52 protein-coding genes (2 of these 52 running past the window's edge) are annotated in these 57,671 nt (G+C 32.6%); 31 read left to right on the forward strand and 21 right to left on the reverse strand.

What is annotated here, in order from left to right:
* The 6 genes from Q0975_RS01175 to Q0975_RS01200 all read left to right on the forward strand — a co-directional run.
* A protein-coding gene (locus Q0975_RS01175; protein WP_299431883.1) for a DEAD/DEAH box helicase crosses the window boundary here: on the forward strand, window positions 1-1,594 show its 3' portion. It extends 11 nt beyond the left edge of the window; 1,594 of the gene's 1,605 nt are visible here — the last part of the coding sequence; its start codon lies off the left edge, out of view; the stop codon is at window positions 1,592-1,594.
* Between the two features lie 208 nt (window positions 1,595-1,802).
* A complete protein-coding gene (locus Q0975_RS01180; protein ID WP_299431888.1) occupies window positions 1,803-3,077 on the forward strand; it encodes an amidohydrolase family protein in 1,275 nt (424 codons plus the stop codon).
* A gap of 50 nt (window positions 3,078-3,127) precedes the next feature.
* Window positions 3,128-3,637, forward strand: coding sequence for a TlpA disulfide reductase family protein (locus tag Q0975_RS01185; RefSeq protein WP_299431891.1), 510 nt, complete (start codon window positions 3,128-3,130; stop codon window positions 3,635-3,637).
* A gap of 3 nt (window positions 3,638-3,640) precedes the next feature.
* Window positions 3,641-4,513 (forward strand): alpha/beta hydrolase-fold protein, encoded by an 873-nt coding sequence (locus Q0975_RS01190; RefSeq protein WP_299431894.1) that lies wholly within the window; start codon window positions 3,641-3,643, stop codon window positions 4,511-4,513.
* A 19-nt stretch (window positions 4,514-4,532) separates the two neighbouring features.
* Window positions 4,533-5,048, forward strand: a complete 516-nt coding sequence (locus Q0975_RS01195) for a hypothetical protein (RefSeq protein ID WP_299431897.1) — start codon at window positions 4,533-4,535, stop codon at window positions 5,046-5,048.
* A 147-nt stretch (window positions 5,049-5,195) separates the two neighbouring features.
* Window positions 5,196-6,083 carry a haloalkane dehalogenase gene (locus Q0975_RS01200; protein ID WP_299431900.1) on the forward strand — a complete coding sequence of 296 codons (888 nt, stop codon included), beginning with the start codon at window positions 5,196-5,198 and terminating at the stop codon, window positions 6,081-6,083.
* 84 nt (window positions 6,084-6,167) lie between these two features.
* Here Q0975_RS01200 and fabD read toward each other — a convergent pair whose 3' ends face one another.
* The 3 genes from fabD to Q0975_RS01215 all read right to left on the reverse strand — a co-directional run bounded on the left by fabD (window position 6,168) and on the right by Q0975_RS01215 (window position 8,974).
* The gene (fabD, locus tag Q0975_RS01205) at window positions 6,168-7,049 is read right to left on the reverse strand and encodes an ACP S-malonyltransferase (RefSeq protein WP_299431903.1); all 882 of its coding nucleotides are present in this window, start codon (window positions 7,047-7,049) and stop codon (window positions 6,168-6,170) included.
* Window positions 7,050-7,165: 116 nt separating this feature from the next.
* On the reverse strand, window positions 7,166-8,017 hold the full coding sequence (locus Q0975_RS01210) for a fructosamine kinase family protein (RefSeq protein ID WP_299431906.1): 852 nt from the start codon (window positions 8,015-8,017) through the stop codon (window positions 7,166-7,168).
* Between the two features lie 9 nt (window positions 8,018-8,026).
* Window positions 8,027-8,974 (reverse strand): dihydrofolate reductase, encoded by a 948-nt coding sequence (locus tag Q0975_RS01215; protein ID WP_299431909.1) that lies wholly within the window; start codon window positions 8,972-8,974, stop codon window positions 8,027-8,029.
* A 79-nt stretch (window positions 8,975-9,053) separates the two neighbouring features.
* Between Q0975_RS01215 and Q0975_RS01220 the strand changes: the two genes are divergently transcribed.
* Together Q0975_RS01220 and Q0975_RS01225 are read left to right on the forward strand one after the other, a co-directional pair.
* Window positions 9,054-10,136, forward strand: a complete 1,083-nt coding sequence (locus Q0975_RS01220; protein WP_299431912.1) for an aminotransferase class V-fold PLP-dependent enzyme — start codon at window positions 9,054-9,056, stop codon at window positions 10,134-10,136.
* A gap of 123 nt (window positions 10,137-10,259) precedes the next feature.
* Window positions 10,260-10,556 carry an isoamylase early set domain-containing protein gene (locus Q0975_RS01225; protein WP_299431915.1) on the forward strand — a complete coding sequence of 99 codons (297 nt, stop codon included), beginning with the start codon at window positions 10,260-10,262 and terminating at the stop codon, window positions 10,554-10,556.
* A gap of 35 nt (window positions 10,557-10,591) precedes the next feature.
* On the opposite strand, the gene Q0975_RS01230 is transcribed toward Q0975_RS01225, so the two are convergent.
* From Q0975_RS01230 to Q0975_RS01270, 9 genes are all read right to left on the reverse strand, one after another.
* Window positions 10,592-10,873 (reverse strand): DUF427 domain-containing protein, encoded by a 282-nt coding sequence (locus Q0975_RS01230; protein WP_299431918.1) that lies wholly within the window; start codon window positions 10,871-10,873, stop codon window positions 10,592-10,594.
* 31 nt (window positions 10,874-10,904) lie between these two features.
* On the reverse strand, window positions 10,905-11,879 hold the full coding sequence (locus Q0975_RS01235; RefSeq protein ID WP_299431922.1) for an L-histidine N(alpha)-methyltransferase: 975 nt from the start codon (window positions 11,877-11,879) through the stop codon (window positions 10,905-10,907).
* Between the two features lie 11 nt (window positions 11,880-11,890).
* Window positions 11,891-13,057 (reverse strand): ergothioneine biosynthesis protein EgtB, encoded by a 1,167-nt coding sequence (egtB, locus tag Q0975_RS01240; protein ID WP_299434209.1) that lies wholly within the window; start codon window positions 13,055-13,057, stop codon window positions 11,891-11,893.
* Between the two features lie 103 nt (window positions 13,058-13,160).
* Window positions 13,161-13,586 (reverse strand): energy transducer TonB, encoded by a 426-nt coding sequence (locus tag Q0975_RS01245; protein ID WP_299431925.1) that lies wholly within the window; start codon window positions 13,584-13,586, stop codon window positions 13,161-13,163.
* 24 nt (window positions 13,587-13,610) lie between these two features.
* A complete protein-coding gene (locus Q0975_RS01250; RefSeq protein WP_299431928.1) occupies window positions 13,611-14,435 on the reverse strand; it encodes a thymidylate synthase in 825 nt (274 codons plus the stop codon).
* A 157-nt stretch (window positions 14,436-14,592) separates the two neighbouring features.
* Complete coding sequence (locus Q0975_RS01255; RefSeq protein ID WP_299431931.1) at window positions 14,593-16,296, reverse strand: nucleoside transporter C-terminal domain-containing protein; 1,704 nt, start codon at window positions 16,294-16,296, stop codon at window positions 14,593-14,595.
* Window positions 16,297-16,350: 54 nt separating this feature from the next.
* The gene (locus tag Q0975_RS01260) at window positions 16,351-16,968 is read right to left on the reverse strand and encodes a bifunctional nuclease family protein (RefSeq protein ID WP_299431934.1); all 618 of its coding nucleotides are present in this window, start codon (window positions 16,966-16,968) and stop codon (window positions 16,351-16,353) included.
* An 87-nt stretch (window positions 16,969-17,055) separates the two neighbouring features.
* Window positions 17,056-18,024: an electron transfer flavoprotein subunit alpha/FixB family protein gene (locus tag Q0975_RS01265; RefSeq protein ID WP_299431937.1), complete on the reverse strand. Its 969-nt coding sequence runs from the start codon at window positions 18,022-18,024 to the stop codon at window positions 17,056-17,058.
* 55 nt (window positions 18,025-18,079) lie between these two features.
* Entirely contained in the window at window positions 18,080-18,826 is a 747-nt protein-coding gene (locus Q0975_RS01270) for an electron transfer flavoprotein subunit beta/FixA family protein (RefSeq protein WP_299431940.1), read from the reverse strand.
* A 164-nt stretch (window positions 18,827-18,990) separates the two neighbouring features.
* Here Q0975_RS01270 and Q0975_RS01275 point away from each other — a divergent pair, with 164 nt between their 5' ends.
* The 5 genes from Q0975_RS01275 (at window position 18,991) to Q0975_RS01295 (ending at window position 27,113) form a co-directional block, all read left to right on the forward strand.
* Window positions 18,991-19,968, forward strand: a complete 978-nt coding sequence (locus Q0975_RS01275; protein WP_299431945.1) for a pyruvate dehydrogenase complex E1 component subunit beta — start codon at window positions 18,991-18,993, stop codon at window positions 19,966-19,968.
* Window positions 19,969-20,380: 412 nt separating this feature from the next.
* The gene (locus Q0975_RS01280; RefSeq protein WP_299431948.1) at window positions 20,381-22,879 is read left to right on the forward strand and encodes a DUF5686 and carboxypeptidase-like regulatory domain-containing protein; all 2,499 of its coding nucleotides are present in this window, start codon (window positions 20,381-20,383) and stop codon (window positions 22,877-22,879) included.
* A 210-nt stretch (window positions 22,880-23,089) separates the two neighbouring features.
* Window positions 23,090-23,620 carry an inorganic diphosphatase gene (locus Q0975_RS01285; RefSeq protein WP_299431950.1) on the forward strand — a complete coding sequence of 177 codons (531 nt, stop codon included), beginning with the start codon at window positions 23,090-23,092 and terminating at the stop codon, window positions 23,618-23,620.
* A 112-nt stretch (window positions 23,621-23,732) separates the two neighbouring features.
* Complete coding sequence (locus Q0975_RS01290; RefSeq protein ID WP_299431953.1) at window positions 23,733-26,042, forward strand: sodium-translocating pyrophosphatase; 2,310 nt, start codon at window positions 23,733-23,735, stop codon at window positions 26,040-26,042.
* A 75-nt stretch (window positions 26,043-26,117) separates the two neighbouring features.
* Window positions 26,118-27,113: a phosphatase domain-containing protein gene (locus tag Q0975_RS01295; RefSeq protein ID WP_299431956.1), complete on the forward strand. Its 996-nt coding sequence runs from the start codon at window positions 26,118-26,120 to the stop codon at window positions 27,111-27,113.
* Here Q0975_RS01295 and Q0975_RS01300 read toward each other — a convergent pair.
* Window positions 27,110-27,877: a LexA family transcriptional regulator gene (locus Q0975_RS01300; RefSeq protein WP_299431960.1), complete on the reverse strand. Its 768-nt coding sequence runs from the start codon at window positions 27,875-27,877 to the stop codon at window positions 27,110-27,112. The genes Q0975_RS01295 and Q0975_RS01300 overlap by 4 nt on opposite strands.
* A 167-nt stretch (window positions 27,878-28,044) precedes the next feature.
* Between Q0975_RS01300 and Q0975_RS01305 the strand changes: the two genes are divergently transcribed.
* From Q0975_RS01305 to Q0975_RS01320, 4 genes are read left to right on the forward strand one after another with little or no spacing between them, the layout of a single operon-like run.
* Complete coding sequence (locus tag Q0975_RS01305) at window positions 28,045-28,425, forward strand: DUF559 domain-containing protein (RefSeq protein ID WP_299431963.1); 381 nt, start codon at window positions 28,045-28,047, stop codon at window positions 28,423-28,425.
* A complete protein-coding gene (locus tag Q0975_RS01310) occupies window positions 28,415-29,677 on the forward strand; it encodes a putative DNA modification/repair radical SAM protein (protein WP_299431966.1) in 1,263 nt (420 codons plus the stop codon). The genes Q0975_RS01305 and Q0975_RS01310 overlap by 11 nt, the downstream gene beginning before the upstream one ends.
* 30 nt (window positions 29,678-29,707) lie before the next feature.
* Window positions 29,708-30,460 (forward strand): TIGR03915 family putative DNA repair protein, encoded by a 753-nt coding sequence (locus tag Q0975_RS01315; RefSeq protein WP_366888226.1) that lies wholly within the window; start codon window positions 29,708-29,710, stop codon window positions 30,458-30,460.
* Between the two features lie 53 nt (window positions 30,461-30,513).
* The gene (locus tag Q0975_RS01320; RefSeq protein ID WP_299431969.1) at window positions 30,514-30,879 is read left to right on the forward strand and encodes a hypothetical protein; all 366 of its coding nucleotides are present in this window, start codon (window positions 30,514-30,516) and stop codon (window positions 30,877-30,879) included.
* A gap of 54 nt (window positions 30,880-30,933) precedes the next feature.
* Here Q0975_RS01320 and Q0975_RS01325 read toward each other — a convergent pair whose 3' ends face one another.
* Window positions 30,934-31,509, reverse strand: coding sequence for a nitroreductase (locus Q0975_RS01325; protein ID WP_299431972.1), 576 nt, complete (start codon window positions 31,507-31,509; stop codon window positions 30,934-30,936).
* 72 nt (window positions 31,510-31,581) lie between these two features.
* Here Q0975_RS01325 and Q0975_RS01330 point away from each other — a divergent pair, with 72 nt between their 5' ends.
* Complete coding sequence (locus Q0975_RS01330) at window positions 31,582-32,286, forward strand: methyltransferase domain-containing protein (RefSeq protein WP_299431976.1); 705 nt, start codon at window positions 31,582-31,584, stop codon at window positions 32,284-32,286.
* Between the two features lie 2 nt (window positions 32,287-32,288).
* On the forward strand, window positions 32,289-32,723 hold the full coding sequence (locus Q0975_RS01335; RefSeq protein ID WP_299431979.1) for a hypothetical protein: 435 nt from the start codon (window positions 32,289-32,291) through the stop codon (window positions 32,721-32,723).
* A gap of 9 nt (window positions 32,724-32,732) precedes the next feature.
* On the opposite strand, the gene Q0975_RS01340 is transcribed toward Q0975_RS01335, so the two are convergent.
* The 4 genes from Q0975_RS01340 to Q0975_RS01355 form a co-directional block, all read right to left on the reverse strand.
* Entirely contained in the window at window positions 32,733-33,854 is a 1,122-nt protein-coding gene (locus Q0975_RS01340; protein WP_299431982.1) for a pentapeptide repeat-containing protein, read from the reverse strand.
* A gap of 136 nt (window positions 33,855-33,990) precedes the next feature.
* Entirely contained in the window at window positions 33,991-34,212 is a 222-nt protein-coding gene (locus Q0975_RS01345; RefSeq protein WP_299431986.1) for a hypothetical protein, read from the reverse strand.
* Between the two features lie 310 nt (window positions 34,213-34,522).
* Entirely contained in the window at window positions 34,523-35,332 is an 810-nt protein-coding gene (locus Q0975_RS01350; RefSeq protein ID WP_299431989.1) for a tetratricopeptide repeat protein, read from the reverse strand.
* A complete protein-coding gene (locus Q0975_RS01355) occupies window positions 35,329-35,901 on the reverse strand; it encodes an RNA polymerase sigma factor (protein ID WP_299431992.1) in 573 nt (190 codons plus the stop codon). The genes Q0975_RS01350 and Q0975_RS01355 overlap by 4 nt, the downstream gene beginning before the upstream one ends.
* Before the next feature lie 388 nt (window positions 35,902-36,289).
* Between Q0975_RS01355 and Q0975_RS01360 the strand changes: the two genes are divergently transcribed.
* A complete protein-coding gene (locus Q0975_RS01360; RefSeq protein WP_299431995.1) occupies window positions 36,290-37,666 on the forward strand; it encodes a S8 family serine peptidase in 1,377 nt (458 codons plus the stop codon).
* A 56-nt stretch (window positions 37,667-37,722) separates the two neighbouring features.
* Window positions 37,723-40,488: a CHAT domain-containing protein gene (locus tag Q0975_RS01365; RefSeq protein ID WP_299431998.1), complete on the forward strand. Its 2,766-nt coding sequence runs from the start codon at window positions 37,723-37,725 to the stop codon at window positions 40,486-40,488.
* Between the two features lie 64 nt (window positions 40,489-40,552).
* On the opposite strand, the gene Q0975_RS01370 is transcribed toward Q0975_RS01365, so the two are convergent.
* The 3 genes from Q0975_RS01370 to Q0975_RS01380 all read right to left on the reverse strand — a co-directional run bounded on the left by Q0975_RS01370 (window position 40,553) and on the right by Q0975_RS01380 (window position 44,390).
* Window positions 40,553-41,284 carry a hypothetical protein gene (locus tag Q0975_RS01370; RefSeq protein ID WP_299432001.1) on the reverse strand — a complete coding sequence of 244 codons (732 nt, stop codon included), beginning with the start codon at window positions 41,282-41,284 and terminating at the stop codon, window positions 40,553-40,555.
* Between the two features lie 61 nt (window positions 41,285-41,345).
* Window positions 41,346-42,311 carry a hypothetical protein gene (locus Q0975_RS01375; protein WP_299432003.1) on the reverse strand — a complete coding sequence of 322 codons (966 nt, stop codon included), beginning with the start codon at window positions 42,309-42,311 and terminating at the stop codon, window positions 41,346-41,348.
* 150 nt (window positions 42,312-42,461) lie between these two features.
* Window positions 42,462-44,390 carry a T9SS type A sorting domain-containing protein gene (locus Q0975_RS01380; protein ID WP_299432005.1) on the reverse strand — a complete coding sequence of 643 codons (1,929 nt, stop codon included), beginning with the start codon at window positions 44,388-44,390 and terminating at the stop codon, window positions 42,462-42,464.
* Window positions 44,391-45,003: 613 nt separating this feature from the next.
* On the opposite strand from Q0975_RS01380, the gene Q0975_RS01385 reads away from it, so the two are divergent.
* The 10 genes from Q0975_RS01385 to Q0975_RS01430 all read left to right on the forward strand — a co-directional run.
* The gene (locus Q0975_RS01385; protein WP_299432007.1) at window positions 45,004-45,717 is read left to right on the forward strand and encodes a cysteine hydrolase; all 714 of its coding nucleotides are present in this window, start codon (window positions 45,004-45,006) and stop codon (window positions 45,715-45,717) included.
* 411 nt (window positions 45,718-46,128) lie between these two features.
* Window positions 46,129-46,545: a DNA starvation/stationary phase protection protein gene (locus Q0975_RS01390; RefSeq protein WP_299432009.1), complete on the forward strand. Its 417-nt coding sequence runs from the start codon at window positions 46,129-46,131 to the stop codon at window positions 46,543-46,545.
* Window positions 46,546-46,803: 258 nt separating this feature from the next.
* On the forward strand, window positions 46,804-47,625 hold the full coding sequence (locus Q0975_RS01395) for a helix-turn-helix domain-containing protein (protein WP_299432012.1): 822 nt from the start codon (window positions 46,804-46,806) through the stop codon (window positions 47,623-47,625).
* Window positions 47,626-47,912: 287 nt separating this feature from the next.
* The gene (locus tag Q0975_RS01400; RefSeq protein WP_299432015.1) at window positions 47,913-48,431 is read left to right on the forward strand and encodes a hypothetical protein; all 519 of its coding nucleotides are present in this window, start codon (window positions 47,913-47,915) and stop codon (window positions 48,429-48,431) included.
* A 196-nt stretch (window positions 48,432-48,627) separates the two neighbouring features.
* On the forward strand, window positions 48,628-49,008 hold the full coding sequence (locus Q0975_RS01405; protein ID WP_299432018.1) for a hypothetical protein: 381 nt from the start codon (window positions 48,628-48,630) through the stop codon (window positions 49,006-49,008).
* Window positions 49,009-49,162: 154 nt separating this feature from the next.
* On the forward strand, window positions 49,163-49,387 hold the full coding sequence (locus Q0975_RS01410) for a hypothetical protein (protein ID WP_299432021.1): 225 nt from the start codon (window positions 49,163-49,165) through the stop codon (window positions 49,385-49,387).
* A 405-nt stretch (window positions 49,388-49,792) separates the two neighbouring features.
* Window positions 49,793-51,022, forward strand: a complete 1,230-nt coding sequence (locus tag Q0975_RS01415; protein WP_299432024.1) for a site-specific integrase — start codon at window positions 49,793-49,795, stop codon at window positions 51,020-51,022.
* Between the two features lie 825 nt (window positions 51,023-51,847).
* Window positions 51,848-52,438 carry a sigma-70 family RNA polymerase sigma factor gene (locus tag Q0975_RS01420; protein WP_299432027.1) on the forward strand — a complete coding sequence of 197 codons (591 nt, stop codon included), beginning with the start codon at window positions 51,848-51,850 and terminating at the stop codon, window positions 52,436-52,438.
* 309 nt (window positions 52,439-52,747) lie between these two features.
* A complete protein-coding gene (locus Q0975_RS01425) occupies window positions 52,748-55,774 on the forward strand; it encodes a hypothetical protein (RefSeq protein ID WP_299432030.1) in 3,027 nt (1,008 codons plus the stop codon).
* A 13-nt stretch (window positions 55,775-55,787) separates the two neighbouring features.
* Window positions 55,788-57,671: the 5' portion of a DUF6443 domain-containing protein gene (locus Q0975_RS01430; protein WP_299432033.1), read on the forward strand. The gene runs 2,739 nt beyond the window's last position; only the first 1,884 of its 4,623 coding nucleotides appear in the window; its start codon is at window positions 55,788-55,790; the stop codon falls past the right edge of the window.

The raw sequence follows: 57,671 nt of genomic DNA on the forward strand, positions 1-57,671 counted from the left end.
TAAGAAATTAGCAAATTTCGGAAAAGTACAGGATGATAGTATTCAAGTAAACAAAGGTAATTACACCTTACTAGAGGATATCATTGCTCCAGAAGAATTAGAAATTACGGAACATATTGATTTCGACTATCAACCTTCATCCGCATTAAAAGCTACATTAAGGCCATATCAAGAAGAAGGTCTAAAGTGGTTGATAAAACACCAACAGAATCAACTGGGTGCCTGTCTTGCAGATGATATGGGACTTGGAAAAACATTACAAACCATTGCAGCCTTGCTGTACACTAAAGAACAACTTACTCCAGAACCTCAGGAAACAAAAACGATTCGGTTAGACCTGTTTAGTGATCCTTTAGAAATCAAAACCTATCTCAAAGCATTAATTGTACTACCATCTTCTTTAATATTTAACTGGGCACAAGAAATATTAAAATTTGCTCCACAACTCACAATTACAAAATACATAGGATCTGATCGCAAAAAAATAATACCCTATATAGAAACATATGACATCATACTTACAACCTATACCACATTATCTAAAGACATTTCCCAATTAAAAAAAACGAAATTCACATATTTAGTAACTGACGAAAGTCAGCAAATTAAAAATAAAGAATCTAAAATATTCAAAGCTGTTAATAATATCAATGCAACCCATAAAATTTCATTAAGTGGTACTCCCATTGAAAATTCATTATCAGATCTTTGGTCACAAATGGAGTTTATCAACCCAGGAATGCTAGGGAGTTATCCGTTTTTTAAAGATCATTTTAAAATTCCAATAGAAAAGCATCAGAACGAAGAGCGCATTAAAGAACTAAAAACACTTATTGAACCTTTTATACTAAGAAGAACCAAAGAACAAGTTGCTAAGGATCTACCAGAGTTGTCTGAACAGATCATCTACACAGAGATGCTAACAGAACAGGAAAAAGAATATGAATCTCAGAAATCTGCAGCAAGAAATTTATTATTAGGTATTGATCCAATATCTGCTAATAAAATTCACATTATTAACACCTTAACCAAACTACGTCAATTAGCGAATCACCCTAAACTTTTTAACCCATCTACAAAGGATACTTCTGGTAAATTTAAAGATGTTACCTCACATTTAGAAACATTGGTTAGATCCAACAAAAAGGTATTAATATTTAGTTCTTTTGTATCTCATCTTAATCTGTACCAGGAGTGGTGTGCATCGCAGAACATCTCTTTCGTAAGTCTTACAGGTCAGACAAAAAGTTCGGATAGAGAAAAGGTTGTCAATGAATTTCAGGAAAATGATACAATTCCCCTATTCTTCATTTCATTAAAAGCAGGAGGAGTAGGTCTTAATCTTACGAAAGCTTCCTATGTTGTTTTATTGGATCCCTGGTGGAATCCTTTTATTGAGAAACAAGCCATTGCCCGTTCACATCGTATTGGACAGAAAAACAATGTTATGGTCAGTCGTTTTATCACTAAAAATACGATCGAAGAAAAAATCCTTCAATTACAAGAACGTAAAAAGAATCTTTCTGATGAAATCATCTCTATTGACACAATACCTGACTACATAGAAAATGACTTAGCTGAATTATTAAAATAAAGATGTATTGGATTGATTCAACAAATACTTAAAAGAAACTAATACATTACCTAATATGGAATTTCACTGAAGATAAAGCAATACTACTCCCTGTATTTCTAAAAGAAATCATAATCTACTTATCAATTACAGTATTTTATTTTAAATTGTTGATCTTATAATTTAGCACAAATTCATTCATAGACAACTTCACACAATTTATAAGCTTATGAAATTCTTTTACACATTACTCTTTGTCTTAATAAGTACTACTCTTGTTGCTCAAGACACATACATTCATTGCGGAAAATTAATTGACACCAAATCAGGTAAAATTCTTACGGAAAGAACAATCGTGGTATCCGGCAAGAAAATCAGTAAAGTAGAAATAGGGTATACTACTGGAGAAAGTGATGATAATATTATTGACCTGAAAGACAAAACCGTAATGCCAGGACTCATTGATATGCACGTTCATATCGAAAGTGAATCTAATCCAAAGGCATATCTAGAACGTTATACGAGCAACGAGGCAGATGTAGCTTATAATTCAGTTGGATTTGCTAAGACTACATTAATGGCCGGGTTTACTACGATACGAGATCTTGGAGGAAGTGGCGTAAACATTGCTTTGAAGAAAGCAATTGCCCAAGGAAAAATCGATGGTCCAAGAATATTCACAGCAGGTAAATCACTAGCAACAACTGGCGGTCATGCAGATCCAACCAATGGAAGTAATAAATCTTTAATAGGGGATCCAGGTCCAAAAGATGGTGTAGTAAACAGTGTAGAAGATGCTAAAAAAGCTGTTAGACAACGTTATAAAAACGGTGCTGATCTAATTAAAATTACGGCCACTGGAGGAGTGTTAAGTGTAGCCAAAAGTAGTTCTAATCCTCAATTTACGATAGAAGAAATAAAAGCTATCTGTAAAACCGCAAAGGATTATGGATTTCATGTAGCTGCCCATGCACACGGAGATGAAGGAATGCAACGTGCAATAATCGGAGGCGTAAAAACAATCGAGCACGGTACGTTAATGAGTACTAAAACTATGGATCTAATGAAAAAAAATAGAGCTTATTTAGTACCTACTATTACCGCTGGAAAAGAAGTTACTGAAAAAGCTAAAATAGATGGGTACTATCCTGCGATCATTGTTCCAAAAGCTCTAGAAATCGGACCTCAGATTCAAGATACTTTTAAGAAAGCATATAAACGTGGTGTCCGCATTGCATTTGGTACAGATGCAGGAGTTTTTAAGCACGGACAGAATGCCAAAGAATTTGGATATATGGTAGAAGCTGGTATGCGCCCAATAACAGCCATACAATGTGCTACTATAGTCAATGCTAAAGTATTGAATATGACTAAAGAATTAGGGCAAATTGCACCCGATTTCTTTGCTGATATAGTAGCAGTAAATGATGATCCTACTGAAGAAATAAAAACTATGGAAAATGTAGTATTTGTAATGAAAAACGGAAAAATATATAAACAATAAATTTTTATACTAATAAATCAACATCATAGTAAGATACTATCTTATATAAAGTGAAAAAAATATCGCAATATATCGTTCTAGGCATTGTTTTATCATTTGGATTATTCTACTTGTATACAAAAATTTCTGCTGCAGATGAAGGAGATTTAGCTCCTGATTTTGAGGCTACATTAGTAGATGGAACTTCCTTTAAATTATCAGAACTTCGAGGTGGATATGTATTATTGGATTTCTGGGGTTCATGGTGCCCTCCTTGTATTAAAGAAAGCCCGCAATTAGTAGCATTGCATCAAAAACATGGTAATGAATTAACCATTGTAAGTGTTGCACTGGAAAAAAACAAAGACTCCTGGAAAAAAGTGGTTTCTAAGTTTGGATACACCTGGAAAAATCAAATTGTCAATCAGAATCGATTTGTGATGCTTTCAGATATTGCTAGAAAATATGGTGTTTCGGAAATTCCTGCCAAATTTCTAATTGCTCCTGATGGAAAATTGATGGAAAATTATTCTTTTAAGGAAATTGACAGTCTACTATCCAAATCCAGAACAAATAGATAAAACATGAATTTCAAACACCTATATCTAATAGTTATTATTACAATTGTTTTCGGATGTAAAGAGAAGTCTAAAAAATCTGAAACGACAGAAGTAAGAGAAACTGAAGTAGTAAAAGAAACCACTGCGCTGCCTAATGTAAAGGTGTTAGAAAAGCAATTTACGATGGCTGGTTTAAATCGTAATCGTCAGATCAGAATTTACTTGCCACCCAATTACAATAAATCGAATAAAAAATATCCTGTACTATACATGCACGATGCACAAAATTTATTCGACAAGTTCACATCGTATTCTGGTGAATGGGAAGTAGATGAAAGTCTTAACAAACTAGCTGAAACATCAAAACTAGAATTTATCGTTATAGGAATTGATAACGGTGCTGAAAAACGGATGAACGAGCTTAGTCCTTGGGAAAACTCAGAATTCGGTATAGCTGAAGGAAAAGAATATATGAAATTCATTGTGGATCAAATTAAACCTTATGTAGACAATTCTTACAGAACGTTAAGTGATAAAAATAACACTGTGATTATTGGAAGTTCTATGGGTGGATTGATCTCGCACTATGCTATCCATCAATATCCAGAAGTCTTTAGTAAAGCAGGAATTTTCTCTCCATCATATTGGTATTCTGAAGATGTTTTCACATTTACGGAAAAAAATTCTGTTCCAGAACAAACTCGATTGTTTCTATTAGTTGGTAAAAAAGAAGGACAAGGGATGACGGACAATGCCGAAAAAATGTATACTCAGATTCTTTCTTCAAACCATCCGAAAAAAAACATCCATCTTATTATAGATCCCGAAGGTGAACATAATGAAGCATTTTGGAAAAAGCATTTTGCTTCAGCAATTGAGTGGCTATTTGTTTATTAATTACACAAATTAAAAGATTATGAAAACCATCAAGCTTCTTCTTATACTTTCTATAGTATCAATATCTTCCTATAGCCAAAAAACTGACCTCACTATATTCAAAAACCTTATAGGTAAAGAATGGAAAGCAGAAGGGACTTGGGGAGATGGCACTATCTTTAAACAAGAAACTATCTTCATGTATGATTTAAATAACAGCTTAGTGATTGTAAAATCCAAGGGTTTTACCAATAAAAAGCAAACACAATATGGTTGGCGTAATCATGGTATAAGAAAATTTGACGCTGAAACCAAAACCATTAAATTCTGGGAATTCGATATTTTTGGTGGAGTTACAGAAGGAACGGTAAAAGTGGATGGCAAAAATATTATGTATCAATATCAATATGGAGAATCACTGGTAACGGATATGTGGGAATATGTGGATGACCACACCTACAATCTTAAAATTGGGGATTACGCGGATGGAACTTGGAAACAAATATATCTAGAGACTCAGTTTAAAGCTGAAAAATCAGAGAGTAGCGGTCGCTAAATGTTAAATAATTCATAGAATCGTCCACACACATAATAACAAAAAACCCCCTTAATTTAACATTAGCATTTAGGAAACCAGATTTGACACGACTAAAATAGAAATTGTGATATTATTTTAAAGTTAACAACTAACAGCACAAACAATATGCAAATTCTAAAACCAGACCTTAGTCGATTCGAAACTATTAAAGATTTTCCTTATAAGGAAAATTTTATTGATTTTGAAAACCTTAAAATGCATTATATCGACGAAGGAAAAGGCGAAACCATCTTAGCACTTCATGGAGAACCAACCTGGTCATATCTTTATAGAAAATTTATCCCAACACTAAAAGATTATCGATTCGTTGCTCCAGATCTTATTGGATTCGGTAAATCAGATAAAATCGTAGGATGGAAGAATTATTCCTTTGATCTTCATTTTAGATCTTTGGAACATTTTATTCAAAAACTAGATTTGAACGATATTACGCTGATTGTTCAGGATTGGGGTGGCATGTTAGGATTAAGTTTATTGGCGAAATATCCTGAAAAATTTAAAAGAGTGGTTGTACTAAATACTTTTTTACCTGTAGGTAAAAAGATGTCGCTTTTTTTCAAAATATGGAGAATGTATGCTAAATATCATCCTTCATTGTCGATTAGTACTATTCTGAAACAAGGTTCTTATCAGAAATTATCTCAGGAAGTTCTAGATGCTTATAACGCACCTTTCCCAAATAGAAAACATAAAGGTGGCGCTGTTGCTTTTCCTTTATTGGTTCCTGCTAATAGAAATGATCCTGCTGTGCAACCAATTCAAAAAGCCAGAGATGTTCTATCTAAATGGAACAAACCTGCATTAGTATTATTTTCTGATAAGGACAAGATTCTTGGCGGATTGGATAAATTCTTTTATCGACTAATTCCTACCGCAAAAGAGCAGCAAAAAATTAAGATTAAAGATGCTGGACACTTTTTACAAGAAGAAAAAGGCGAAGAAATAGCACAATACATTCATAAATTCATGAAAGATGAATTGAAAGTTCAATAAAATAAGTTTTATACTAATCAAAAAAAGCCTCTAAGTTTATTAAACTTAGAGGCTTCACTATTACCATTAAATAATTTCTTCTATCTAAATCGAAGCAGAAATAGTTTCCATTGACCTATCCACTTTTTTCACTAATCCCGATAATACTTTTCCAGGACCAACTTCAGTAAAAGATGTAGCTCCATCTTTCATCATATTTTGCATACTCTGTGTCCATTTTACAGGAGCCGTTAATTGCGCAATCAGATTTTTTTTGATCTCTTCAGGATCTGTAACTGCAGTTGTTGTTACATTCTGATATATTGGACAATTAGGTGTATTAAAAGTTGTTGCTTCTATTGCTGCTGCCAACTCTTCTCTTGCTGGTTCCATTAATGGTGAATGAAAAGCACCACCAACCGGTAGTACCAATGCTCTTCGAGCACCTTTTTCTTTCATAAGTTCACAAGCTTTCTCAATTGCTTCTACTTCGCCTGAGATTACTAATTGACCAGGGCAGTTATAATTTGCTGCCACCACTACTCCATCAATTTCTTCGCATCCTTTTTCTACTACTTCATCTTCTAACCCCAATACAGCAGCCATTGTAGAAGGTTTTATTTCACAAGCCTGTTGCATCGCTAATGCCCTTTTAGAAACTAACCGAAGTGCATCTTCAAAATTCAATGTACCATTAGCCACCAAAGCCGAAAATTCACCTAATGAATGCCCCGCTACCATATCTGGTTTAAAACTATCTCCCAATACTTTACTAAGAATTACAGAATGTAAAAATATCGCCGGTTGCGTTACTTTAGTTTCTTTTAACTCATCAGCTGTACCTTCAAACATGATTTTAGTGATTTCAAAACCTAGAATATCATTAGCCTTATGAAAAAGTTCTTTTGCAATTTCTGAATTTTCATATAAATCTAACCCCATTCCTGAAAATTGAGCCCCTTGACCTGGAAAAACATATGCGTTCATGTACTGTGTGTTTAAAATTTTTAGCAAAAGTAATAATTAAAAGTGATTCATTAATTAGAGGTTAGCCCTTTGATTTTTATTCTCCTGAGAAAATCCAACCAATAGTAGAATAACAACTAAGAATATCGAATTAAAATGTCTTTAACACCACTATAATATGACCTCCCGAATAAATTAAGGTGTACAAGGAGATAATATAATTGCCAAAGGGGTAATCGTTCTTTCCAATTCTCTGTAAGCGGAAAAGTCTCATTATACACTTCAAATAATTCTCGATCAAAACCTCCAAAAAGATGCATCATCCCAATATCCATCTCTCTTGGAGCGTAGGCTACAGCAGGGTCTATTAAACAAGGTTCTCCTTTTTCATCAATAATAAAATTACCATTCCATAGATCGCCATGGGTTAAACTCGAAGGTTCATCTGGAATTTCGGTTTCGATAGCTGTATAAAGAGTGTCTAAATTCTGAAAAGAAAAACCATTTTGAATAGCAATCTTAAACTGTGGTTGTAATCGCTGAATTATATAAAATTCCGAAGCTGTATAATGTTTAGAATTACTTTGCTGTAGGCTACCTATGTAATTATCATTTTCCAAACCGAAATAAGACGCACTCTGACGATGCAAAACAGCTAATTGCTCTCCAAATACCTTCCAAAAATCTTCAGTTTGTTTTCCTTTTTCAATATACTCGAGTAATAAAAAAGTATCATCGCCATATTTACCATAATGCAACACTTCAGGAATTGCAAAAGCATTTACTTTTCTTAATTCTTCAAGGCCTAGCGCTTCCGCCTCAAACATTCCAGGAAACCTAGAAGCACTATTTAGTTTAACTACTAATTCTCTAACATTTGTAGACAATAAAAACACTTCATTAATATCTCCTCCTGAAAAAAGTTTTGTAGCATTCACTTCTTCAGAAAGAAGGTTTTCAAAATGCTTTATGAGTTGTTTTGACAGCAAACCTACAACCTACTTCTTTTTATAAGTCAAATACGTAAATCCAAACTCATGTCGCTCATCTGCGCCGTGAAGTTCTCTATTTTCAATAATCCATGCTTCAGTATCTATATCAGGAAAAAAGGTATCCGCTTCGAAAATCCCATGTACTCTGGTAAGCTCTATACAATCGGCATATTCCATTCCTATCTTATAAATTTCCCCGCCACCAATAATAAATGGTTGTGGATCATCTTTTGCGATTTCTAAAGCTGCATCCATAGAATGCACTACCAAAGCTCCTTCTGGTTTATAGTTTTCATTTCTGGTAATTACTACATGAACACGATTAGGTAATGGTTTAGGAAATGTCTCAAAAGTCTTCCTGCCCATAATAATATGATGCCCTGTAGTCAATTGTTTAAAACGCTTAAAATCATCTGGCAAATGCCAAACAAGATCATTGTCTTTCCCTAAGGCATTATTTTCTCCAGCTGCCGCAATCATGGTAATCTTACGATTCAACATAGGTTTTATTGTTTCTTCCACAACTTTGGGTTGCTGCTGTTGTTTAATAAATTTTTCCTTCTTTTTAATGAGTTCATCTTTTGGATACATAAGATCTACATCCTTTTGTATTAGTGCAATTTCTGCTTTCTGCTTTGCTATCAAACGTTCCATTTGATTACTCGTCCATTCTGCTCCCATGAACTTGTGAAACAACCATACATTACAAAAATGTAACACCAATAAAAATGCCCAGCAAATAACTACTATCACATACCAATCCAAACCAAAGAAAGTAATCTCTTTACCAACTCCGATTAATAAATTAAGAATAATCAAAAAAATAGAACCAACTAAAAAGACAATAAAATGCTGAAATAATCTTTTCTTTTGTACGGTTCTTTTACGTGCGTGCTCATACAATTCACGTTGTACAGGATCAATTTGTGGAGTTTCTTTTCTTTTTGAAAACATTTTAATAGTACCTTAGTAAAGCTTGATTAATAAATCCAAGTAAATATAAAGGTTTTGCTAAAAAGCCCTAAAGTAACTTATGAAGAATTTAAGAAAAGAATTTCCCGTACTATCCCAAAACACCTATCTTAATACAGCATCTTCTGGACTATTATATGATTCCTTATTAGATTACAGACAAGAACATGATCTTGATTTTCTAATTGGCGGAAGTATATTTCGGGATCATCAAGAAAAATTTCTAAACACTGTTAGAAAGTCAATTGGAAAGTTTTTTGGATGTGAATCACAAAACACAGTATTGACTCCCAACTTTTCTTTGGGTCTCAATACTATTTTAAATGGATTGGAGAAAAGCAAAAAAATACTGCTGCTTAATGACGATTATCCATCAATAAATTTTTCTGTAGTCAACAAAGGATTTAAGGTTTGCTATGCTGAAGTAAATGCATCTTTAGAACAAAATATTGAAGAAGCCATCTCAAAACATACTCCAGATGTTTTTGCTTTTAGCTTAGTACAATACATTAGTGGTATTACAATTGACCTCGATTTTTTGAAACAGTTAAAATCAAAGAATCCTGACCTCTTACTAATTGCTGATGCTACCCAATTTTGTGGAACCAAAGTGTTCGATTTTAAGACTTCAGAGATTGACATTCTTGGGTGTAGTGGTTATAAATGGTTGTTAGGGGGTTACGGTAATGGATTTATGATGTTCAAAGAAAATATTCTAGATCAAATTACTCCTCAAGAGTATAAAACAGCTGCTTCTAATGGCGATTATGATTCTTCTTACACAAGTTTACAAGCGAGATATGAATGTGGTCATTTAGACACATTTAACTTCGGAAGTTTACAATATTCCCTACAGTTTATTTCCAAAATAGGGCTTTCGGTAATCGAAGAACATATAAATGAGTTAAGTAAGTACACTAAAACCGAATTGGCAAATTTAAACCTACTAGAAAGGGATGTAGTTATCCGAGAAAACCATAGTTCAATCTTTAATTTAAAAGGAGATCAAAAATTATATAACATTTTAAAGGAAAAAAATATTATCACTTCGCTTAGAGGCAACGGAATTAGAATAAGTCTTCATTTTTACAACACAAAAGAAGAAGTTACAAAACTACTTGACACACTACATCGTTATCGTTAATATTTAATTGTTAAATGTTGATTAAATTATTGAAAATCCGTCAGTTTCCTCTTTTCTGTTTTGATGTTTTGTGTTAATTTCACTTAAATTTTATTAACCGAAAATTAATTACAAACTAAAATTATGGCAATAACCAAGCAATACCTAAAGTCAAAACCTATCTGTAAGGTTACTTTTTCTGTTCCTGCAAAAGAAGCAACTAATGTATGCGTTGCTGGAGAATTTAACGAATGGAATACTGAAGCGACAGTACTAAAGAAGTTAAAAAATGGCACATTTAAAGGAACATTAGATCTTCCAAAAGATCAAAAATTCGAATTTAAATATGTTGTGGATGGACAATGGACTAATGAATCGGAAGCTGATGGATATCAGTGGAATGATTTTGCAGCAGCAGATAACAGTTTATTAGTGCTTTAATAACAGGAAATTGATTGATATTGAGATTGTAGTTATTATTCTACAATCTCAATACCTTTCCAGAATGCAACATATCCTTTAATCTGTTTTGCAAGATCACTAGTTTCTGGATAATACCATGCTGCATCCATATTTTCTTTACCATTTACATTCACTGTATAATAAGACGCTACTCCTTTCCAAGGGCAATTAGTATGGGTTTCGCTTGACTTAAAAAATTCTTTTTTTATAGCTTCTGGCGGAAAATAATGATTATTTTCAATCACCTTTGTATCATTACTTTCTGCAATGATCTCATTATTCCAAATTGCTTTCATAGTTTTTTATTTTAAAACAAATCAAAATGATTTATTCTGATTTTTTAAACACATAATTTTTATAATACTTATTATCATCTGTAAAAGATCCTGTAATCTCGAATCCAGATTCTTCTGCCAACCACTTAACAGTATCATCGTCATATTTCTGAGAAATCTCGGTGTGGACACTTTCCCAGGCTTCAAAGTGAACTTGTAAGGATAAACAATCTATATCTACTGTTTGCTTTTTTGTACTCACGAGATAACTTTTGGCAGTACCACTCTCTGGATCATACACTTCCCAATGGATAAAGGCATCTAAATTAAAATTACCTCCAAGTTCTTTATTAATTCTTGTTAAGACATTTTTATTAAATGCGGCCGTAACACCGGATTGGTCGTTATAAGCATCTAAAACTTTCTGAGGATGTTTCTTTTGATCAAAACCGATAAAAACAAGGTCATCCGGATGCATTACACCATTCAATTTTTTCAAAAACTGAATCGCTCTTGGGTGTAACAGATTACCTATATTAGATCCTAATACCATAATTACCTTTTTACGGTCACTAATATGCTGCAATCTATCTAACACTTCAAAATATTCTCCTATCTGACCTTTCACATTAAGATCAGGTAACTCCAAAGCTAGATTCTTAACCAATCCATTAATTGCATTCTCACTAATATCTATAGGATGATATATAACAGGGTACTTTTGATCGAGTAATTCATTTAGTATTACTTTAGTTTTTTTACCATCCCCTGCTCCTAATTCGACTAAATCAAAGCCGTTCTTATTAAAATCGAAGCTTTGAATAATATTCGTTTTATGTAATTGAAAAATATCATATTCAGCATTTGTAAGATAATATTCTGGTAAATCCATTATCTGCTGAAAAAGCTTATCTCCTACTTCATCATAAAAAAACTTAGAAGACAGATATTTAGGAAAACTAGTTAAACCTTCGTGTACTTCTTTACCGAAAGTACAAACTAATACGTTTTGATCTTTAGAATTCATGTAATGGGGAATTATTTATTTTTCGCTAATCGCAATCCATTAAATTGCCATCTTAACTGTGGGTGAAAAAAATTACGATATGTAGGCCTTGTATGATTACGAGGAGTAGCTACAGATCCTCCTCTAAGTACTTTTTGATTTACCATAAACTTCCCATTGTATTCACCAAGTGCTCCTGGAGCTTTAGTGTAATTAGGATAAGGTAGATAGGAACTTTCTGTCCACTCCCATCTTGACCCCCAATCAAAAAATTGTTCAGCAGCTTCCCATTCAAATTCTGTAGGAAGGCGCTCACCTTTCCATTGGGCATACGCAAAGGCTTCATAATACGAAATATGAGTTACGGGAGCATCAAGATCTAATCTCTTTACTCCTGTTAAAGTATACTGTTGATACTCTTCATCAATTTTATGCCAATACAATGGTGTTTTTATGTATTCAGTACTAATCCAATCCCAAGCTTCTGCATGCCACAAAAGGCTATTTTTATATCCTTTGTCTTCAATAAACTCCAGATATTCTTTATTAGTTACTAAGCTTTCTGCTATACTATATTTTTCAAGAAACACTTTATGAATACCTAATTCATTATCGTAGCAAAAATTATCTCCCTTATAACCAATCTCGTACAACCCTTCATTCATAGTATGATACAAGGAAGAAATCTCTTTCTTCGGATTTTCATCAAAAGTATCATTATATTTAGGCAACAATGGATTATTGCCCAAAATGAATTTAATATCAGTTAGCAACAATTCCTGATGTTGTTTCTCATGATGAATCCCTATCTCTACAAGGGATCTGATTTCCTTATTATCTATCTCTTCTAATAAAGATTGTAAATTATTCGTAACGTAATCTCTATAGTCATACACTTCACTAACGGTAGGTCTCGAAAGATTTCCTCTATTAGTTCTTATGACACGTTTTCCTATACTTTCATAATAACTATTAAAGACGTAAGCGAAATCATCGTGAAATCGTTTATAGTCTATTTTAAATTTAGTTAGAATAAATTCTTCAAAAAACCAAGTAGTATGTCCTAGGTGCCATTTTGGCGGAGAAACATCAACAATTGGTTGAACCACATAATCTTCTGTTTGAAGTGGAGCACAAATTTCTTCTGAATGTGCTCTGGTTTGTAACAAAGAAGAAAGTAAATTATCAGTAATTACCATAAAAAAAAGTGTACTCGATTTACGAATACACTCAAATTTAATCATTTTTATTTTGCCACTACTTTACAGCAAAGTTAATCCGATGTTAAATATGCCTATATACTTATTGTGGTTTTATGAAAGTAATCGGCACTTCATAGGCAACGGCAATAGGCTTTTTACCCCATTTTCCAGGTTTCATTTTTGGAATTGCTCTGATAATCCTAACAGCTTCTCTTTGAAGATATCTGTGACCTCCAGTAACTTCAATTACTTCGGTTTTACCTTTATTATTTACTATAAACTCTACAGTAACTGTTCCTTCTAGACTATCCTTCTCAGCAATTTCAGGATATCTAAAGCTTCTTATAATATGATTTCTTAAATTGTTATCAAAACACTTTATAGGTGTTTGTCTAGAATCTTCGCATTTAGGCCACATTGGCGTAATCCCTTTTTCGTTAGCATTCTCCTGAGAGAGGATAACATTATCCTGAGCAAACAAAAAGGTTGAACATAAAATTGTTGTAATAAGTAGTAGTTTCTTCATATTAATTCAGTTTAAATTTGGGGGCTAAACTGCAACTACACCTTTTATATGAGGGTGCGGATTATAGTCTTCCAATTCAAAGTCATCAAAAACGAAGCCAAAAATATTTTTCACCTCAGGATTGATTCTGATTGTAGGTAATTTTCTCGGTGTTCTAGACAACTGTAATTCTAATTGTTCTATATGATTATTATAAATATGTGCATCTCCAAACGTATGTATAAATTCACCTGCTTCATAGCCGCAAACTTGTGCCATCATCATTGTAAATAAAGCATAGGATGCTATATTAAATGGCACCCCTAAGAAGATATCAGCACTTCTTTGATATAATTGACAAGATAACTTTCCATCAGCTACATAAAACTGAAAAAATGCATGACAAGGAGGTAATGCCGCTTTACCGTTAGCTACATTATCCGAAAAAGATTTAGATGTATCGGGTAAAACACTAGGATTCCAAGCTGACACTAACATTCGTCTACTATTAGGGTTATGCTTTAACGCATGTACAATTTCTTTTATCTGATCTATCTCATCACCATTCCAGTTACGCCATTGATGTCCATAAACTGGACCTAAATCTCCATTTTCATCTGCCCAATCATTCCAAATACGAACTCCATTCTCTTGTAAATACTTAACATTAGTATCTCCATTAAGAAACCATAACAACTCATAAATAATTGATTTAAGGTGCAGCTTCTTTGTGGTCACCATGGGGAAACCTTCACTAAGGTCAAAACGCATTTGATAACCGAAAACACTTTTGGTTCCTGTTCCTGTTCTATCACCTTTTTCATTGCCATTTTCCAGTACGTGATGTACCAGATCAAGATATTGCTTCATATTCCCTTACTAACTTTCTATTGCGTTTGTTAAAATAACATTATTTCCTGTCAAATATACAAAAAATAGGTTTCGAGATATCTTTTAATATGTAGATTATGAAATAGTTGTAAAACCTTTTTCATAATTATGTTTTTGACAAAAAAACCTTTTATTATTATCCAATAATCATTCCTGCGATCGTAGCGGATAATAAAGATGCAATGGTTCCTCCTATTAATGCCTTCATACCAAATTCTGATAATGTTTTTCGTTGTCCTGGAGCAAGAGAACCAATTCCTCCAATCTGAATTCCAATAGACGCGAAATTTGCAAAACCACACAACATATATGTTGCCATAATTACAGACTTATTATAGGTTAAATGCGTTGCATTTGACATGTCTTTTAAATCTGCTAATTGTATATAGCCAACAAACTCACTAGCCACTAGTTTTATCCCTAGGAGCTGTCCCATTAAAGCTATGTCTTCTTTAGCGACTCCAATCAGCCACATTAATGGTGCAAAAAGATAGCCTAAAATAAGTTCAAGAGATAAGCTTTGGTATGCTGTGTTCGATGCTATCCAAGTGTTTATAGAAGTAATATCTCCAACCCAACCCAATATACCATTCAGCATAGCAATAAAGGCTACAAACACTAATAACATAGCACCAACATTTACAGCTAATTTTAAGCCTTCAGTTGTTCCGTTTGCTATAGCGTCTAAAATATTAGATCCTATTTTTTCTGAAGAAACATGTACGTCTGTATTAATTTCTTCTGTTTGCGGAAATAGTATTTTAGAAATAACAATTGCTCCTGGAGCCGCCATTACTGATGCTGCTAATAGGTGTTTTGCAAATTGTAATCTTAAAACTGGGTCGTCTCCTCCTAAAAATCCGATATAAGCTGCCAGTACAGCTCCCGCAACAGTTGCCATACCACCGATCATAACCAATAGCATTTCAGACTTATTCATCTTTTCTAAATATGCTTTAATTAATAGAGGTGCTTCTGTTTGGCCTAGAAAGATGTTACCAGCGACACTTAAACTTTCTGCTCCAGATATCTTTAGTGCTTTAGTTAACAACCAAGCCAAACCTTTTACCACTTTTTGAATAATACCTAAATAAAATAACAAGGAAGTCAAAGCTGAAAAGAATATAATAGTCGGTAATACTTGAAAAGCGAATATAAAACCAAAGGTATCCATGTCTACAACCAACCCTTCAAACAGAAATTTACTTCCTGCTCTAGTAAAGTCTAAAACACTAACAAATATGTTTCCAACCCATTCAAATATCGTTTGAACAAATGGCACTCTTAAAACTCCAATGGCAATTATTAATTGAAACCCAATACCTAATCCAACAGTTTTCCAGTTAATCACTTTTCTATTACTACTAAATAAGAAAGCAATAATTATCAGCACTATCATCCCCAAAACACCTCTCCATAAGCTTGTAAAAGAAAACCCTTGATTTGGTATCAACTCACTATTTTTTGCGACAGCTACCACTTCAGGTGTTTGTTTCTTACTAACGAGAGAATATGATACTCTATTTTTTGACAACACTAAAGTAGAGTCAGAAATACTTTGAATTTTATATTTTATAATAGAATCTTCAGCTTTTTCCGGAAAAAAAAGCAACACATTATTCTGAGCAAGGTAATCTCCTTTAAGCTTTTCTGATTCATTATTAAAAGCATAGGAAAACCTACCTTTTTCTATATGTAAATAATCACTTTCACTTACTTCGAAAACATTTTCCGAAGCTCCCTTTACAGTTTTTAAAATCCATTTTTTTTCTATGGATTGAGCAAAAAGTATGGTACACGTGAATAACGATAACAGGAAAAACAGTAGTCCTTTTTTCATAAAAACAGAAGTAATATTATAACATTTCGGAATATGTGGTAAAAGCGATCAAAACTAACCACGTTTTGAAATTTCATCTCTAATTCTAGCGGCTAATTCATAATCTTCATTAGCAACAGCCTGCTCCAGCATTCGATTTAATTCTTCAAGAGATAAATCCTGATAACTGGTTTCCTTACCCACCATTTCCACATCTTCTGAGACCAATTCATCTACCAACAGACTTTCGGGATCATCCTCATCATCCTTTTTAGGATTTACTTTTAGATAAATCCCTGCTTGATCTAAAATATTTTTGTAAGTAAATATAGGTGCCTGGAAACGTAAAGCTAAAGCAATAGCATCGCTAGTTCTAGCGTCGATAATTTCTTCGATCTTGTCTCTCTCACAAATAATACTGGAATAAAAAACACCATCTACCAACTTATGAATAATTACCTGTTTCACAACAACATCAAATCGATCTGCAAAATTTTTAAATAGATCATGAGTTAACGGTCGCGGAGGCTTTATCTCCTTTTCTAAAGCTATAGCTATTGATTGCGCTTCAAATGCACCAATAACAATTGGTAATTTCCTTTCTCCATCCATCTCGCTTAAGATCAGTGCATAAGCGCCATTTTGGGTTTGACTGTAAGATATTCCTTTTATGTTCAGACGAACTAAACTCATAGTAATTTTCAATAAAAAAAAGGCTGTTTGAACAAACGGACTTTACCTGAGTTCAAACAGCCCTTGATTGGGCACAATTTATGAAAATTATGCGTTATTCGCCTTAAATTCCTTTAATTTTTCGATTAACTGAGGTACTACCTCAAAGGCATCACCTACAATCCCATAATCTGCCGCCTTAAAGAAAGGTGCTTCTGGATCATTATTGATTACCACTTTTACCTTACTAGAATTAATCCCCGCAAGATGCTGAATTGCTCCAGAAATTCCTACCGCGATATACAAGTTAGTTGCAACAGGTTTTCCTGTTTGACCAACATGCTCTCCGTGAGGTCTCCATCCCATATCACTAACTGGCTTAGAACAAGCTGTAGCTGCTCCAAGAACATCCGCTAACTCTTCTATCATCCCCCAGTTCTCTGGACCTTTAAGACCTCTACCACCTGAAACTACAACATCTGCATCTGCAATAGAAACTTTATCTGTTGCCCTGTCAACTGATGTTACATTTACTGTGAAATCTTCATCTGATAATGATGGATCAAATCCTTCTACAGCTGCTGCTCCAGAAGCTTCTTTTAATCCAAATGCATTATTAGACAACCCTACTACCTTTACATCAGTTGCAATTTCAGTAATATTGAATGCTTTATTAGTAAAAGCTGTTCTTTTAACTGTAAAAGGAGAAACGTTTTCTGGCAATGCAACAACATTAGAAGCATATCCCGCATTAAGATTCACAGCTAACATAGATGCTAAAAACTTACTATCCGCGCTAGAACTAACTACCACAACTTTTGCACCTTCTTTTTCCGCTGCTTGTTTTAATGAATCTGCATACGCTTTTGCATTAAAAGTTGCTAACTTATCATTTTTAATTTCTAATACTTTATCTACTCCATAGTTTCCAAGCTCACTACTATCATCCGCATTAAAACTAACTGCTGTAACTGTAGTGCCAAGCATATTAGCAACCTCTTTTGCATAAGATGCTACTTCGAGGGCTGCTTTTTTGAATTTCCCTCCTTCACTTTCTGTGTATACTAAAACTGACATATATACTATTTTTTTTATGTTGAACCTATAATAAAATAGGTATTCATTTATATTATTATATTGCCTTAGCTTCGTTATGTAATAACTCTACTAACTGACCTACGTTATCTGGAGAAACCAAGGTAACCTCCCCTTTTGGAGCAGGTTTTTCGAATTTAACAGCTTTTGTTTCCTGAGCAGTTTCAATAGCTTCTACAACCGTTAGAGGTTTTTTACGTGCCATCATAATTCCTCTCATATTAGGAATACGAAGATCACTTTCTTCTACTAAACCTTTTTGACCACCAACAACAAGCGGTAATTTAGCTGTAGATGTTTCTTTTCCACCATCAATCTCGCGAATAGCAGTAGCTGTATCTCCTTCTACTTCTAATCCGATGCAAGTGTTTACAAAATTAGCTCCTGTAAGTGCAGCTAACATTCCTGGCACCATACCACCATTATAATCGATTGACTCTCTTCCTGCAATTACAAGGTCATATCCACCATCTTGTACTACTTTGGCTAATTGCTTTGCTACATAGAAACCATCGGTAGCCTCAGTGTTTACTCTAATTGCATTATCTGCTCCTATTGCAAGTGCTTTTCTTAATGTAGGTTCTGTTTCTGCACCACCAACATTTACAACATCTACAGATGCTCCTTGCTTTTCTTTAAACCACATAGCACGGGTTAATCCAAACTCATCATTAGGATTTATTACAAACTGTACTCCATTTGTGTCAAACTTAGTGTCTCCTTCTGTAAAATTAATTTTAGAAGTAGTGTCCGGCACATGGCTAATACAAACTAATATCTTCATTTTATATAGGTATTTTTTGAGAATTTAATAATAAAAGCGAAAGTACAAATAAAATGTCGAATTTACTATGCACGCATAGTAAATTTTTTAATTTTCAATGATTAGTAAAGAGTATTAATTGCTACTTTTGCCTTTCGTGTAGCACAAAAATAATTATTTTATAAATGAAAACGATACAATTCAGAGAAGCAATTTGCGAAGCAATGAGCGAAGAAATGCGCCGAGACGAATCTATTTATTTAATGGGTGAGGAAGTGGCTGAGTATAATGGAGCTTACAAAGCTAGTAAAGGTATGCTTGATGAGTTTGGTTCGGATAGGGTTATTGATACTCCTATTTCGGAATTAGGTTTTTCTGGAATTGCTATAGGAAGCGCCATGAACGGTAACCGTCCGATTGTCGAATATATGACCTTTAACTTCTCTCTAGTTGGTATCGATCAGATTATCAACAACGCAGCAAAAATGCGTCAAATGAGTGGTGGTCAATTTAATATCCCAATCGTTTTTAGAGGCCCTACAGCTTCAGCGGGTCAATTAGGCGCTACGCATTCTCAAGCATTTGAAAATTGGTTTGCTAATACACCAGGATTGAAAGTTGTCATTCCATCTAACCCAAAAGATGCTAAAGGTTTATTAAAATCTGCAATCCGAGATAACGATCCCGTTATTTTCATGGAAAGCGAGCAAATGTATGGAGATAAAGGTGAAGTACCAGAAGGAGAATACACCATTCCAATTGGAGTTGCAGAAACCAAAAGAGAAGGTAGTGATGTGACCATTGTTTCCTTTGGAAAAATAATTAAAGATGCCTACAAAGCAGCCGATGAACTTGCTAAAGAAAACATCTCTTGCGAAATTATCGACTTAAGAACAGTGCGTCCTTTAGATCTAGATGCTATTTTCACTTCAGTAAAAAAGACAAACCGATTAGTTATTCTTGAAGAGGCTTGGCCTCTTGCCAATATTGCTTCAGAAATCACATATCAGGTTCAATCTAATATTTTTGATTATCTAGATGCTCCTATTATAAAAATAAATACAGCTGACACTCCAACTCCATATTCGCCTGTTTTACTAGAAGAATGGTTACCGAATAGTCAAGATGTTGTTAAAGCTGTCAAAAAAGTGATGTATAAATAAAATGAACCCTTTTCTTTGCATTTGATAGTTTTCAGATTTTAATTCATTTTTCATAAATGTTGGCTCGAAATTTGATAACCTACTGTAGTTTACAAACATCAATGCTCAGGGCGCTTTTGAAATACTGAAAATTATATATTTAAAAATGTTTTGTTTTAAACTTTAATAGGAAGCTTAAAACAAAACATTTTTGAATTTGTCTGATTTGAAAGTAGGGTATTTATGTATTGATGTGTTTTAGATAAAAAATAACGACATTTAAATTGATTAAACGAAGTTAAATTTTAATACCAGTAATTAATATCAAAAAAAGAGGGCTTAGATGTTCCTTTTTTGATTTAAAACAAATTGAATTATTTCAATTAAAAAACTGGTCTAACGATGTTTAATCATAATTATTTAAAAATATTAGATGAGATATTGGGTTTTAGGGTTTTTATTTTTTGCTTTTAGCAACTCTTTCATTTTAGCACAGACCAAAGTAAGCGGTCACGTATACGATAGTAACAAACAAGCTGTACCATTTGCAAACATCGTTTTTGTAAACTCTACAATAGGAACCATTACAGATGAAAATGGTAAATTCTACATGGAGTCTGAACAAAACCACAACAGTGTTAAAGTCTCTTTTATTGGTTTTGAAACAAAAACAATAAAACTCTCTAAGCGAACTACTTACAATATGGAAGTGACTTTAGAAGAAGAAGCTGCATCTCTGGATGAAGTTGTTATATATAAAGGTAAGACTTCTAAAAAAAATAATCCTGCTATAGATATCCTTCGCAAAATTTGGGATAATAGACGTGAAAATGGGGTTAAAAAATTTAAACAATATAACTACGATAAATACGAAAAATTAGAATTTGACCTGAATACTATTGATAGTGCATTGATAAACAGTAGAATTTTTAATGGTATGGAATTTATTTTTGAAGACATTGATACTTCAAGAATAACAGGAAAAACATACTTGCCAATCTTTCTGAATGAGGCTATTTCTAAGGTATATGGCGACAATGAACTCAATGAACTCAAAGAAGTTTTACAAGGAAATAAAAATGCTGGTTTCAGCGACAATCAAACACTTATCGCTTTTGTAAAAGATTTATATTCTGATTATGACATCTACGATAATTATTTGAAGTTTTTTGACAAAAGTTTTACGAGTCCATTATCCAGAACCGGAATCAACGTATATAACTATGTACTTTCTGATAGCGCATATATTGGAGATAAATGGTGTTATAATATCATCTACTATCCTAGAAGAAAAAACGAACTTACTTTTAAAGGAGACTTTTGGGTAAACGATACAACCTGGGCAATTAAAGAAATTAATCTAGAAGTTACTAAAAGTGCTAATATTAACTGGGTAAAAGACCTATATATTGAGCAGGAATTTGATGTTCTTAACGATTCTATATTTTTAATTACAAAAGATTATTTTCAATCAGATTTCGCCTTCAATAAAAAAGAAAAGTCCAGAGGAGTATATGGTAAAAGGACTACGCTCTACGACAACTATAAATTCGATCAACAAAAAGGTAAAAAATTCTACCAAAGCCAAGTAGACCCTTATAATCAAGAAATTTATAATAGAGACGATTCTTTTTGGTCAAATGTCAGAATGGAGCAACTAAATAAAGATGAACAAAAAGTATATAAACTCCTAGATACCTTAAAAACAGTAAAGGCTTTTAAAAGGCTCTATAATATAGGGACTATATTAGCGACCGGATATGTAGAACTTAATGGTTGGGATTTTGGGCCTTTATTCTCTACCGTCGGTTACAATACCATTGAAGGATTTAGATTAAGAGCTGGAGGTCGAACATATTTTACAGCAAATGATCAATGGAGAATAGAAGGATATGGCGCTTATGGTTTTAGAGATAACAAGTTTAAATATGGAATTTCTGGAAAATATCTTGTAGACCGAAAATCAAGATTGATTGTTTCTGCCGGGAATCGAAGAGATGTAGAGCAGCTTGGTGCAAGCCTTACCAATACCAATGACGTAGAAGGTAGAAGTTTAGCATCTTCTTCTATTGTAGCAACAGGTGATAACAGTAGGTTGACTTCTATTAATCTATCAGCATTTTCCATGCAAATAGAGCCTAGAAAGAACTTTACTCTTGGAGTTACAGGATCTTTCAGAACATTAAAACCTGCAGATGGTGATCTATTTAGTTTAGATTTTATTGATCCTGATACTGGCGAAATAAAATCCGAGATAAAACAAGCTGAAATAGGAACCTCATTAGCATATTACCCAGGAAGAAAAACTACTGGATATGGCGTAGATAGAGTTACTGTTAACGATGGTGACTTTGCTCAATTATTCCTTAATTATTCTGTAGGTTTAGACCATATATTAGAAAGTGATTTTGAATATCAAAAACTTCAGTTTTTTTACAGACAACCTTGGAATATTGGTGGGTTTGGTGTCTTAAATAGTTCTCTCGAAGTAGGTAAGACTTTTGGAGAAGTACCGCTGGGATTATTAAGTGTAGTGCCAGGAAATCAAACATATCTATCCATTCAGAATACGTTTCCTTTATTAAACTTTTATGAATTTGTAACAGACACCTATGCAGCAGTGCATATGGAGCATAACTTTAATGGAAGAATTTTTTCTAGAATTCCATTTCTTAGAAAGTTAAATCTAAGAGAACTTGTAGGCGTTCGTGGAGTTTGGGGAGAATTATCTGATGAAAATATTGCTCTTGATGCCTCTGGATTTTTACAAAACGTTGGAGCTCCGAATGAAGAAATATATTGGGAATACAGTCTTGGTGTAGGGAATATTTTCAAAATATTTAGAGTTGATTTTCATTTTAGAGGAAATTACTTTGATAATCCTGATGCAAGAGATTTTGGTGTCACAGGATCGTTTGGGTTTTATTTCTAAAAATTCTAATGAATAAGTGATTTGATCTTAGATCAAATCATGCAGTTTTCGCAATTGTATCCTAAAAATTCATCAAATAATTTTTACGAAAAGGTTTTAGGTTACCATAACATTAATATTTAGTGTAAAAACTCATTATTTTTGGTTATAAATTTTAACCAACCCCTTGTATTACTTATCTTTGCCGCCCATAAAAATGAGAACAAGAATATGAGCGCAGCAACTCGCGAAAGTTTCGATGTACTAATCGAAATCCCAAAAGGAAGTCGTAACAAGTATGAATACGATTTTGATATAAAAAAGATCCGATATGATCGTATGATCTTTTCTTCTATGATGTATCCTGCCGATTATGGATTCATTCCTGAAACTTTAGCACTAGACGGAGACCCATTAGATGTATTAGTTTTAGTAACAGAACCAACGTTTCCAGGATGTGTAATGGAAGTAAAACCGATAGGAGTATTCCATATGGCTGATGAAAAAGGTCCGGATGAAAAAATCATTTGCGTACCAGTAGCCGATCCAATTGCTAGTAGATTAGCAGATCTTAAAGAAATGAACCCACATTTAATTAAAGAAATAGAACATTTTTTTCGAGTTTATAAGGATTTAGAGAAGAAAAAAGTTGATGTTGGTGGATGGGGAAATATAGATGAAGCAAAAGAAATCATCAAGGCTTGTGTTAAACGTTTTAAGGATATGCCAAATAAACCTGAAGGATTATTTAGTATTCAATAAAGTTCTATACAAAAAATAAATAAAAGCGCAATATTTTCTTATGAATATTGCGCTTTTTCTTTTTAGCTTTATTTTACTACATTTAGCGACTAATTAACTAAAAATACATTTAATGGAATCAAATATGATTTATATGCCAATTGTTTTGGCATTACTAGGGCTAATTTATATGCTTGTTAAAAAATCTTGGGTAATGAAGCAAGATGCAGGCGACGGTAAAATGAAAGAAATTTCAGATCATATCTACGAAGGTGCCTTAGCTTTCTTAAATGCAGAATATAAATTACTTGCAATATTTGTGGTAATAGTAAGCATATTGCTTGCTGTAGTATCATTTATAGTACCCACTACTCACTGGTTAATTGTAATCGCTTTTATATTTGGAGCTGTTTTCTCTGCTTTTGCAGGTAACATAGGAATGAAAATCGCTACAAAAACTAATGTAAGAACAACACAAGCTGCTCGTACTAGTTTACCAAATGCACTTAAAATATCTTTTGGAGGTGGTACTGTTATGGGACTTGGTGTAGCTGGTCTAGCTGTATTAGGGTTAACAGCATTCTTTATCTTGTTTTTTCACTTTTTTATGGGTGGAGAATGGACGAATACAATGGATATGACTATTGTACTTGAAACTTTAGCTGGATTCTCTCTTGGAGCTGAATCTATTGCATTATTTGCTCGTGTAGGTGGAGGAATTTACACTAAAGCAGCCGATGTAGGAGCTGATTTAGTAGGAAAAGTAGAAGCTGGTATCCCAGAAGATGATCCACGTAATCCTGCAACTATTGCGGATAACGTAGGTGATAATGTAGGTGATGTAGCTGGAATGGGTGCCGATTTATTTGGATCTTATGTAGCTACGGTACTTGCTGCTATGGTATTAGGAAACTACGTGATCAAGGATATGGGAGGTAATATTGCTGATGCATTTGGAGGTATTGGCCCAATCTTATTACCAATGGCTATTGCCGGTGTAGGTATCATTATTTCCATTATTGGTACTATGCTAGTAAAAATTAAAAGCAATGATGCTAAAGAATCTCAAGTAATGGGAGCACTTAATATCGGTAACTGGACATCAATAATCTTAGTAGCCGCAGCTTGTTTTGCATTATGTAAGTGGATGCTTCCAGAAACTATGAAAATGGAATTCTTTGGTGAAGGACTAGTTGAGATTTCTTCAATGCGCGTATTCTATGCGACTATTGTTGGATTAATAGTGGGAGCCGTAATTTCATCAGTAACTGAATACTATACAGGATTAGGAAAATCTCCTATTCTTAAAATTGTACAACAATCAAGTACAGGTGCCGGAACTAATATCATTGCTGGTTTAGCAACAGGTATGATTTCCACATTTCCATCTGTTTTATTATTTGCAGGAGCTATCTGGTCATCTTATGCATTTGCAGGATTTTATGGAGTAGCATTAGCAGCTTCCGCAATGATGGCAACTACAGCTATGCAATTAGCCATAGATGCTTTTGGACCTATATCAGATAATGCTGGTGGGATTGCAGAAATGAGTGAACAAGAACCAATCGTAAGAGAACGCACAGATATATTAGATTCTGTAGGTAATACAACTGCCGCAACAGGAAAAGGATTTGCAATTGCATCCGCTGCATTAACATCTTTAGCTTTATTTGCTGCTTATGTAACTTTTACAGGAATTGATGGTATAAATATATTTAAAGCACCAGTTCTAGCAATGTTGTTTGTTGGAGGTATGGTACCGGTAGTATTTTCTGCTTTGGCAATGAACGCCGTGGGAAAAGCAGCAATGGAAATGGTACAAGAAGTACGTCGCCAATTTAAAGAGATTCCTGGAATTATGGAAGGTACAGGAAAGCCTGAATATGATAAGTGTGTTGCAATATCTACTGAAGCATCTTTAAGAGAAATGATGTTACCGGGATTATTAACTATTGGATTCCCATTAGTGATTGCATTTGTTCCATTATTATTTGGAATGGATACATTAGCTATTGCAGAAATGTTGGGAGGATATATGGCAGGAGTAACTGTAAGTGGTGTATTATGGGCTATTTTCCAAAATAATGCTGGTGGTGCTTGGGATAATGCTAAAAAATCATTTGAAGCAGGTGTAGAAATTAACGGAGAAATGACTTACAAAGGTTCTGATGCTCATAAAGCTGCTGTAACTGGAGATACTGTTGGTGATCCTTTTAAAGACACTTCTGGACCGTCTATGAACATCCTAATTAAACTAACTTGTCTTATAGGACTTGTGATTGCACCAATTCTAGGAGGTCATACTTCTGAAACGGCAGTTGCAGATCAAGATACAGAAACAATTACAACTGTTAAGTCTGAAACTAAAGAGACTAAGGAAACCAAAGAAGTGAAAAAATTATCTTCCATTTCAGTGGAATCAAATGAAACTTCTTTAAAATAATTTTTAGCTAGAATAAACTAAAAAAACCTCGCTTATTAGCGGGGTTTTTTATCTTTATATCCTAAGAGATATTCCATGTTTAAAAAAAAACCATTACGAATCAATTCTTATCTAGGCTATGGAACCCAAACAAGGTTAAGAGCTATTGGTAGAGCGTTAGAGGATGAAAATTTAGATTTTAATGGAAACACCAAAACATTAAAAACATTACGCAATATCTATAGGCAATTTGAGAGTGATGAAATTCCTAATATCGGGATTGAATTAAAACTTTCTGACAAAGAACCCATCACCGCTACTACGGATGCCGAGGGATATTACCATTTTGATGAAGAATTCAATAATGCTATAACAGTTAATGAATCTGGATGGGTTTCTTATGAGGTCTCTTTCCATGAAAAACAAAAAAAACAAATAACCGATAATAACATTTTCAATGGCGAGATGCTCATTCCTTCGCCGAATGCGGCATACGGAATTATAAGTGATATTGATGACACAATTTTACATACCGGAGTTGCATCCTTACTTAAATGGAGGGTTATTGCAAACACTTTTTTTAAAAATTTTGATCGAAGATTACCTCTAGAAGGAACTGTTGAATTCTATCAAAAATTAAAATACGGCAAAGACACTCTCCCTGCTAATCCAATCTTTTATGTTAGTAACAGTCCATGGAACTTATATGACTATTTAACTGCTTTTCTTAAAAAACATAATTTCCCAAAAGGACCAATTTTACTAAGAGATTTCAGAACTCCATTTGATAAAACCCCTAAACCTACAGCTCCTCATAAACAATCGGAAATTCTCAGTTTATTGAATATTTATCCTAATTTAAAATTCATACTAATTGGAGATAGTGGAGAAAAAGATGCTGATATCTATACAGAAATTGCAAAGAAATATCCTGATAGAATTTTAGCTATTTATTTAAGGAGTGTAAATCACAAAAGAAGAGAAAAACGGATCATGAAAATCATAAATTCCTTCACAATTACTCCTATCCTACTTGTCCACTCTTCACAACAAGCTGAAGTACACGCACGACAACAAGGATTTATCAATTAATTTTTTAAACTTCTAACTTCCGAAGTAAGCACCATCATTGCGTCTTGCAACTGCTTTATACTCGCGGTGTCAGAATTAGCATCAATATTGAAGCTAAGCTTACTATTCACCTCCCAAATCTCTACAATTTGGTGTGTTTGAATTGTGTAAGGCAAATAATCCGTATTCAAAGAAATCAATGTTAACACAGATGAATCCTCATTTTTTCTAACTTTTTTCACAACCACACTGTCTCGCAATACTACGACATACAACGCATTACTTCTCAACTCAGAAAGATTATTTACTGCTTTTCCGATAACCCATTCTTTTGGTTCCAAGACAGGTAACATACTATCACCTTCTACCTGAAACCCTCTATAAGTAGCATTTCTGTATTCTGGGAGCGGTATATCAAAAGCCGGTAGTTGCTGATACCAATCCACATCCTGAACATTATGCGGATAACCAGCTGCAGCTTTGACATTTACGAGAACAATATTCTCATTGTTTTCAGAATCTACAGTAACAATTTTTGGTGCAACATCACCATTATGTAACTGAATTTTCTTTTGATCACTTTCACCAAACAACCAAAGAGGATTTACTCCAAATTCCTGAAGTAATCTAGAAACTACTTTTCCAGAAATTTTAGTTTTCCCTCTTTCTATATCCGCTGTAGAATTTTTAATATTCAAAATCCTTGCAAAATCAGATTGTGTAAAATGATTCTCCTCGCGAATTGATTTAAAACGTTGAATGGTTTGGTTAGTTAAATTATCCATACAACTACAATTTATTTATTAGCATAGATTCTTGTTACTATTATTGGGGATAATTATATAGCAAATATACTATTTTTTGGAATATTTCCAATTTTAACACAATTTCATTTTTATTTTAATGGAATATTTCCATAAATTTGGAAAAATTACTAGTTAACCATAATCCTATGAGATCACAAATCGTATTGCATCAACCGGAATCTGAAAAAATCATTAAATATTCATTGAATAATTCTATTCCTGCTACAGAAGAACTTTATAAGGCATTGACTGAAAAAGGATTTTATTTTCATCGAAATCATAAGGTTAACAATTATACTTTTGATTTTTATTGTCTTAAAACAAAAATTGCTATTGAGATAGACGGATATGCTCACGAATTTTCGGAGGTGTATAGCCAGGATGCTCCAAAAAAATTACATATTCATTCTTTAGGCATAACTGTATTGCGTTTTACAGATTATCAAATCCTTGTAGATATAGAAGAAATTTTCAGAGCGTTAAAACATCAAATAAAGCTATCAAACCAAAGTTCATATGTCGTTTGACCGCATAAGTGAAAAGCTTTCAATTCTTGCTGATGCAGCCAAATATGATGTATCCTGCTCCAGTAGTGGAGGAAAAAGAGCAAACTCACAAAAAGGTCTAGGTAATAATACAGGAATGGGCATATGTCATAGTTACACCGAAGATGGACGATGCGTATCTCTGCTAAAAATTCTACTTACCAATCATTGTATTTTTGATTGCGCATACTGCGTTACAAGAAAAAGCAATGATATAAAAAGAGCTGCTTTCAAAATTCAAGAAGTAGTTGACCTTACTATTAATTTTTATAGAAGAAATTATATAGAAGGTTTATTTCTAAGTTCCGGAATTTTTAAAAATTCTGATTATACTATGGAACGATTGATAGCCGTTGCGAAAAAACTTCGTCTAGAAGAAAATTTCAATGGTTATATTCATTTAAAATCAATTCCAGGCACAAGTGATGAACTCATGAGAGAAGCGGGATTATATGCAGATCGATTAAGTGTTAACATAGAGATCCCAACAGTATCAGGATTAAAACTTTTAGCTCCTGATAAGAAACACGAAGATTTCATTAAACCAATGAAAAAGGTAAAAAATGAGATCATTCAATATCGTAGTGAACATAAAATCATAAAGAACACACCAAGATATGCTCCAGCGGGCCAAAGTACTCAGATGATTATTGGAGCTACAGGAGAAAGTGACAGAGATATTATGTATTCGGCAACATATTATTACAAAAAATTTAATATGCGAAGGGTTTATTACTCTGGATATATTCCAATTACAACAGATGATCGTTTGCCCTCTATCAAGACAGAAGTCCCTATTCTTAGAGAAAATCGTCTATATCAAACCGATTGGCTGTTAAGATTTTACGGATTTTCTGTGAATGAATTATTAAATGATCAGCATAAAAATCTAGAACTGGACATTGATCCTAAATTAAGCTGGGCATTACGGAACTTAGAAATGTTCCCAATTGACATTAATAAAGCAGATAAGAGTATGCTTGCCAGAATACCCGGAATCGGCATGCAATCAGTTTCGAAAATACTACAAGCCAGAAGATTCAGAAAATTAGATTGGACTCATCTTAAAGCTATCGGTATTGCCTTAAACAGAGCTCAATATTTTATTACTTGCAACTCTAATAACTTTTTTCATCAGGATAGAACCCCGTTAAAGTTGAAAAATTTAATTATGAAGAATTCCAAGAGTAAAAGTGCTAAGTATTTCAGCAATCAATTAAGTCTTTTCTCATAAAAGTTTAGTACGAATCCACAAACCATTTTAATATATGACGGAAGTTTTGATGGATTTTTATGTTGCATTTTTACAGCTTATGAACAAAAAATAACATCACCCACTATTAGAAAAGAATCTGAAAGGAATAATCAGTTGTTTATCATTTCAGAAACAATATATACGGACAAAGTAAAAGCTGAAAGGGTTTGGAATGGTATTAAAAGTAAAATATCGCTATCTCAACAAAAAAACCTCTTTAAAGCTTTTTTAAGCGAAATTAAGGGAGTAGAAAACACATTATTTACCTATATAAAAAATATATTTAAGAAGCCTAATGCTACTAATATCGATTATAGTAACAAGGATATTCTCAAAATAAGTCAAGTAGCTAAAATGGTAGGCCGAGAGAAACATCGAATAGAAGCTTTTGTTAGATTTAAGCAAACTAAAGATGATATTTTTATTGCAACTATAGAACCTGACTTCAATGTACTACCCTTACTAACCCACCATTTTAAAGATCGATATGCAGATCAAAAATGGTTGATATATGATATGAAACGAGCATATGGAATATATTATAACCTTTATAAGACAGATATTGTAACCTTAGATTTCTTTTCAAAATCAAACACAGGTATAAACCAAGATGATTATGCTAATAATGAGTTAGATTTTCAAAATCTATGGTGTACCTATTTTAACAGTGTCAATATAAAAAGTAGAAAAAACACAAAACTACACGTACAGCATATCCCTAAGCGATATTGGAAATACTTGATAGAAAAAAACGATATCTAAAATAAAATGTTAAATTTGGCGTTCAATAACCCAATTAACTATATCTATCAATTATGAAAAGATTATTTTTAGGAGCAATTGCTCTAACGTTAGCAGTTTCAGTAACCTCATGTAGAGACACAAAAAAAGCAGAAGATGCTGCTAATGATGCTGTGGAAGAAGTAAAAGAAGCTGCTGAAGAAGCTAAAGAAGCTGCTGGTGAAGCGGTAGAAGAAGTAAAAGAAGCTGCTGGTGAAGTAGTAGATTCAGTAAAAGCTGCAGCTGGAGAAGCTGTAGACGGAGCAGTTGACGCTGCTACAGAAGCTGCTGGTGATGCAGTTGATGCGGCTACAGATGCTGCTGGTAATGCAGTTGACGCAGCTAAAGATGCAGTAAAAGATGGAGCTAATAAAGCTACTGATGCATTAAAAAAGCAATAATATACAACAGTATATATGTATAAACCATCCGCCTAGGCGGATGGTTTTTTGTTTTTAATCATGCCATTCTATCTTTTCTTCTATAGGTTTTCGCTTAGAAGTTACATCCTCTTCTTTATCATAATTTCCTATATATAAAAAGCCTAGACACCTTTCTCCTTCTTCAAATTCAAAAAAGTCACTCATATAATTAATCAATGCAGGACTGCTCCAATAGCATCCTACTTCATTTGCAGCACAGGTAAGCCACATATTCTGTACCGCCATAGAGGTTGCTGCAATTTCTTCCCATTCAGGAACGCGTTCCTTAATATCACGCTGCATGCAGATGACTATAATAGCACTAGCGGACTTGCACTTATTCTTAATTTTTTTATGCTTAAAAGGAGAAAAACTTTCATTCGAAGTAATGTCCGTATAAGTGTCTGATAAGAAATCACCTAGACGATCTTTTGCTGTTCCTTGAACAACCTTAAAGCGCCACGGTTCTGTCAATCGATGGCTAGGAGCCCAATTTGCATTTTCTAGTAAAATCTTAATAAACTCTTTGGAAACTGGTTTATCATTATATTGAGAAGGAAAAATAGCTCTCCGCTCTCTAATAATTTTATTTAAATACTCCTTATTCATACCTTTTACTTTTTTTATGTAAAGTTATTATTAATATTGAGACCAATAAAAACAAAAACCAAGTTTTAGATTATGAATTTCCGTATTCGTCTCCATGCCAATGAGCAACTTGATAATCTGTCTTTGTCCGGCACATCATTATTAAAAACTTTATCTAGCTTAAAACTAATTAATAAACTTTTCGGAAATCATAAGCAATTGACTAAAAGCATTCTGGAATATTGCGGAGCGCAACCTACTACAAAACCTTTTCAAATAATAGATTTAGGTTGTGGTGGCGGTGATAGCATTTATAAAATTTCCAATAAATTAGGTAAAAAAAGTATTCAAGCATCATTTATAGGAATTGATGGAAATCCGCAAAGTATTGCTTATGCACGTTCTCAATACATGAAACATGATCACATAGAATTTAGAACAGAAAACATATTAGACACTGGATTTATTATACCTCAATGTGATGTAATTATAAGTAGTCATTTTATGTATCATTTTAAAGATGATGAATTAGTTAAATTTATAAATGAAGCACAACAAAAAGGGATTAAGCACCTTATATTTAGCGAATTAAAAAGAAACAAGATTGCCTATTTTTTATTTAAATTTTCAAGCTTTATATTGCCAATATCAAAGGTTGCAAAAAAAGATGGATTAGTTGCCATAAGAAGAGCTTTTACGGTTAACGAATTAGAAAGTATTTTGAATAAAAGCAACGTAAAAAATTATTCTGTTGGTAAAAAATTTTGGTTTAGAACGCTAACAAAAATTGATCTGTAATCATGAAAGAAATCCTCTCTCAAAGTATAAAAAAGTTAAAAGAAACTCCAAAAACCTTGGTTTTCACATATATCACAATTTATTTTTTATGGGGATTAGGAATGAATCAATTTGGTGCAGAAATGGAAATAGCCAGATTTGCCAATTGGTGGCAGGTTATTACTTGCTATATACTATATATGGTTCCAATTTCTATTTTACTAAAAGAATATACATTCTTTAATCAATACGCCTATGGATTGGTAGCTATGGGAATACTAGAGTTCTTAGGGTATTGGCTGCAAACCTCTTATGTATATCCCGACAATATTCTTGATCAATTATTCAACCCACAGAATTTCAGCTTAGGAATGGCGTTATTTTTTGCGTTATATTTTCCTGCTGGTAACTGGTTAGTAAACAAAACACATAACTTAATTTTTAAAAACAACTTATAAATCCACCTTCTACTTTACAAGAAGAATAAATTGTTGTTTACCTTGTTTCTTAACTCTATACTTATCCTGAATAGCCTCAGCCCCCTTTAGGCTCAATGAATCAACAACATACGTTATCCAATCTTGACGATGTACAATAACGTTATCCAATACAACATCAGTAAGGTTTGCATCTTCTAATTTTGCACCCCACAAAGTAGCTTCTGTTAAATCTGCTTCCGTAAGATCTGCTCCAAATAATTTCGCATTAGTTAGATCAGAGCTTAGCAACTCAGAATTTCTTAGGTTAGCATTTGTAAGATTTGCTCTTTTCAAAATAGCGTCAGAAAGGTTTATTTTTTCCAAATTTGCTTCAACCAACTCGCTTCGTTCTAAATTAGCAGCAGGTAGATTTACTTCATATAAATTTGAGTGACTTAAATCAATATATTTTAGATTAACTCCTCTACCTAAAAATATATCTTTAAAATCAGTATAGCTAAAATCGGATGCATCCAGAATCTCTCTATAGGATTGATCTGCAAGATCACTTCTGATTAAACTAAATAGTAATTGTCCTTTCTCTGGACTTATTTCTTTCTCAATAAGCTTTCCGTCTTCCTTATATTTATAGGGTTTCATAGCCCTAGACAAGCTGGCTATTCTCGCTTCTAGAACAGGACTAATACTTCGTTCACTAGATCCTTTATATTTTAGTTCTTCACTAAGATCAGAAAGTAGATTATCCATAATAAAAACTAAAGATGATCTTCTTTCGGCTTCAATCAACTCATTTTGGTTACCTACCAATTTATTTTGGTTGATGACCAATTTTGTTTGATATAACAAAATAAAAGAAGGTATTAACGTGACCATCAACCCAAAAACACCAATTCTGGTAATCCGCCAAATAATATTGGAAGAAACATCAGAAACCGTATCCACAGAAACTGATTTAGTACTTTTATATTCAGTAATAGCATTATTGATACTACTTTTAAGCCTTACTCCAAGAAGAGGAACACTGGATTTTCTAAGTAACCAAAATCCAACACTCTTTTTCTTTTCTTTTCTTTTTTTTATTTGATCTAATCGATCCTGAAGCTGTTGTTTTTCTTGCTCTAGCTGCTCAATTCGTTCTTGCTCAGTCACTTTATTATAAGATTAGGGGTTTTCAACCTCCAATATATTAAAGTTATAGGATTAATACCAAATAAAAAAGAAAGCCTTTTTAATAAAAAAGGCTTTCCAAATCTAACATAATAAAATATAGTCCAAAAACTATCCCCTACTTCATATAGTTAGTTATATCATCCGAAATGTTTTCGATTAAAGAGGCTCGTTCTTCCTGATCAACCTGATTTAAAATTTTTGCTAAAAGAAGTACATAACTTACCACATATTCGCGTTTCTTACCGTCATTTACATACTCCTTCCCTTCTACCACTATAAACGTAATCAGATTTTGAATAATCTGTCTTAAATCCGAAATATCTAGCTCTTCTTTCATACTGCAAATTTTAGGTGCGTTACTAAAACTTATATTGAAAGTAGAACTCTAACCTCTTAAAAATGAATATGATGTTTTATTAAAACATTGATTTCCGACAAAACGCAACTTTTATCGATTTAGGAATAAAACCAAAAAACAATCTCATCATATAGCCTATTAAAGTAATACGCATCGGTATATTTCTGAATAAATTTATTTGCTTTTAGGAATCTGATAAACTGAAAATAAGCAACATAATATCAACGTGATACAAGTATCACAAGAACTTGGATAGACTTTTTTTTATCACTGAATTTTAAACAAAAAACTACTCATCTAGCTTTTCTAGTAATTCCTTTGCTTTGTTCTTCTGAAAACTTATGTTGCTTCTAACAAGTAAATTCAATTCACTTTTTGCTTTCTCCAGATCATTTAGTTTTAAGTAACATAGCGCCAGATACCAATGCGCTTTAGGCACATCCAGTGTGTTACTATTAAGTAATTTTGTAAAAGAACCAATTGCCGCTTCATTTTGATTCAATTCTAATTGGGTCACGCCTATATATAATAAGAGCTGAGGATTCACCTCTTTATCTTTCTCTGACACATACTTCTGAAGTAAGGCTAAGGATTCTTCATACCTTTTATCCCGAAATAATTTTTCTATGTTCGTCAAATCATCTCCTCCATCTCTAAGAGTTAAGGAAGGAAGTACATCCCAATTTTTATATTCAGCATATAACTGATCACCATTAACATTTTTATTGAATTGGTTTACTAAAAATAAACCCGCCACAAAAACCGCAGCTATAGCGCCAGCATATAAAAAGATTTGTTTAATTTTTGATGGATGTGGCTCTTCAAAATATGATTGTTCTGCTTTAAGAATAGCTTCAGAAACTGTTTTCCCACTATCACTTTTAAGAAAACTCTCATAATGTTCAACTTTCTTATACCTTGTGTTTCTATCAATTAGCTCCCAATTCTTTTCATCATATACAGTATCCATTTCCTGATAAAGCTCCAACATTCTTTTTGCATCTGGATCCACATCAATCTTTTTTAGAAAAACAGTAGTTTCCTCCTTGGTCATTTCACCATTTAGGTATTTTTCTATGTCCTGTTCTATTGTATTCATAACTCTTTTAATTCATTATAACGAGCATCGGAATGTATTGCTTCTTTTAACTTTGATTTACATTTAAAAATACGTTGTCTTACCGTATTTTCTGTAGCATACCCTAACTTCTCCGCAATCTGAATATAAGAGACTTTATTAAAAAAAAATGCTAATACTTCTCTACAATTCTGTGATATTTCTAATAGCTTTTCCTGAAACAACTCCCATTTTTCTTGTTCATATGCAGCCAAAGCTATTTCTCGCTCTTCATAGACAAGATCAATTACTACTTCATTTGTTACCCTGGATTTTGATAATTTTGCCGCACGTCTCCATAAATTTTTACAAATGGTAACAAAATAGCCATCAAAACTAGAAGTGATCCTAAAATCTTTGTCCTGTGCTCTGGCTGATAATTGTAATAATGCTTTTTGCATAATATCTTTTGCATCATCTTCTGATCCATCATGACTAATGATGTAAGCCTTAATTTTAGGATATAACTTCCGGTAAATTTCTTTAATACCTTTATCATCACCTGTAATAAGGCTCTGCAATAAGTAATCATCGTGCTGCTGATTCGCCATGGAGTCTCTAAGTAATTATAGCGTATTGTTTTAAATACTTTCTATATGAAGAACACAAACATAACTATAATTCACGAAACTTTATAGGGGGAATAAGCCTGTTTTTTTATGGGTTAAGTACTCTTGTCTATACGTTTATTTTAAACAAAATAAAAAAAAAATTCTTCTTCTTACGTCTTCCAAATCCATCTTATAATGCTATTAATCAACATGTTATTTAACAACAAAAACATAACTCACAACTCAATCACAACACTGTGAAAAATAAATTTTAGGTTTTTGGGTAACATTTCTACTATTTTCGAATCGGTTGTATGAATATCAACTAAAAATGAAGTGCTGTAAAATAGAATATAACCGTACTCATTTTAAAAACAAACTAATTATCATGAAAAAAAGTATTGTAATCGTAACATGCGTATGCATTTCATTAATCGGAATATGGGGATGTTCCACAGATGAAGGATTAATGGATGAATTTGTAAAAGAAAACAGTATCACTAGTGCAAAGAGTTCAGAAAATGGCATACCATTACCTGAAATTGTACCAAATCAAATGGTTATACAATTTAAACAAGGTCAACTTACTGAAGAAGAGAAATTTTTAATTCGTAATGAATATAAGAATAAGCACCAGATTGATATAGAACAGATCGAAACTTGTGATTGTGACAATGATGGTATTGAATTATGGACAGTAAATTTAGCAAATTCCAAATTTGTGAAAATTGAAGAATTAGTATCTAACGCTAAGGGAAATGATGATGAAGGTGATGTAGAAACTGATCTAAATTTTTATTTTCAAATTAGAAGTGATCGGATATCTGGGAACTATTCCTCTACCTTAGAACAAAAAACAATAACAAATCAAACTGGTGATGCTGTCAATATTGCAATCTTGGATACTGGAATAGATTATGATTTTTTTCCAGATCAATTTCTTTATAATAGTAGTGGTTCTAGTTCATGTGAAGATGAAATATCAGGTTGGGATTTTGTGAATGGGGATAATGACCCTAGAGATGACCATGGACACGGGACTGTAGTTGCCAAAATCATTACTAATCAATTAGATCGTTACCAAATCCCATATACTATTATGGCTGTTAAATCTTTTGACAGTGAGGGTCGAGGATCATACTGGGCTAGTGTGTGTGGTATCAATCATATTGCGAAAAAAAATGATCCTTTTATTGTGAATACAAGTTTTGGGTTTTATAAACTTACCGATCAAGATATTTTTAAAAATATAATTGAAGCTGCAAGTGATCGACTTCTTTTAATCTCTTCTGCGGGTAACCAAGGAATTGATACAGATATATCAGGAAATGAACACTTTCCTTCCGGTTATGATTCTGCAAACATATTAACAGTGGGCGGATATATAAAAGGAGAATATTTTACGTATCCTACATACAATGACCCTTATGTAAGTGGTTTATCAAGGGCAAGTGATTCTAATTACGGAACCTCTACCATCGATGCACTTGCTCCATTTGACGAACATACGTTTGAATTAATAGATGCGTTAAATTCTTCAGATACCATACCAGTCTCTGTACAGGGTACATCCTTTGCGAATGCTGAAGTTACGGCCAGAGCGGCTCAATTACATAGAGAAACTACAGGAACTCCATTAGCCATTAAACAAAGAACTTTAGATTCTGGGTATAGGGAATATAGCCTCAATGGGTTCATCAATAACGGAAAGGTAATCGTTAGAAATATAATTAATTCGCATACACTAGTACCTGTTAGCAATTAAGAAACTCACCTTTATTTTTAAATCTATAAACGATCTATAATTCATACTTTTATGATATGAATTATAGATCGTTTATTTTTTGTTGTATTTTATTTTGTCTTTCGACACATATTAAAGCACAATACACTGAGAAATTTAAAGAAATTTTATCTTCAGAGATTGAATTTGAGCTTAAAAAGAAAAAACTAGACTCCTTCTTAAATTCAAATAAAAAAAATGTTACCAAGGAGGAATTAGCCGATTGTTATCACGAATATGGAAAGTGGTATTATAAAGAATCGAGAAAACACACGAATGAGTTATTTATTAAAAACGCTATTTCAAAAACAAATAAGGCAGCTGTTCTAAAAAGAGCATTGCCCGATTTAGATCAGAAATCTTTAAAAAAAACCTTATACAATTTAGGATTTTTCCATTACAAAAATAACGATCTTTTTTCCGCAATTGAATATTATTCTGAGCTAACAGAAATACCTATTATAGACTCCAAGACTATAGCTGCACATAGAGCATTAGGGAATTCATATATAGAAATAGGAGATTTTCATAAGGCATTAGACAATATTGATCATGTGATCAGGCTCACAAAAAAAGACACTAATTATCGAGAAAAATTACTTCAGGGGTATCTTACAAGAGCCGATGCCTATTCGTTAATTGGGTACAAGGAAAAATCCGATGAAATTAAAACAGATATTCAAAATATAGAGTTCATTTTAAAAAAGTATAACTTCACTAAACAGAAACTAGAGGGTTATCAAACTCGAAAATATCATATTGAAGGAAATAGATTGTTAAATACCGGAAAACATAAAGATGCTATTACCATTTTCTCTGAAATTTTAGAATTCACAAATCCCAAAGATTCTATTACCATAGCAAAAATTCATAATAGTCTAGGTGTTTCTTTTTTACATCTGGAACAATTTGAGAATGCCAAACTATCTTTTGAAGATGCTATTAGACATGATCCAAAGTACACACTCCCTTATGAGAATTTGGGTGACTTACATATAGTCAGAAATAAATTTACGGAAGGTTTATTTGAGTATCAAAAAGCAATTAATTATGCTGTTTCTGATTATGGCACATTAAAGCATGATGATTTAATTGACAAAGAAAACTTAGAGTTAGCCACACAAAAATATTTTTTACTACATCACTTAATCCAAAAAGGCAAAGCCTGGATTAACTATTATCATTACGATGGAAATCAAGACCATCTTAAACAAGCGATCAGAACCTTTAAGTTAGCAGATAAATCGGTAGACATAATACGTTTCGAAAGCTCTGAATATAAATCCAAACTATATTGGAGAGAAAAAGCTTCTTCCTTATATATGAAAGCAGTGGAAGCATCTTTTCTTTTAAAAAATCCTGAAGACGCTTACTATTTTATGGAAAAAAATAAGGCGATACTTTTATTAGAAGACATCACAAATGAACAGGCTAAAGAAAATGCTCAATTACCACAAAAATTAGCTAGTAGAGAATACCATTTAAAGCAAAACATCCATCTGTCAGAAAACAAATTAAATACGCTTACCAGTGTCTCAAAAGACACCTTACTCAAAACAAAAAAAGAAATCTATCAGCATAAAAGAAATTATCAGGTGTTTGTAGATTCTTTAAGTCTCCAGTATCCTGAGTATGCAATCAATAAACAAAAAATTGAAGTACTACCATATTTGGATTTTACAACCAAATACACATCAGATAAAGAAATGGTACTGCAGTATATTTTAAACGAAGATCAAGGATTCGGAATACTTCATACAAAAGATCAACAACTCTTTTTCGAAATTCCAAATATAAAAGAGCTAATAACTGACATCAGCCTACATAACAGTCAAATTATCAATTGGTTTACAAATCAACAAGAGTTAATAACGTACCACAAAACGGCGTATCGTATTTTTAATCAACTTATTCCAGAACACGTCTACTCGCTGATCAAAGGAAAAAATGTAACAATTCTTCCTGATTATGCATTACAGCATCTTTCTTTCGAAACATTGATTACTTCAGAACAGGATCATAGTTATCTAATTAGGGATGCAGAAATAAGATATGCTTATTCTATGTCCTATTTGGAACAAAATAATCAGAGAAACAGAAAGCCTGAACTTGGTTTTTTAGGTGTTGCACCTATAGAATTTGATATCAAAGAGTTAAGTTCTTTAATACATAGTAAAAAAGAAGTAACTAGTATCTCTGATATCCTATTAGGAGATACGTTATTAGAAGAAAAAAGTATTAAGGATAGTGTTATTAGCAGTTTTGATCAATACCGTATTATACACTTATCTACACACGCAGATGTAGGAAATGTAACAAACCCATGGATTGCTTTTAGAGATCAAAAATTGACCTTGCAAGAAATTTATGCCACCAAGAATCAATCGGATATGGTCGTACTAAGTGCTTGTAAAACATCTTTAGGAACACTAAATAAAGGAGAAGGAGTTATGAGCCTAGCCAGAGGTTTTTTCTATGCTGGTACCAATAGTGTGGTCTCTTCTTTATGGTCTGTAAATGATAAAGCGAATCAAGAACTCATGATTGATTTTTATAAAAACATCGACCAAGGACTTACAAAATCTACTGCATTACGAAATGCTAAATTAAACTACATAAACGCCCACGATGGTAGTGAGTTATCTCCTTTTTATTGGGGTTCTTTAATACTTATCGGTGATAACAATGTTATAATACTTAATCAAAATTCGATTAAATATTATGTAATATCTATTTTATTCCTTCTAATAACGATTGGTGTAGGTTTATACTATTTTCAGAAGAAAAACAGAAAGGTCAAATGAACATAATATTCATTTAACCTTTCAATAAAATTTACTGTAAATTATTTATTATTATTAATTATTATTAATTAAAAATACTGCCTCCAATTGGAATTTTTTCAATAGAAATAGGTGTGTTTAAAACAGTATCATACGTATCAATATCTTCACCCTCCAAGTAATCATCAAACACAGTTAATAAATTAGTCGACAGATCAGGACAAGCACTACAGATGGTATTGAAATTTCTTAATGTAATAGTACAACTACAATAACTCCCTGCGCCATCTAAACCTATTGAAGCCCAAAGATGTGGTGGTAAATACGAAGCTTGCCAATCATCAATGATAACTCCATTTTGAAACACATAATTTTCTGGTACACTAACTTCAGTTGGATAAGGAATATACAATACATTTACTTTTGTTCGATTCTCATTATCTTCTACATCCTGTATTAAAATGGCTCGACTTTCTTCTTTATGAAGGATCTCTTTAATGAATGACATCTCTTCTCTTTCAATCGGCAATTTATTTAAGTCGATAAATGATGTAACCTCTTTTCCCGCTATAAATGTAGGTGTTTTTGAAGAACCTGGTACAAATAGAAATTCTGGATTAATAGCTTTAGCATATTGCAAAGCATATAATGATGCAAAACGGGCATCTACATTATACATAGATACTATCTCTTCTGTTTTTTTATTAGTAATAGAATCTAAAGAATCTGACGCCATTTCTTCTTTATTACAAGAAAGTATAAAACTTGTAAAAAGTACAAATAGAATTCCTTTTAAAATAAGATGATTTATTTTCATTGTTTTTGTTTTTATTATTAATTGATAAGATATTTTATTCGGTTTAATAGATACGTTCGAATTAGTAATACATGGAAGTACTTACTGTATTAGGAGTGGCAGGGTACCAATGCGACCAATGTTTTGAGACCCCATCTCTTGGCGTAAATTCTGCTGGAATAAAACCGGCACTCCAATCATGTACATCCACAGCTTCATAACAATTACAATAGTTATGACTTTTTTTACCAAAAGCTAAAGGAGAAGTAAAAGCTTCCTTTTTAGTGTAGGTCATGTCAAACTCTAATCTATTATCTGTTTTAACATCTTTCCATTGACTCCAAAATAAAACTTGTGACCATTCTTGTGTTTTGGTAACAGCCCCAATAGAACTATAAAACGCCCAGTGTCCATACCATTGCTTAGAAATCATTCGTGCCTTTCTTCCATTAAATTCATGAATCTCTCTTGTTGTTGTTTTTGCAGCCAATTTTTTCTTACCATTCGTATGTTTAAACACAGTTAGATTTTTTCCAAAATTAATAGTCTCACCAGCTTCCACTCTTACATCACCTTCGGCATTTGCGGTGATAAATTCATTTATATTTTTACCAAATCCTGGTGTATAACTATACACAAAATCTCCATCGATTCTATATATAGTATTTTTGATACGTACTTCTCCGTTTTCGTTTAGCAAAAAAAGTAACATACTATCTGGTGAATCTACAACTGCAACATCCTCCTTTTTTAATCCCAGTCGCTCCGCCTCTTCTTTTTCTAAACTATTATACACTAATAATAATGACAACCTTCCTTCTTCCTCAAAAGCAGTTCTCGCTTCTTCCTGAAGATTGTTTTTCAACTTCATTTTTTGAGCAATAAATTCTTTGAACTCATCTTCCGACTCAAAACTAAGCATAGAGGATTCACTTGCTTTTTCCGTTTCATTCGTTGTTACAATGGCTTCATTTTCTATCAATATATCATCCTGTGTACACCCTATCAATAATAAGCTACATACTACTACTCTTAAAATATTTTTCATTTCTAAATTTTTATAAATTATAAATTTGGTTTGTTATGATACATACATATGTATCCTAATTACATTTTCATTCTTAAATCAAACCATTTGACACATTACCTAGAACAACACATCAAATGGTCTTTTTCAATATTTTTATGGTTTAAATTTCTATTGTATTGCTAATTGTTGAGTGATCACCTCTCCAGAATTTTTTATAATTCTGATGAAATACATTCCTTTATAAACTCGAGTATCAATTTCTACAAGAACCATATCTTTTTGTTTCACAAAAGAAAGAGGTCTGCTCTTACCAGATAATTCAACTAATTCAATTTTCTGAATTCCATCATTAGAAGATGTCGCAATAGTAAGGGTTTGCCCCATCTGAATTGGATTAGGATACATTTCAATTTTTTCCTTACTAGTAGCTCTATCGTCAAAAGAAGTTTCTCTTTCATATTCTTCATATACTTCGTGAATAGCTCCCGAATTAACCAACTCATTAATTTCTTTGGTGTAATTACTATCTGGTTCATAAGGATATTCTTTAGTTTCTAAAATAAAGCCACCTATGTTATTCTCACTTTCTTGTATCTGAACTCTAAAATATCTACGAGTTTCCTGCCATTCCTTACAATCATTCCAGATTCCGTGTTTCACATAATACCAGGTATTTATCCAAAGCCCTTGAAAAGATGCTACATCAGAATTACAGCAGAATCCACTAATTACATTATGATTTACATCATACACTTCCCATCCATGATATACAGAAACAGGATTGGCATTTGCCTGTAAATTCACACTTACTTGATTTCCTATAGAGGTCAAGCCAATCGTGAAATCAGTTGTATACCCAGCCCAACTAACAGAATTAGGAACAATTTTTCTAGTTTCCTGCCACGGATAACAATTTTCATCAGCATCTTTCCAAACCCCATGTTTGATATAGTAATTCTTAGTTCTACTTAATCCAGTAAAGTTTACTGTTGTCCCTCCTTGAATAGGCCCAACTTGTGTACCACCATTTGTTGTAGATATTGATGTCTCAAATAATCCCCACCATTGATACGCATTGGAATTTGTTGCAGTTACTTGTACCGTAATTGTTCCATCACCAGCACAACTAGCATTCATTGTAAAGTTAGAATCCAACGCTACATTAGCTAATACTGTAAATCGCTTGGTTAGAGGCAACCATCCTATACAGCCATTACCTATAGCTACTTTGATTTCGTATTCATAGCCTGCTTCAAAATTCACATTGTTACCAGCAAATAGTGTTGTCAGATTAACTGTTTGTATTTGTCCTGAAGTCCATCCTAATCCAGATACATATTGAAAACTGCCTATACTTCCAGTAGGTCTCCTCCATGCATCAACAAAATAATTAAGTTCCCCTTGAGAAGCACTTCCGTTTAACAAAATTGTTTCTCCTTCACAAAAAGTGTCTTTAATTTTTGCTGCTGTGTCTTCAAAATGAAAATCTACTACAAGATTTTTTTCTTCAATTACAATATCATCAATCGCCATTTCTGCTTGCTTCGCATTCCCTGTATATAAAGGATTCACCAAAAGTCTTGAATAATTAGTATTCGGTGTAAAAGTAGTTGTAACTGTATGCCAGTTATTACCTAAATAGGTCCCGATAGTATTCGAAAAAACAGTTTGTTCGTTAAGAATATTTCCATTCTGAAAATTAACAGCTCTTAAATTTATAGTTCCATTATCGCTAATATCTTGAATGCCTTGATCACCCGTCTTCACTTTAAAAGAAACGGTATAACATTTTCCTTGTTCAAATGCTGCCGGAGTTTGTATACTTTCATAATGAGTTCTAAACCCTGGATTGGTTTGTATAGCACCAGACCACATCCAGGCATGCGGATTAGAAGGGACTCCATGCAAAGAAGGACTGCCAGAAAATGAATTCCAACTAGGTACACAATTAGCATTATTAGTGGTAAACGCAGAGCTATAATTATTGCAATTTGTATTGTAATTAGAAAAATCTCCATTTTGGACAAGGTTCTGTCCTAGACCAAGATTCACCGATACTATTGTAAAAAATAGTAATAAAATATTTTTAAAATTCATTGTATTAGTTTTAAAAGAAATGCTTACTCATACGCTTTTCAGCTTCCGCGTTTTTGCTTCACAAAAAATTATAATGGTTGATCAGACCTTGAAACAATTGCTTATTTGGTAAGGGGAGTATGTTTATATCCAAATGTTACCCTGAGTTTTTATTTTTTTTGAAATAGTTCGCTTTTACCGTTAAGAAACCCGATCTATCGGAGCTTTATTCCAGCTTTGACAATGTCAATTGAAAATATATTTGTTACTTAAAAAAACTAGTCTATAACTAGGAGGTAAAGATTCTTATTCAACTTACAAAAACTGATTATCAGAACTTAATCATCTACTTCGATATAATATTAATTTACCCTATTAAGATTATTTTGAAAAACATTCTTGATTTAGAATTTCATTATTAAAGAAATTACATATAAATAAGATATAATGTCTTATTCATTTTAGCATCTTCTGTAAAAAACAGGCATTAGTTCTCTAAAATACTTGACAAGTATAAAGGCACTGTATAATATATTGATAGCTAAATGTTTATTTTAAATAGAAAAAAGTACCATCTTTTATGATTAATTAAAAATAGCTTTGTTTTTAAATTGTTTAACTAAAATCACAAATTATGAAACAAATTTTATTGGGATTAACAACTTTATTTAGCACTATACTGCATGCTCAGCTTCCTGACCCAGGTTTTACTATCGACAATAGAACGGCTATTGTAATAACAGATCCGCAGAACGATTTTTTACACCCAGATGGTGTTGCATATGGAGTAGTTGGAAAAAATGTAGAGAACAACAATACTGTTGCAAATATTGATACACTTTTTGAATTAGGAGAGAAAAATAATATTCCGGTATTTATATCTCCACATTATTACTTTCCATATGATCATAAATGGAAAATAGAGGGTGCGTTAGAAGTATTAATGCATAAAATTAAAATGTTTGAACGAGATGGAACACTTTCCCTAAAAGGATTTGAAAATTCGGGCGCAGATTGGTTAGACCAATACAAAAAGTATATTAATAATGAGAATGTTGTAGTAACAAGTCCACACAAAGTTTATGGTCCAGAAACTAATGATTTAGTTCTGCAATTAAGAAAAAGAGGTATTGACAATATTATTTTGGCAGGAATGTCGGCAAACTTATGTACTGAATCTCATATGAGAGAGTTAGTAGAACAAGGTTTTAGAGTAGCCGTAGTTAAAGATGCTACTGCAGCAGCTGTCCTACCGGGTTTGAATGGATATGAAGCAGCAGTAATTAACTTTAGAATGATCGCAAGTCATGTATATACTACTAAAGAACTAAAACAACTTCTAAACTAAAACAACATACTATTAGTACTAAACTCGATTTTTTCAAAAGAAATTATTGATAAATAATTAATCTATAAAAGGGGCTATTTAGAAAGTTATTAATTCTGTTTTTCTGATTTATTTCGAGATCTCCCTGATAGTGTCTAATGATAAAGAGAAACTAGACTTAATTGTTTGACATAAACTTAACTTTCTAAATAGCATCTTCCATATGTCCATATGTATCTGGATTACTAATCAATCTTATTTATAAATAATAAACAGTCTAACTTTTTGGAGAAAGGATAATGAATTGTTAAGGAAGTATACAAGATGGATTCATACAGCTACATATCCTAGGGAGAACAAAACATAACGAAACTTACTTTAATTAAAAATTTAATAGGATTAGACAAGACTAAGGCAGATGAGCTTAGTGGAATGTTAAATCAACTTTTAGCAGACTATCAAGTTTTTTACCAAAATTTAAGAGGACTTCATTGGAATATCAAAGGAAAAGAATTCTTTGAATTACATCTGAAATTTGAAGAGTTCTATGATGACGCAGTAATTAAAATTGATGAAATTGCCGAAAGAATTTTAACCCTTGAGGCTGAACCTTTGCATACATTTTCTGACTATCTCAATAATTCCAAAATAAAAGAAGAAAAAGGTGTAGCTAACGGAATTAAAGGAGTCAAAATAATCATGAAAAACTTCTCAGCCATAATCATTCTTGAAAGAGAGATTTTAAATCTTGCGGGAGATGCTGAAGACGAAGGAACCATGAGTTTAATGAGTGATTACATATCGCAAACAGAAAAAATATTATGGATGCTTAGCTCCTACTTACATTAACAAAACAACTAATGGTAATAAGTTGTATTGATAATAAAGAAGGAATGTTATAAAAAGAGAATCCTATGAATATATACTAAGCACAAAAACAAATTTTTGAGTTCTGTTGTATTACCTATTGATATTGTATAGAGAGGTAAAACTAATAACAAAAAGAGATCAAACCAAACACCCTAAAGTTAGTAGACTTAAAACATGTTGTTCTTTAATTGCTTAATTTAAAGAAAGCAAACGAAAAAAATAAAAGTATATTTATTAATGAAACAGAATAAAAAATTACCAGATAATGATTTAAAATATTTGACTTTTAGTCAAGAGGAAATTAAAATATTAGATCATCAGCATTATTGTTTCATATATTTCGAGGAAGCTCCTTGTAATCTTTTTATTAATTTTAAAGAGGAAAAAAACACACCAAACACACTTCTTTTTTTAAACCCAGGAGAAGTACTATTCTCAAATGCAAAAACATGTTCTAAAGTTCATGTTATAGCATTTAGAGGAAGTTATTTCACATCTAGTTTAGAAGTAATAGCAAGTAGATTTAGCACTAAGTTTTTCAATAATTACTTCGAAGTTGCTAAGATAGAATTTAAGAAAAATAAAATTTCCATTATTGAAGATATTTTTAAATACCTTGAGGCAGAAAAAGATAGCACAAAACATCAATTAAAAAGTTTCAAAGGTGCTATAGATACTTTAATAATTGAATCATTAAATACGAAAACATCGGTCGGATATAAATATTTGATAAAATTCAATAACCTATTAAATATTGAACACGCCGTTAATCACAAAGTATCAGATTATGCTAAACAGTTGAACCTAAAATCAAAACAATTTTTAATCTATTTGAATGAAATAGATGCACAGAATCCTAAAGAAATTATTTTAAAAAGACTTTTGCTCGAGTCACAAAAACTATTACTTTCTACTAATTTGAACTCAGCAGAAATTACATATAAAATAGGATTTAATGACCCTGCTTATTTTAGCAGGTTTTTTAAAAAACACACAGGAATAAGTCCTTTAAAATATAGAAGTAAATACAAAGACATCCTAGAAGAATCTGATAATTGAACTTCAAGACTAAAAAGAAAAACACACCATCTTTTATGACCTATTAAAAATAGTTTTGCTTTAAATAATTAATAGAAAAGATATTTATCGTAAAATAAATTTTATTAAGATTAGTGTTTTGTCAGATACACAGTATCCTTAAATTCTATTGCATTAATAATTAATACTGAGCAAGAAGATAAATTATTGACTTGGGATAATAAATTTAGGGTATTCATGAATCTTTAATAATGGGTTTCTTATTCTATTCATGAACATCTTTAATTAACTATTTTCAGATTTATAAAATGAAAAAAAATAAAATAAAATATTCTAATATAATTATCCGCTTCATATTAACGTTACTCATTACTTTTGCCTGTTCAGGACAAGAATTGGAACATTATAACGACCGGGAATCAAATCAAAAAAATCCTGGGTTTGAGTTAATAATTTCAGGAATTGTAATTGAAAACCCCGAAGCGGATCACTCTGATCCCTCAACGGAAATACATTTTACATATTGGGTTAGTCATTATTGGGCATTTGGTGTAGGATATTCATTTGTTTTTGAAGATAAAGGAAGGATTGGACATGAGGTTACAACATTAGTAAGTCATAAACCTTGGCCGATACTAACATTAAATGCAGGTCCAAGTTTTGCGCTTCCCAATTCCGAACAAGATTTAGAGGTAGCAGCCTATTTTGAAGGGGAATTGAATATTAAAATTGGAAAAAAAGGTTTTCACACAGGACCTGTTATTGGAACTTTAATTGGAGAGGAGTTTCGATACTTCGGAGGGATTCATATGGGGTATGAATTCTAATTATTTTAATTTTCATGATTATATACTATAAATAATTAAATCACTATCAAATTAGTAGAAAAACATAAATTTGTAACCATAATAGAGTCGCAACTCACTAAAGTTCGATAAACCTATTATTAACTGATACAGAAAAGTGGGGCAACATCTTCGATGTTATCCATATGTCGATTACTGCTTATCTAACACAAACTGAATGGAACTAGATTACATAGAAAACATAAATGAATTTGGAGAAAACGTTGTTAGATTATATAATTTTGATAGACATCAAGTTATTAAGTTTAGTGAATTAATTAAAGATACCATTGTAAATAGAAAGCAGCGACTGGATCTATCCCAAGTTGATTTTATCGAAAACCGTAATTGTAATTTGATCCTTGGACTGTTTAAAACTGATGAAGGGATACTTAGTAGTGATAATATAACTTTTTATTGTGCTCTAACACTGGAAAGTTATGCTAATATATTAAAACTTCTAGAGCCATTCTGTGAGAAAGAAACTAAAGGCTATCAGTATTTATACGATATTGATAATCCAACTGATTTTTTATTTTCTCCTGCTGGTACTTGGTAAGTAACTTCATCCCATTTGAATATTCTTACGCTAATCAAGTTTAAATGAAGAATGATTCAATTTCTTTTGTTAGTCGCCTTTAAAACGAATAATGATGTAAGTATTATACATCCTCTCCTCAAATCTAGTACATTGCATTCATAAACGTATTATTATGAAATTAAACTTATTGTCTTGTGATGCTCAGAGACCAGATAAAAGGGCAATAGCCAAATGTATTATAGAGATTTCAATCAATATGGACCAATCTTTATCAAATGAACTTACGGATATACTTTTAGAAGGAGACGCTGTAGATATTGAGATAGCAGATAAAAATTCTGGTTCTGCCTTAAGAGCTTTACGAAAACTAAGTATTGATTACGAAATTATAGAATGAACCAAACCTCCTATTAAAAATGATACTTAATGGTTCTATTAACTAATAACAATAAAATAAGGTATTGCAACTTTGTTGATACGATTAGAAGACCAAATACTTTCTGCAGATAAGACAAGAAACATCTAAAAACAAAAAAAAGCCTTCAAAATCAAAAGATTAAGAAGGCTTTAAGTACTCGGGACGGGACTTGAACCCGTACGTCCTAATGGACATTGGATTTTAAGTCCAAGTTTTTACATGCTTAAAAAAACCTAAAAACGCCATAACATCCGATTAATATTAATAAAATCAACACTTACCAAACATTTATAAAATCGTAAAAAACCAATAAAAACCACAAAATGTTGAAACTATGTTGAAACTAGATTGATTATATTTGCAGTCTAAAAGCAAAATATCGGTATGGCGACTACCAAATTAATGTTATATAAAGGCAAGAAAAAAGAGGATGGAACTTACCTCCTATCTCTTAGAATTACACATAGTAGAAAAGCTAGTTATCTATTCTTTGATTGGTTGGCAGAAAAACATTGGGATGACAATCAAATGCGTGTAAAAAAATCACATCCTAATTCACAACGTTTAAATCATCGTATCATACAAAAGCTTGCAGAAGCTAATGATCTTATCCTAGAATTTGAAACCAAACGAAAATCATTCACTGCTGCAGATATTGTTAATGGACTTAAAGATGGAAGAAAAGACAGCTCATTTTTTAAACTAGCGGAACAATACATCACCGAACTTAATGCACAAGGAAAATTCAATAGAGCAAACCCAGATGGGAGTAGAATAAAACTATTTAGAGAGTTTCTTAAAGATTCAGACATCCAATTTCATGAAATCGATACTGCGCTTTTAAAACGTTTTAAAACCTACATATTGACCAAAACTAATCAGCGCGGAAAGACATCCGCAGAACGATCAGTAATGAATACATTTGTAGTCATAAGAACCTTGTTTAACCGAGCAATTACTGAAGACAGAGCTGATCAAAAAGATTATCCTTTTGGAAAAAACAGAATCCATATCAAGTTTCCCGAAACTGTAAAAGTAGGACTAGATGAAAAGGAGATTTCTGATATTGAATCATTAGAGTTAGAACACTACTCTCCTATTTGGCATACCCGTAATGTTTTTCTATTCTCATTTTACCTGGCTGGTATTAGAATTTCTGATGTATTGAATGTTCGATGGTCCGATATTCAGGATGATCGTATTATATATCGAATGAACAAGAACAATAAAGTAGATTCTTTAAAATTATCCGATAAAGTTAAGTCAATACTCAATTACTACCATCACGACAAAAAGAGCAAACATGATTACATTTTTCCTGAGCTAAAAAAAGCAAACCAAAAAGACCCAAAAGACATCAACGCCAAGGTTAAAACCGCTGTCAAAAAGTTTAATAAGTATCTGAAAGAAATTGCAAGACAAGCAGAAATTGACAAAAAGGTAACTACCCACATTGCAAGACATTCTTTCGGAAATATAGCAGGTGATAAGATATCCCCACAGATGTTACAAAAACTATATAGGCATTCTCACTTAACCACCACAATTGGGTATCAAGGTAATTTTATTCATAAGGATACGGATGAAGCATTGGATAGCGTGATTAATTTTTAGGTTCTAAGTGAATAAATAATCGTAAGCTGCATACAATAAGTAAAGAACTAAATCTTGAAACAAAACTTACTATTTATTTACCCAGATATACATTTGTCACCGCTGGATTACTCAAAGGAATATCTAAAGTGCAGGTATGAGATATGCTAGGGCATACTAATTAATATACTAGGAAAGCTTATTTTGAAAATGAAATTTTGAATAAAGATGCGTATAAGATTTTCAGCTAAGCTGATATAGAATTTAAAATTAACTATTTACATCTCTAATTACACTCTTTTTTTTAAATATTCCTTTGGATAAAACGTTTTCAAAGATGTTTCACAAATCTTAAATTCATTCTTCTTAAACCTTAAGATTAACTACTAAATAGATTTTACTATCAAGAATATTACCACTGCAGTATGTTTTTTAAGAAATTCGTTTTAGAGAGGATTAATTTCAGCCTTCAATATTTACTCGGAATTTATAAATAACGACATATTCCCTTTGTTTAAAAGCAATTCTCCCCTCATATTTGCCTCGATCAAAACTTATTTTAAAATATCTTGATCAGGTGAATAGCTAAAAAAAAATACAAATCTCTTTAATGACGTGAACAATCTAAATATACGACTAATAGACGTCCAAATAGTTTTCACGTTTATTTTATAAATATCTGACAGGTCTAAGTAACTCATAAAAAAACATTCTACTGCAACTACGGATTCAGAGGTATTATAAACTGTATTTCTGTATTCGGAAAGGATATTTTTATGCCTAGTTTGAAAAGGAATTAAAATGTTTTTGAAAATCTAAAAGAAAGCAAATAAGAAAAAATCAATAATGAAATCAAATCAAAATCAAAAAACAGTCGATGGAATTATATCAGGAGATAGTAAAACGTTAAAAAACTTCTACAAAAACAATCTGCCATTTATAACGAAACATATAATGGAATATGGAGGAACAGAAGATGATGTAAAAGATGTTTTTCAAGATGCATTCATAGTAGTATACTGCAAATTATGCAATAGAGAATTAAGACTCAATGCTACTATTGACGCTTATTTTCAAGGAGTTTGCAAAAATATATGGAGAAATCAGCTGCGTAAACATCAGGCTGTTTTAGGCTATCAATGGATTGTAGACACTAAAGATAATCAGGAATCTTGTATAATAGAAAATATAATACAACAGGAACAACAAAACCTTTATAAAAAACATCTTTCTAGACTCAATGTATCGAGGAGGTACCTGCTATCATTGTTTTTTGATGGAAAAAACATAGAAGAGGTTGTAAAGTTGACAGGGTATACACCAGGGTACATACGCAAAAAGAAATGTGAATCCAAAAAGATGTTGATACAAAGGATCGCTCAGGACCCCCTCTTTTCCGAGTTACAACAAAGCCCATCAAAAGTCATATGGAATTAAAAAAATAAAAAATCAAGGTAACATTTGTAAGTCTCATGACACGTACTTATAGGAAAAGGAAATTTAAGTATCTGAAGAATAAAAAGTATAGAGTTATAAAATGTTAAACATCATCTTTTAAGGAATATGATTTGCATCGATTATATGCAGCTAATCTTATTATGGGATTTAGTAACAAATGATCTAAGAAAGAAAAGATGGATTGTTAAAACAGGGAAAAACGTCTCTAGAGTTAACTAGATTTTCCTTTAGGTTCGAGACTGGAAAAATTGAATAAGGATATAAATTATTAATAAATCAATCACATAAATGAGTAAGATCAAACACACTTTTGTCTTTTTTTGGATTTGTATTTCTGCAGTTTCACAAACTGTAGAAAATCAAAGACCAGATGTCACTCCCACAGCTCCGGCAGCGTATGAGTTTTTAAAATACGGGGATATTCCCATGAATGAATATACGGGAAAAGCTACCATTACAGTTCCAATACATACCATAGAAATGGATGGTATACAATTACCTCTGCAAATGAACTATACAACAGGAGGTATAAGAGTTACACAAGAAGCCAGTGTTGTTGGTTTAGGATGGGATTTCAACCTTCCTGCAATAGTACAAACAATTAAAGACAGAGATGATTATGGGTATTCTACAGCAATGCAAAAACTTCCTGATTTTACAGGTGGTACTGTATACCCTACAAGCGGTAATGATCATCCTGATATCACTCCTTCTAACTATGTAGGTATGCCCGCCACATCTGGATATTCTAATATGGCACAATACTTTGTAGCTAGTGGAGACTTTATAGTTGCTAATGAACAATACAGTAATCAGTTTTATGATATGACATATACGTGGAATCACGATTCAGAGCCTGATATGTTTAGAGTTAATATAGAGGGAGAAGAATTGATAATGACCAATGATCGCACAAAACCTGTAAGTTCTAACCCTACACTATTGATTATAAATGGTAAGGATAACTATAAGGTAAATCTCATTACTTCTACAATAAACGGACATGTAAGGGTAACAGGTATTAAAATCACCACGCCCAGAGCGGACCAGTATTTATTTGAAGTTGTAGATGTTATAGAAGGGAATGCAACTAGTTCAGGGCATTTAATACCGGGGACATCAGGAAGTAACTACATCTCCTCAAAGATTTATAGATTAACTAGTATAATATCTAGAATTGGGAATGAAATACTTATAGATTATAACTCCACAGAGATTTGGGAAACTACAAAAAGGACTCAAAATTATTTCAGACGAACTGGCACAACTAGTATCAGGAATTATATTAATAGTGGAGAAAAATCTGATGCCGTTGATTATGGTAGTCTTTCTTATTTTTCTAATAATACGATGAATTCGTCTACAAGCAATTCATACCATAGTCAACATCAGAATTACAATTACTTCACAAAAATAACAACACCCAAAGAAGAAGTTCATTTTAATTATAGCGATCGTTCTGATTATAACGGCATGAAAAAAATGGATGGTGTTATTATAAAAAATAAGCTACAACATTCTGTTGAGTCGTATTCTATGAACTATTCATATTCAGTAAGTAACAATGCTGATGGGAAAACTAATTATTTAAAACAACGTTTGATCCTTAATTCGGTTACAGAAGATGGTAAACCTCCGTATCAGTTTACTTATAATGCTATTAAATTACCAACCAAAGACTCTTTTTCAATAGATTATTGGGGGTATTATAATAACCATAATAATACTTCATTAATTCCATCTATGGCAGCATTGGGATATCCACAATACACGGATAATAACCAGAACAATTTTGATGCAAATCTTACCTATTCCAAAGCACAGTCGCTAGAAAGGATTGAATATCCAACAGGAGGTTCTTCGGTATTTCTTTACGAACTTAATAGTTTTGATGATTATACATTTAGTAATCTTTCTACGATCAGTATAGGTCACGGATTAAGAATTGAGAGAGTGACAAATTATGAAAAAAGCAACAGTGTTGCTAGTGTTAGGAATTACAGTTATACTAATGGGAAGGCAATTTCTAAAAGAAAATTTCTAAATACTTATCCAGAAAAAGTACTTCGTAGGACAAATGAGACTAAAGTTTTTTCTACGCCAGTTTTAGAAGTTAAAATGGATGGATTTACTACGTCTAATGGATTCGGAGAAGGAGATTATATAGGATATGATAAAGTAACTATAACCAATAATGATGGTGGGTTAGGTAGAACGGAAAAATATTTTGTAAACGTTCCTAATACAATTTTTAATGTAGATTATGGGAAAAGTTATCATCCTCAATATATTTCTGATCGTGCTGCTTTTAAAAATGGTACCATACTAAGAGAGAAAAACTTTGATGCTGATTCAAACGTAGTTTCCGAAGTTTTCTTTGACTATTTGATAAATACCTCTACTAAAGAACTTTATGGAGTAAACTTCAAATCGGTAGGAAATCACGTTAAACCATTCTATCAAGGTATGATAAATAAAAGCCTAAATATGTTAACTAGCTACCCGATTTTTGCTAACAGTACATACTTAAAAAACAAGAGAGAAATTCTTTATACACCAACGGGGCAAACAGCAACCAAACAGCAATATACTTATGACACTAAAAATCGCATAACAAAGGAAGAGATTTATAATACAAAAGTAGGATCTAACGATAAGATAACTAAAGAGTTTACCTATCCTGGAACATTATGGTCCAACAATTTTATTGGTATCCCTACAAGAGAAGTTGTTAAACGAAAAGGGCAGGTGATATCAGACAAACATACAGTTTATAAAAAATATGCTAATCTTAGTAACGCTATTTTATTAGAGGACGTATGGAATTGTTCCAGATCAACATCAGACCCAAGTACCTCTAATAATTGTATCAATACTTCTTTTAATAAATATGATAGTAGAGGTAATCTGTTGGAGTATCAAACCAATGAGGGTATCGTAACCAGTTTTATTTATGGTTATCAGGATAATTATCCGATTGCTAAATTACAAAACATATCCTACAATAACATTAGTACTTCTGTCATCAATAATCTTAAAAACCTATCGAATCAGGATAATGATAATTGTACCACTTTTAATTGTAAAGAACAAAATTTACGTATAGCATTACAGAACTTAAGAGCATCTTACAATAACACAAATGCATTTGTATCTACCTATACATTCGATCCTTTAGTTGGTGTAACTAGTATGACAGATCAAAGAGGGTATACGATGTATTATGAATATGATGAGTTTAACCGATTAGAAAAAGTAAAAGATCAGGATGGAAATATTCTATCAGAAAATGAATACAAGTATAAAAACAACTAATACAGTAATGAAGATGAAAAATTTATTTTTAGCCATTGCTGTACTGGTGAGTACAGTAATCAGCGCACAGACGCAAACAGAGAATTACGTAAAAACTACTGGGTATCAGACGGAAGTAAAGGAAGGACAACAAACCCAGGTATTGGAGAGTGACAAGGTCGTATCTGTCAATTACTTTGATGGATTGGGTAGAGCCAAGCAGTCGATAGCCGTTAGAGCAAGCGGACAAAAACAAAGTACCAATATACTAGATTGGACAGGTGACTGGACATTAGGTGGTGGACATACGCCATTGTTTAATATGAATGGTCAGTCTACGGATAACGAACGTACTTTTGGAACGAATCCATTTGGAGAACAATCTTTATTATGGCGTTGTGGTAATGATATCAATAGAGATGCCGACGGTGGGTGGAATACAGATTACATTCCGGTAGATAAAAATGTAGGATATAGATATACCGTTTGGGTAAAACGTACCGGATCACAAGATGGAAGCACCTATCACGGCACACAGAATGTAAATAATCTTAGTGGTACCGCTAATAATAACCCATATTTCTTAGTTGGAGATATGCCAAATCTTAATCAGTGGTACTTATTGGTAGGAGTGGTGCATCCGCATACCTATACAGGAGGAAATAGTGGGATCAGTGGAGTTTATGATATCAATGGAACTAAAGTAAAAAACGGAACCGATTTTAAATGGAGAAATAATACCACTACTGCACGATTTAGAAGTTATTTATACTATAGCACAGATATCAATGTGAAACAATATTTTTGGAATCCGGTATTGACTCAAATAGATGGAAACGGAGTACCGGTAACAGAGTTAATCCAGCAATCCAAACCCAAAGATATTATCACCCATTATGAGTATGATGACTATGGCAGGCAGTCTAAAGAATATTTACCCTACGCTTCTGATCAGACACAGAACGGAGCTATCTATGAGAATCCATTACCGGAACTTAATGCATTTTACAATACAACTAAGTATCAAAACACTACCAATCCATATTCAGAAAATATTTATGACAAATCTCCATTAAATAGAGTAGTAGAACAAACAGCACCCGGAGAAAGTTGGAAGTATGATCCGACGAAAGTTAATACCAACAATGTTACCTATACGTACAATAAAGAATATGAGCTTTCCAAAAGTTTTGGGGTTAGTGACCTTATTGGTGTAGGAGCTGGTGGAGGTGGTGGATCGGTTAAAATTATGGGTAATACTCTAACATTAAGTATAGACGGTAGCTGGTCTCCATATCCGTTGATCACAAACAAACCTATCGCTTATTTATATCCAAATCCGTTGATACCAATTAACGTAGATTTAGGGCAGTTAAAAGACACACAAGGTAATCTTATTCCATATAAGATACGAATAGAAGGTACTTCTCCAGGAAGCCCTTCTAAATTGATGATATCTGCTATAGGACTTCCTGCAATAACAAATGGAATAAAATATACGGTTTCAGCGCAATTACCTGATCTAGGAACAGCTAATTACACCTATAATAGAAGAGAATCAACCAATCATAGTATTACTACTCATTATGAAGTAAATACGAAAGGAACTGGTAGAGTAATCAAGTTTACATCTGGATTACAACAAGATGGATATTATGGAGATGGTCAGTTGACAAAGGTAGTTACAACTGATGAAAATTGGAAACCATCAGATGTTCGAAATCATACCACAGAAGAATATACAGACTGGCAAGGAAGAACTGTTCTTAAAAGAACCTTTAATAACAATGAACCACACGACACATACTATGTTTATGATACTTTTGGCAACCTCACTTATGTAGTACCACCAAAAGTAACTACCGATGACGGCATCTCTGATACAGAGATAGACGAACTGTGTTATCAATATAAATAC

Origin of the sequence: uncultured Aquimarina sp. (genome assembly GCF_947500065.1) — a bacterium.
GTDB lineage: Bacteria > Bacteroidota > Bacteroidia > Flavobacteriales > Flavobacteriaceae > Aquimarina.

Coding starts and splice junctions, on each gene's coding strand:
- Q0975_RS01180 (WP_299431888.1), top strand. CDS start 1,803: ATGAAATTCTTTTACACATTACTCTTTGTCTTAATAAGTACTACTCTT.
- Q0975_RS01190 (WP_299431894.1), top strand. CDS start 3,641: ATGAATTTCAAACACCTATATCTAATAGTTATTATTACAATTGTTTTC.
- Q0975_RS01195 (WP_299431897.1), top strand. CDS start 4,533: ATGAAAACCATCAAGCTTCTTCTTATACTTTCTATAGTATCAATATCT.
- Q0975_RS01200 (WP_299431900.1), top strand. CDS start 5,196: ATGCAAATTCTAAAACCAGACCTTAGTCGATTCGAAACTATTAAAGAT.
- fabD (WP_299431903.1), bottom strand. CDS start 7,049: ATGAACGCATATGTTTTTCCAGGTCAAGGGGCTCAATTTTCAGGAATG.
- Q0975_RS01215 (WP_299431909.1), bottom strand. CDS start 8,974: ATGTTTTCAAAAAGAAAAGAAACTCCACAAATTGATCCTGTACAACGT.
- Q0975_RS01220 (WP_299431912.1), top strand. CDS start 9,054: ATGAAGAATTTAAGAAAAGAATTTCCCGTACTATCCCAAAACACCTAT.
- Q0975_RS01225 (WP_299431915.1), top strand. CDS start 10,260: ATGGCAATAACCAAGCAATACCTAAAGTCAAAACCTATCTGTAAGGTT.
- Q0975_RS01230 (WP_299431918.1), bottom strand. CDS start 10,873: ATGAAAGCAATTTGGAATAATGAGATCATTGCAGAAAGTAATGATACA.
- Q0975_RS01235 (WP_299431922.1), bottom strand. CDS start 11,879: ATGAATTCTAAAGATCAAAACGTATTAGTTTGTACTTTCGGTAAAGAA.
- egtB (WP_299434209.1), bottom strand. CDS start 13,057: ATGGTAATTACTGATAATTTACTTTCTTCTTTGTTACAAACCAGAGCA.
- Q0975_RS01245 (WP_299431925.1), bottom strand. CDS start 13,586: ATGAAGAAACTACTACTTATTACAACAATTTTATGTTCAACCTTTTTG.
- Q0975_RS01250 (WP_299431928.1), bottom strand. CDS start 14,435: ATGAAGCAATATCTTGATCTGGTACATCACGTACTGGAAAATGGCAAT.
- Q0975_RS01255 (WP_299431931.1), bottom strand. CDS start 16,296: ATGAAAAAAGGACTACTGTTTTTCCTGTTATCGTTATTCACGTGTACC.
- Q0975_RS01260 (WP_299431934.1), bottom strand. CDS start 16,968: ATGAGTTTAGTTCGTCTGAACATAAAAGGAATATCTTACAGTCAAACC.
- Q0975_RS01265 (WP_299431937.1), bottom strand. CDS start 18,024: ATGTCAGTTTTAGTATACACAGAAAGTGAAGGAGGGAAATTCAAAAAA.
- Q0975_RS01270 (WP_299431940.1), bottom strand. CDS start 18,826: ATGAAGATATTAGTTTGTATTAGCCATGTGCCGGACACTACTTCTAAA.
- Q0975_RS01275 (WP_299431945.1), top strand. CDS start 18,991: ATGAAAACGATACAATTCAGAGAAGCAATTTGCGAAGCAATGAGCGAA.
- Q0975_RS01280 (WP_299431948.1), top strand. CDS start 20,381: ATGAGATATTGGGTTTTAGGGTTTTTATTTTTTGCTTTTAGCAACTCT.
- Q0975_RS01285 (WP_299431950.1), top strand. CDS start 23,090: ATGAGCGCAGCAACTCGCGAAAGTTTCGATGTACTAATCGAAATCCCA.
- Q0975_RS01290 (WP_299431953.1), top strand. CDS start 23,733: ATGGAATCAAATATGATTTATATGCCAATTGTTTTGGCATTACTAGGG.
- Q0975_RS01295 (WP_299431956.1), top strand. CDS start 26,118: ATGTTTAAAAAAAAACCATTACGAATCAATTCTTATCTAGGCTATGGA.
- Q0975_RS01300 (WP_299431960.1), bottom strand. CDS start 27,877: ATGGATAATTTAACTAACCAAACCATTCAACGTTTTAAATCAATTCGC.
- Q0975_RS01305 (WP_299431963.1), top strand. CDS start 28,045: ATGAGATCACAAATCGTATTGCATCAACCGGAATCTGAAAAAATCATT.
- Q0975_RS01310 (WP_299431966.1), top strand. CDS start 28,415: ATGTCGTTTGACCGCATAAGTGAAAAGCTTTCAATTCTTGCTGATGCA.
- Q0975_RS01320 (WP_299431969.1), top strand. CDS start 30,514: ATGAAAAGATTATTTTTAGGAGCAATTGCTCTAACGTTAGCAGTTTCA.
- Q0975_RS01325 (WP_299431972.1), bottom strand. CDS start 31,509: ATGAATAAGGAGTATTTAAATAAAATTATTAGAGAGCGGAGAGCTATT.
- Q0975_RS01330 (WP_299431976.1), top strand. CDS start 31,582: ATGAATTTCCGTATTCGTCTCCATGCCAATGAGCAACTTGATAATCTG.
- Q0975_RS01335 (WP_299431979.1), top strand. CDS start 32,289: ATGAAAGAAATCCTCTCTCAAAGTATAAAAAAGTTAAAAGAAACTCCA.
- Q0975_RS01345 (WP_299431986.1), bottom strand. CDS start 34,212: ATGAAAGAAGAGCTAGATATTTCGGATTTAAGACAGATTATTCAAAAT.
- Q0975_RS01350 (WP_299431989.1), bottom strand. CDS start 35,332: ATGAATACAATAGAACAGGACATAGAAAAATACCTAAATGGTGAAATG.
- Q0975_RS01355 (WP_299431992.1), bottom strand. CDS start 35,901: ATGGCGAATCAGCAGCACGATGATTACTTATTGCAGAGCCTTATTACA.
- Q0975_RS01360 (WP_299431995.1), top strand. CDS start 36,290: ATGAAAAAAAGTATTGTAATCGTAACATGCGTATGCATTTCATTAATC.
- Q0975_RS01365 (WP_299431998.1), top strand. CDS start 37,723: ATGAATTATAGATCGTTTATTTTTTGTTGTATTTTATTTTGTCTTTCG.
- Q0975_RS01370 (WP_299432001.1), bottom strand. CDS start 41,284: ATGAAAATAAATCATCTTATTTTAAAAGGAATTCTATTTGTACTTTTT.
- Q0975_RS01375 (WP_299432003.1), bottom strand. CDS start 42,311: ATGAAAAATATTTTAAGAGTAGTAGTATGTAGCTTATTATTGATAGGG.
- Q0975_RS01380 (WP_299432005.1), bottom strand. CDS start 44,390: ATGAATTTTAAAAATATTTTATTACTATTTTTTACAATAGTATCGGTG.
- Q0975_RS01385 (WP_299432007.1), top strand. CDS start 45,004: ATGAAACAAATTTTATTGGGATTAACAACTTTATTTAGCACTATACTG.
- Q0975_RS01390 (WP_299432009.1), top strand. CDS start 46,129: ATGTTAAATCAACTTTTAGCAGACTATCAAGTTTTTTACCAAAATTTA.
- Q0975_RS01395 (WP_299432012.1), top strand. CDS start 46,804: ATGAAACAGAATAAAAAATTACCAGATAATGATTTAAAATATTTGACT.
- Q0975_RS01400 (WP_299432015.1), top strand. CDS start 47,913: ATGAAAAAAAATAAAATAAAATATTCTAATATAATTATCCGCTTCATA.
- Q0975_RS01405 (WP_299432018.1), top strand. CDS start 48,628: ATGGAACTAGATTACATAGAAAACATAAATGAATTTGGAGAAAACGTT.
- Q0975_RS01410 (WP_299432021.1), top strand. CDS start 49,163: ATGAAATTAAACTTATTGTCTTGTGATGCTCAGAGACCAGATAAAAGG.
- Q0975_RS01415 (WP_299432024.1), top strand. CDS start 49,793: ATGGCGACTACCAAATTAATGTTATATAAAGGCAAGAAAAAAGAGGAT.
- Q0975_RS01420 (WP_299432027.1), top strand. CDS start 51,848: ATGAAATCAAATCAAAATCAAAAAACAGTCGATGGAATTATATCAGGA.
- Q0975_RS01425 (WP_299432030.1), top strand. CDS start 52,748: ATGAGTAAGATCAAACACACTTTTGTCTTTTTTTGGATTTGTATTTCT.